This window comes from Rhodococcus sp. PD04, from assembly GCF_035918275.1.
GTDB classification, from domain to species: domain Bacteria; phylum Actinomycetota; class Actinomycetes; order Mycobacteriales; family Mycobacteriaceae; genus Rhodococcus; species Rhodococcus rhodochrous.
Window position 1 is genome coordinate 4,995,555 of the sequence record NZ_CP142143.1, and the last position, 57,094, is coordinate 5,052,648.

56 protein-coding genes (2 of these 56 only partly in view) are annotated in these 57,094 nt (G+C 64.7%); 16 read left to right on the forward strand and 40 right to left on the reverse strand.

The window, feature by feature from the left end; translation table 11 throughout:
• Both U9J23_RS22900 and U9J23_RS22905 read right to left on the reverse strand, forming a co-directional pair.
• Positions 1 to 511, reverse strand: the 5' end (the start) of a protein-coding gene (locus U9J23_RS22900) for an NAD(P)/FAD-dependent oxidoreductase (RefSeq protein ID WP_272265973.1). The gene continues 680 nt to the left of window position 1, outside the view; only the first 511 of its 1,191 coding nucleotides appear in the window; the start codon lies at positions 509 to 511; the stop codon falls past the left edge of the window.
• Positions 512 to 580: 69 nt separating this feature from the next.
• Positions 581 to 1,825: a cytochrome P450 gene (locus tag U9J23_RS22905; protein WP_026060933.1), complete on the reverse strand. Its 1,245-nt coding sequence runs from the start codon at positions 1,823 to 1,825 to the stop codon at positions 581 to 583.
• A gap of 154 nt (positions 1,826 to 1,979) precedes the next feature.
• Here U9J23_RS22905 and U9J23_RS22910 point away from each other — a divergent pair, with 154 nt between their 5' ends.
• Positions 1,980 to 2,177: a ferredoxin gene (locus tag U9J23_RS22910; RefSeq protein ID WP_016691150.1), complete on the forward strand. Its 198-nt coding sequence runs from the start codon at positions 1,980 to 1,982 to the stop codon at positions 2,175 to 2,177.
• Positions 2,178 to 2,276: 99 nt separating this feature from the next.
• Here the strand turns inward: U9J23_RS22910 and U9J23_RS22915 are convergent, their stop codons facing one another.
• Complete coding sequence (locus U9J23_RS22915) at positions 2,277 to 3,014, reverse strand: FadR/GntR family transcriptional regulator (protein ID WP_016691149.1); 738 nt, start codon at positions 3,012 to 3,014, stop codon at positions 2,277 to 2,279.
• Positions 3,015 to 3,208: 194 nt separating this feature from the next.
• On the opposite strand from U9J23_RS22915, the gene U9J23_RS22920 reads away from it, so the two are divergent.
• From U9J23_RS22920 to U9J23_RS22950, 7 genes are all read left to right on the forward strand, one after another.
• Positions 3,209 to 3,988, forward strand: coding sequence for an enoyl-CoA hydratase/isomerase family protein (locus tag U9J23_RS22920; protein ID WP_085469920.1), 780 nt, complete (start codon positions 3,209 to 3,211; stop codon positions 3,986 to 3,988).
• Positions 3,989 to 4,171: 183 nt separating this feature from the next.
• Positions 4,172 to 4,912 carry a FadR/GntR family transcriptional regulator gene (locus U9J23_RS22925; RefSeq protein WP_016691147.1) on the forward strand — a complete coding sequence of 247 codons (741 nt, stop codon included), beginning with the start codon at positions 4,172 to 4,174 and terminating at the stop codon, positions 4,910 to 4,912.
• Positions 4,913 to 5,146: 234 nt separating this feature from the next.
• On the forward strand, positions 5,147 to 6,268 hold the full coding sequence (locus U9J23_RS22930) for an NDMA-dependent alcohol dehydrogenase (protein WP_085469921.1): 1,122 nt from the start codon (positions 5,147 to 5,149) through the stop codon (positions 6,266 to 6,268).
• A 112-nt stretch (positions 6,269 to 6,380) separates the two neighbouring features.
• Positions 6,381 to 6,950, forward strand: coding sequence for a nuclear transport factor 2 family protein (locus tag U9J23_RS22935; protein ID WP_085469922.1), 570 nt, complete (start codon positions 6,381 to 6,383; stop codon positions 6,948 to 6,950).
• 10 nt (positions 6,951 to 6,960) lie between these two features.
• Positions 6,961 to 7,800, forward strand: coding sequence for a mycofactocin-coupled SDR family oxidoreductase (locus U9J23_RS22940; protein WP_016694436.1), 840 nt, complete (start codon positions 6,961 to 6,963; stop codon positions 7,798 to 7,800).
• A 38-nt stretch (positions 7,801 to 7,838) separates the two neighbouring features.
• Positions 7,839 to 9,590, forward strand: coding sequence for a flavin-containing monooxygenase (locus U9J23_RS22945; protein WP_229579761.1), 1,752 nt, complete (start codon positions 7,839 to 7,841; stop codon positions 9,588 to 9,590).
• A 21-nt stretch (positions 9,591 to 9,611) separates the two neighbouring features.
• Positions 9,612 to 10,061, forward strand: a complete 450-nt coding sequence (locus U9J23_RS22950) for a nuclear transport factor 2 family protein (protein WP_085469924.1) — start codon at positions 9,612 to 9,614, stop codon at positions 10,059 to 10,061.
• 70 nt (positions 10,062 to 10,131) lie between these two features.
• On the opposite strand, the gene U9J23_RS22955 is transcribed toward U9J23_RS22950, so the two are convergent.
• Positions 10,132 to 10,440, reverse strand: coding sequence for an EthD family reductase (locus U9J23_RS22955; RefSeq protein ID WP_085469925.1), 309 nt, complete (start codon positions 10,438 to 10,440; stop codon positions 10,132 to 10,134).
• Positions 10,441 to 10,700: 260 nt separating this feature from the next.
• Between U9J23_RS22955 and U9J23_RS22960 the strand changes: the two genes are divergently transcribed.
• Positions 10,701 to 12,338 carry a flavin-containing monooxygenase gene (locus U9J23_RS22960; protein WP_085469926.1) on the forward strand — a complete coding sequence of 546 codons (1,638 nt, stop codon included), beginning with the start codon at positions 10,701 to 10,703 and terminating at the stop codon, positions 12,336 to 12,338.
• A 156-nt stretch (positions 12,339 to 12,494) separates the two neighbouring features.
• Here U9J23_RS22960 and U9J23_RS22965 read toward each other — a convergent pair whose 3' ends face one another.
• The 10 genes from U9J23_RS22965 to U9J23_RS23010 form a co-directional block, all read right to left on the reverse strand.
• Positions 12,495 to 14,477, reverse strand: coding sequence for an oxidoreductase (locus U9J23_RS22965; protein WP_272265977.1), 1,983 nt, complete (start codon positions 14,475 to 14,477; stop codon positions 12,495 to 12,497).
• A gap of 5 nt (positions 14,478 to 14,482) precedes the next feature.
• Complete coding sequence (locus U9J23_RS22970) at positions 14,483 to 14,998, reverse strand: pyridoxamine 5'-phosphate oxidase family protein (RefSeq protein WP_085469928.1); 516 nt, start codon at positions 14,996 to 14,998, stop codon at positions 14,483 to 14,485.
• Positions 14,999 to 15,004: 6 nt separating this feature from the next.
• Positions 15,005 to 15,844, reverse strand: a complete 840-nt coding sequence (locus U9J23_RS22975; protein WP_085469929.1) for a mycofactocin-coupled SDR family oxidoreductase — start codon at positions 15,842 to 15,844, stop codon at positions 15,005 to 15,007.
• A gap of 32 nt (positions 15,845 to 15,876) precedes the next feature.
• Entirely contained in the window at positions 15,877 to 16,293 is a 417-nt protein-coding gene (locus tag U9J23_RS22980) for a MaoC family dehydratase (RefSeq protein ID WP_085469930.1), read from the reverse strand.
• 2 nt (positions 16,294 to 16,295) lie between these two features.
• Entirely contained in the window at positions 16,296 to 16,757 is a 462-nt protein-coding gene (locus tag U9J23_RS22985) for a hypothetical protein (protein WP_085469931.1), read from the reverse strand.
• Positions 16,754 to 18,310 (reverse strand): AMP-binding protein, encoded by a 1,557-nt coding sequence (locus tag U9J23_RS22990; protein ID WP_085470007.1) that lies wholly within the window; start codon positions 18,308 to 18,310, stop codon positions 16,754 to 16,756. Before U9J23_RS22990 ends, U9J23_RS22985 begins: the two co-directional genes overlap by 4 nt.
• A gap of 23 nt (positions 18,311 to 18,333) precedes the next feature.
• Positions 18,334 to 18,741, reverse strand: coding sequence for a nuclear transport factor 2 family protein (locus tag U9J23_RS22995; protein ID WP_016692945.1), 408 nt, complete (start codon positions 18,739 to 18,741; stop codon positions 18,334 to 18,336).
• 125 nt (positions 18,742 to 18,866) lie between these two features.
• The gene (locus tag U9J23_RS23000) at positions 18,867 to 19,946 is read right to left on the reverse strand and encodes a 2-oxoacid:ferredoxin oxidoreductase subunit beta (protein WP_085469932.1); all 1,080 of its coding nucleotides are present in this window, start codon (positions 19,944 to 19,946) and stop codon (positions 18,867 to 18,869) included.
• Positions 19,943 to 21,877: a 2-oxoacid:acceptor oxidoreductase subunit alpha gene (locus U9J23_RS23005; RefSeq protein ID WP_085469933.1), complete on the reverse strand. Its 1,935-nt coding sequence runs from the start codon at positions 21,875 to 21,877 to the stop codon at positions 19,943 to 19,945. The genes U9J23_RS23000 and U9J23_RS23005 overlap by 4 nt, the downstream gene beginning before the upstream one ends.
• Positions 21,878 to 21,907: 30 nt before the next feature.
• Complete coding sequence (locus U9J23_RS23010) at positions 21,908 to 23,053, reverse strand: acyl-CoA dehydrogenase family protein (protein WP_179161822.1); 1,146 nt, start codon at positions 23,051 to 23,053, stop codon at positions 21,908 to 21,910.
• Positions 23,054 to 23,221: 168 nt separating this feature from the next.
• Here U9J23_RS23010 and U9J23_RS23015 point away from each other — a divergent pair, with 168 nt between their 5' ends.
• The 3 genes from U9J23_RS23015 to U9J23_RS23025 all read left to right on the forward strand — a co-directional run bounded on the left by U9J23_RS23015 (position 23,222) and on the right by U9J23_RS23025 (position 25,963).
• A complete protein-coding gene (locus tag U9J23_RS23015) occupies positions 23,222 to 24,016 on the forward strand; it encodes an SDR family NAD(P)-dependent oxidoreductase (protein WP_016692941.1) in 795 nt (264 codons plus the stop codon).
• Positions 24,016 to 24,462 (forward strand): acyl-CoA thioesterase, encoded by a 447-nt coding sequence (locus U9J23_RS23020; RefSeq protein ID WP_085469934.1) that lies wholly within the window; start codon positions 24,016 to 24,018, stop codon positions 24,460 to 24,462. Before U9J23_RS23015 ends, U9J23_RS23020 begins: the two co-directional genes overlap by 1 nt.
• A gap of 229 nt (positions 24,463 to 24,691) precedes the next feature.
• Entirely contained in the window at positions 24,692 to 25,963 is a 1,272-nt protein-coding gene (locus U9J23_RS23025; protein WP_085469935.1) for a cytochrome P450, read from the forward strand.
• Positions 25,964 to 26,038: 75 nt separating this feature from the next.
• On the opposite strand, the gene U9J23_RS23030 is transcribed toward U9J23_RS23025, so the two are convergent.
• The 20 genes from U9J23_RS23030 to U9J23_RS23125 all read right to left on the reverse strand — a co-directional run bounded on the left by U9J23_RS23030 (position 26,039) and on the right by U9J23_RS23125 (position 48,491).
• The gene (locus U9J23_RS23030; protein ID WP_229579763.1) at positions 26,039 to 27,283 is read right to left on the reverse strand and encodes a cytochrome P450; all 1,245 of its coding nucleotides are present in this window, start codon (positions 27,281 to 27,283) and stop codon (positions 26,039 to 26,041) included.
• Between the two features lie 39 nt (positions 27,284 to 27,322).
• A complete protein-coding gene (locus tag U9J23_RS23035; protein ID WP_085469937.1) occupies positions 27,323 to 28,156 on the reverse strand; it encodes a mycofactocin-coupled SDR family oxidoreductase in 834 nt (277 codons plus the stop codon).
• Between the two features lie 71 nt (positions 28,157 to 28,227).
• Entirely contained in the window at positions 28,228 to 29,910 is a 1,683-nt protein-coding gene (locus U9J23_RS23040) for an FAD-dependent oxidoreductase (RefSeq protein WP_179161823.1), read from the reverse strand.
• A complete protein-coding gene (locus tag U9J23_RS23045; protein WP_145707654.1) occupies positions 29,907 to 30,374 on the reverse strand; it encodes a nuclear transport factor 2 family protein in 468 nt (155 codons plus the stop codon). Before U9J23_RS23045 ends, U9J23_RS23040 begins: the two co-directional genes overlap by 4 nt.
• Entirely contained in the window at positions 30,374 to 31,201 is an 828-nt protein-coding gene (locus U9J23_RS23050) for a mycofactocin-coupled SDR family oxidoreductase (protein ID WP_326600702.1), read from the reverse strand. The genes U9J23_RS23045 and U9J23_RS23050 overlap by 1 nt, the downstream gene beginning before the upstream one ends.
• A 118-nt stretch (positions 31,202 to 31,319) precedes the next feature.
• Entirely contained in the window at positions 31,320 to 32,582 is a 1,263-nt protein-coding gene (locus U9J23_RS23055; protein ID WP_326600704.1) for a cytochrome P450, read from the reverse strand.
• Complete coding sequence (locus tag U9J23_RS23060) at positions 32,582 to 33,655, reverse strand: LLM class flavin-dependent oxidoreductase (RefSeq protein WP_085469940.1); 1,074 nt, start codon at positions 33,653 to 33,655, stop codon at positions 32,582 to 32,584. The genes U9J23_RS23055 and U9J23_RS23060 overlap by 1 nt, the downstream gene beginning before the upstream one ends.
• Positions 33,656 to 33,664: 9 nt before the next feature.
• A complete protein-coding gene (locus U9J23_RS23065) occupies positions 33,665 to 35,278 on the reverse strand; it encodes an AMP-binding protein (RefSeq protein WP_085469941.1) in 1,614 nt (537 codons plus the stop codon).
• On the reverse strand, positions 35,275 to 36,729 hold the full coding sequence (locus U9J23_RS23070) for an aldehyde dehydrogenase family protein (protein WP_272265989.1): 1,455 nt from the start codon (positions 36,727 to 36,729) through the stop codon (positions 35,275 to 35,277). Before U9J23_RS23070 ends, U9J23_RS23065 begins: the two co-directional genes overlap by 4 nt.
• Positions 36,726 to 37,046: an AtuA-related protein gene (locus tag U9J23_RS23075; protein WP_085469943.1), complete on the reverse strand. Its 321-nt coding sequence runs from the start codon at positions 37,044 to 37,046 to the stop codon at positions 36,726 to 36,728. The genes U9J23_RS23070 and U9J23_RS23075 overlap by 4 nt, the downstream gene beginning before the upstream one ends.
• Entirely contained in the window at positions 37,043 to 38,365 is a 1,323-nt protein-coding gene (locus U9J23_RS23080; RefSeq protein WP_085469944.1) for an acyclic terpene utilization AtuA family protein, read from the reverse strand. The genes U9J23_RS23075 and U9J23_RS23080 overlap by 4 nt, the downstream gene beginning before the upstream one ends.
• 99 nt (positions 38,366 to 38,464) lie before the next feature.
• Positions 38,465 to 39,676: a CaiB/BaiF CoA transferase family protein gene (locus U9J23_RS23085; RefSeq protein WP_085469945.1), complete on the reverse strand. Its 1,212-nt coding sequence runs from the start codon at positions 39,674 to 39,676 to the stop codon at positions 38,465 to 38,467.
• Positions 39,677 to 39,734: 58 nt separating this feature from the next.
• Positions 39,735 to 41,216: an aldehyde dehydrogenase family protein gene (locus U9J23_RS23090; RefSeq protein WP_085469946.1), complete on the reverse strand. Its 1,482-nt coding sequence runs from the start codon at positions 41,214 to 41,216 to the stop codon at positions 39,735 to 39,737.
• Position 41,217: 1 nt separating this feature from the next.
• The gene (locus U9J23_RS23095) at positions 41,218 to 41,685 is read right to left on the reverse strand and encodes a MaoC family dehydratase (protein ID WP_016691775.1); all 468 of its coding nucleotides are present in this window, start codon (positions 41,683 to 41,685) and stop codon (positions 41,218 to 41,220) included.
• The gene (locus tag U9J23_RS23100; RefSeq protein ID WP_085469947.1) at positions 41,685 to 42,575 is read right to left on the reverse strand and encodes an HpcH/HpaI aldolase/citrate lyase family protein; all 891 of its coding nucleotides are present in this window, start codon (positions 42,573 to 42,575) and stop codon (positions 41,685 to 41,687) included. The genes U9J23_RS23095 and U9J23_RS23100 overlap by 1 nt, the downstream gene beginning before the upstream one ends.
• Positions 42,576 to 42,584: 9 nt before the next feature.
• Positions 42,585 to 43,751, reverse strand: coding sequence for an acyl-CoA dehydrogenase family protein (locus tag U9J23_RS23105; RefSeq protein ID WP_085469948.1), 1,167 nt, complete (start codon positions 43,749 to 43,751; stop codon positions 42,585 to 42,587).
• Between the two features lie 21 nt (positions 43,752 to 43,772).
• Positions 43,773 to 45,449: an ATP-dependent acyl-CoA ligase gene (locus tag U9J23_RS23110; RefSeq protein WP_085470011.1), complete on the reverse strand. Its 1,677-nt coding sequence runs from the start codon at positions 45,447 to 45,449 to the stop codon at positions 43,773 to 43,775.
• Positions 45,449 to 46,474, reverse strand: a complete 1,026-nt coding sequence (locus U9J23_RS23115) for an LLM class flavin-dependent oxidoreductase (RefSeq protein WP_085469949.1) — start codon at positions 46,472 to 46,474, stop codon at positions 45,449 to 45,451. Before U9J23_RS23115 ends, U9J23_RS23110 begins: the two co-directional genes overlap by 1 nt.
• A gap of 27 nt (positions 46,475 to 46,501) precedes the next feature.
• Positions 46,502 to 47,275 carry an SDR family NAD(P)-dependent oxidoreductase gene (locus U9J23_RS23120; RefSeq protein WP_218775631.1) on the reverse strand — a complete coding sequence of 258 codons (774 nt, stop codon included), beginning with the start codon at positions 47,273 to 47,275 and terminating at the stop codon, positions 46,502 to 46,504.
• A gap of 52 nt (positions 47,276 to 47,327) precedes the next feature.
• On the reverse strand, positions 47,328 to 48,491 hold the full coding sequence (locus U9J23_RS23125; protein ID WP_026061051.1) for an acyl-CoA dehydrogenase family protein: 1,164 nt from the start codon (positions 48,489 to 48,491) through the stop codon (positions 47,328 to 47,330).
• A 170-nt stretch (positions 48,492 to 48,661) separates the two neighbouring features.
• Here U9J23_RS23125 and U9J23_RS23130 point away from each other — a divergent pair, with 170 nt between their 5' ends.
• From U9J23_RS23130 to U9J23_RS23145, 4 genes are all read left to right on the forward strand, one after another.
• A complete protein-coding gene (locus tag U9J23_RS23130) occupies positions 48,662 to 49,183 on the forward strand; it encodes a nuclear transport factor 2 family protein (protein WP_326600716.1) in 522 nt (173 codons plus the stop codon).
• A gap of 99 nt (positions 49,184 to 49,282) precedes the next feature.
• Positions 49,283 to 50,461, forward strand: a complete 1,179-nt coding sequence (locus tag U9J23_RS23135; protein ID WP_326600718.1) for a thiolase family protein — start codon at positions 49,283 to 49,285, stop codon at positions 50,459 to 50,461.
• A 21-nt stretch (positions 50,462 to 50,482) separates the two neighbouring features.
• On the forward strand, positions 50,483 to 51,247 hold the full coding sequence (locus U9J23_RS23140; protein WP_230792327.1) for an SDR family NAD(P)-dependent oxidoreductase: 765 nt from the start codon (positions 50,483 to 50,485) through the stop codon (positions 51,245 to 51,247).
• A gap of 8 nt (positions 51,248 to 51,255) precedes the next feature.
• Entirely contained in the window at positions 51,256 to 52,020 is a 765-nt protein-coding gene (locus U9J23_RS23145) for a crotonase/enoyl-CoA hydratase family protein (protein ID WP_326600723.1), read from the forward strand.
• A 70-nt stretch (positions 52,021 to 52,090) separates the two neighbouring features.
• Here U9J23_RS23145 and U9J23_RS23150 read toward each other — a convergent pair whose 3' ends face one another.
• From U9J23_RS23150 to U9J23_RS23175, 6 genes are all read right to left on the reverse strand, one after another.
• Complete coding sequence (locus U9J23_RS23150; protein ID WP_326600726.1) at positions 52,091 to 53,248, reverse strand: ABC transporter substrate-binding protein; 1,158 nt, start codon at positions 53,246 to 53,248, stop codon at positions 52,091 to 52,093.
• Between the two features lie 5 nt (positions 53,249 to 53,253).
• Positions 53,254 to 53,991, reverse strand: a complete 738-nt coding sequence (locus U9J23_RS23155) for an ABC transporter ATP-binding protein (RefSeq protein ID WP_085469955.1) — start codon at positions 53,989 to 53,991, stop codon at positions 53,254 to 53,256.
• Positions 53,975 to 54,793, reverse strand: coding sequence for an ABC transporter ATP-binding protein (locus U9J23_RS23160; RefSeq protein ID WP_085469956.1), 819 nt, complete (start codon positions 54,791 to 54,793; stop codon positions 53,975 to 53,977). Before U9J23_RS23160 ends, U9J23_RS23155 begins: the two co-directional genes overlap by 17 nt.
• On the reverse strand, positions 54,790 to 55,767 hold the full coding sequence (locus tag U9J23_RS23165; protein ID WP_326600730.1) for a branched-chain amino acid ABC transporter permease: 978 nt from the start codon (positions 55,765 to 55,767) through the stop codon (positions 54,790 to 54,792). The genes U9J23_RS23160 and U9J23_RS23165 overlap by 4 nt, the downstream gene beginning before the upstream one ends.
• Positions 55,764 to 56,654 (reverse strand): branched-chain amino acid ABC transporter permease, encoded by an 891-nt coding sequence (locus U9J23_RS23170; protein ID WP_085469958.1) that lies wholly within the window; start codon positions 56,652 to 56,654, stop codon positions 55,764 to 55,766. Before U9J23_RS23170 ends, U9J23_RS23165 begins: the two co-directional genes overlap by 4 nt.
• 93 nt (positions 56,655 to 56,747) lie before the next feature.
• Positions 56,748 to 57,094, reverse strand: partial view of an ABC transporter substrate-binding protein gene (locus tag U9J23_RS23175; protein WP_085469959.1) — the end only. Its footprint extends 835 nt past the window's final position; the window shows 347 of its 1,182 coding nt (coding positions 836-1,182); the start codon falls outside the window, past its right edge; it ends in the stop codon at positions 56,748 to 56,750.

The following is a 57,094-nucleotide window of genomic DNA, read 5'->3' on the forward strand; positions in this document are numbered from 1 at the left end:
GCGCCGGAGCCGATTCGAGGACTGTCACCGAACATCCGAGATCATGTGCAGTGGTTGCTATTTCGGCGTTGATCCAACCGGCTCCGACGAGCGTCAACCGGATCCCGGGCCGGAGGGCGGCACGCAGTACGTCGGCATCGGCTGCCGTGCGCAGTACGTGCTGCCGTCCGGATCCGGGAAGGATAACCGGCGCGGCTCCGGTGGCGACGACCAGAGCGTCGTAGGGATGTTCCCCCGAGTCGGTGAACACGACGCGCCGGTCGCGGTCCATGCCCGTCGCCCGCACTCCGAGACGGAGGTCGACGCCCAGGGCGTCGTAGTCGACATCGAAAGTCGTGTCGCGACGTTCCGTGAGGGCGACCTTACTCAAAGGCGGACGATCGTAGGGCGGTGTCCCTTCGCTGCAGAGCATTTCGATCTCGCCGTCGAACCCTTCGGCGCGCAATGCTTCACACGTTCGCGACCCGGCCAGGCCACCCCCGACGATCAGAATACGTCTGCCGACGAACACGTCCGTCCCCTGTCTTTCGGCCGGCCGATCAGGCCGGTGTGATAGCGACCGTTCCGGTGGAATCGGGGGTCAGTAGAGCGTGTAGTCGGTCAGAACGCGGGGTCCCGGGGTGTACGTGGCGGGGATCCGCTGCCAGCCCATGTTGGTGCCCTGGTGCGGATACCGTTCGAGTGCGGAGAAGTCGACCTCGTAGTCGGGCATCCTCTCCAGGATCTGGCTGATCAGGGTCTTGGACATGTACCGCCCGAGATGCGAACCTGCACAACGGTGTACACCGATACCGAATGCCGTGTGCCGGTTGGGCCAGCGATCGATGTCGATCTCGTCGGGGTTGTCGAACAACTTCTCGTCGCGGTTGGCCGAGGACCACGACAACAGGACACGGTCGCCCTTGTGCATCGGGCAGCCCTGGAATTCGACGTCCTTCGTGACGGTGCGAGCGAGGGCCTGCGTCGGGGAGAAGTAGCGCAGGAACTCTTCGACGGCATGATCCATCAGGCCCGGATCGTCGATGAGCCGCTGCCGTACGGACGGATGCTCGGCAAGCCAGACCAGCGCCTGGCTCACCAGCGACGCCGTGGTACCCACCCCGCCGGCGAGAAGCAGGTCGACGATCGAGTACATCTCGAAGTCGTCGAGACGCCGGCCGTCGACTTCCTGCTGGACGAGATAGCTGATGATGTCGTCCGTGGGGTTCTCGCGGCGCGCGCGAATGGTTTCGCGCATGCGTTCTCCCAGATAAGGGAATTCGACTTCCATCGCGTGCTTGTAGTCGTCGCTACCCGGGATACCGGCGAGAGCCTGGTGGTGTGCGTGGGAATAGCGTTTCCAGTCGGCGAGGTCGAGGCCCAGCCAATCCACGGTGACGATGGACGGGACGGCGATCACCGACGTGAGATCACATCGGCCGTCCTCGATGACACTGTCGATGAAGCCGGCCGTGTGCCGGTCGACGAGCGCCTTCATACGTTCGACCGCTGCCGGGGCAGTGATCGGGTTGACGATCTTGCGGTACTTGCGGAACTCCGGGGGATCGAGCTCGATCGGGATGTGGAAGTGCATCGGCGTCTTCGGAATGACGACCGAAAGTCCCTCTCCTCCATACTCGGTACGAGCGGAGGAGAACGTCTCGTCGTCACGCGCAGCTTCGAAGACCGACTCGTAGTCGGTCAGCACCCAGTAGCCTCCGTGGGCTTCGGTCCATGCGACACGTTCGTTCTGACGCACCTTCCGGTACGACGCCACGGGATCCGCGGAATGTTCTTGCGAGTTGTGGTCGAAGTCGACGACAGGGCAACGGTTGCGATTTTCCATCGCGTGGACCCTCCTGCTCAGAATCAGGCATCTCCTGCTAATGGTTATAACGGATGTTATAGTAGTCTGGATCACATTGCCAGCCCCAACCCATCCAATCAAGGGGTCGACGAGTTGGCATCTCCAAGTGTCCGAATGATGAGAGGAGCAACTCATGAAGGTTGTCGTCGACGAGAACCACTGCCAGGGTCACGGCCTGTGCTTCATGACATCCCCCCAGGTCTTCGCTCTGCGTGACGAGGACGGCCATGCCTACGTCCTGCCCGGTGGCGATGATCCCGCCAACGAGCACGCCGCTCGCGAGGCAGCGGCCTCGTGCCCCGAACGGGCCATCTCGGTCGTCACCGAGTGATCCGGTCCCCCTCCGACGAGAACCGGGAAGGAACCCCAACAGGTTCCTTCCCGGTCGCATGTGCATCCTTGTCGACGCATTCTCGACGTCGGAACATGCTCAACCCAACGCCCGATCCCACTGGATGACCTGCTCGAACAACTCCGGATACTTCCTCTCGGCATACCGCCTGTAGGCGTCGATGTGCTCACGCATGTATCGCTCCGAACCCTCGGCGTCCCTACTCGCAAGGCACTCGTAGATCTGCGTATGAGCGACGATGATCGCCTCCCGACGATGCGGCGGATAGTCCATCCCGATGGCCGTGCCGTCCATGATCCCCAGCAGGGAATCCACCAGGTAACCGAACAGCGGGTTGCCCGACGACCATGCGATCAGGTCGTGGAAGGTCTTGTTCGCTTCGAGAAACTCACCCTGATCGCTCAGTGAACCGTGCATCCGGTCGACGGTCTCCTTCAGACGGATCAGTGTCTCGTCCGAGACGCGTGCGGCCGCAAGCCGGCTGATCATGGGTTCGAGTGCCGTTCTGGCCTCGACGACCACCTTGAACGGCGCGTCGTTGAGCTGCATGAGCAGAATGAGCGAACTCGCGAGGTGCGAAGCATCAGGATCGAGCAGCACCGGACCTCCCCGAGGGCCCGGTTTCAACGCGATCACTCCCTGGAACTCCAGCAGCCTCAGGGCTTCGCGGAGAGTGCCTCGTCCGATTCCGTATTTCTCGAGCATGACGCGCTCGGGAGGGAGCAGATCGTCGGCCACCAGATTCTCCCGGCCGGCATCCTTGATGATCTGCTGCGCCACCACCATCGCGGCCTTCGGCGCCCGACTCGTGATCATTGCGACTCCTGTCAGAACCGCGCAGGTCCGGAACGACCGACGCAGGACCCCCACTTCCGTCACTTGTCGACGAAATGATGCTAACCATTATAACGTGTAAGGAAAGGCGGTCGGGGAGGTTCGTCCGGGCCCCCACCTCGTCCGTCCTCAGCGACTGCCACATCCGGCTCGGACACCCGAACCAAGGAGTTTCGATGTCCACATCCACCACCACGAGCGTCGTGCTCGAATCGCTCGATTCGAGCTTGTGGATACGTCTCAATCGCCCCGAACGTCGCAACGCATTCGATCCGGAGATGTGCGCGACGATCGTCGATGCCCTGCACGACGCCAACAGCTACCGATCGGTCGTCATCACCGGCTCCGGCGGGAGCTTCTGCGCCGGCGGTTCCCTGGGCCAACTGAGCGAACCCACCGTTCCCGAGATGCGTAAGCTCTACCGCTCGTCACTGGCATTGTTCGATGCGATCCGGTCCTGCCCTCGACCGGTCGTCGCCGCCGTCAACGGCGCAGCGGCTGGGGGCGGCAACGAACTGGTGGTCGCCTGCGACCTCGCAGTCGCCGCCCGATCGGCGACCTTCGGGCAGACCGGCCCCCGGGTCGGGAGCTCGCCCGTCTCGGGCGCGACGAACGTCATGGGGGTCCAGATCGGCGAGAAACGCGCCAAGGAACTGTCGATGCTGTGCCGTCGGTATCCGGCCGAGCGCGCCTACGAGATGGGATTGGTCAACGAAGTCGTCGACGACGACGCCCTCGAACAGCATGTGCGTGCACTGTGTCGGGAATTCGAGGCGCTGAGCCCCCGCTACCTGGAGATCACCAAGATCAGTTCGAACATCTGGTGGAACTCCGCGCGGGATTCGTTCAGCACCGGGCTGGGCATGTTGGTCCAGGCGATCGGCAGCGAGGATATGACCGAAGGGGCACGAGCGTTTCTCGACAAGAGAAAGCCACAGTTTCCTTTGCCAGAATAGTGGGCATCCCACAAATCCTGAGTATGAATGTGCACAATTGGGTGCACAATGAGTACAGTGCACACTCCGTAACGGACAGTCCCCTGTTCGTGACGGAGCACGGCGGAGAGCATCTTCGTCAGGAGAGATCTCCGCGTCGACCGAGACCGGAGAGGGTACGAAGCTAGAGGAGGCTCCGTGGCAATGCCGAGAGGCCCGAAGACGTCACTCGTCGTCGCGCAGCAGATCGTTCGGGACACCGCCCGGAAAGGCCTCCGCCCCGGCGATCTTCTCCCTCCCGAGAAGGCGATGCTCGAGGAGTACCAGATCGGTCGCGGCACGCTCCGCGAAGGATTGCGTCTGCTCGAGTTCCAGGGAATGCTCACGTTCAAACCCGGCCCGAAGGGCGGGCCGGTGCTGCTGGATCCCGACGCCTCGCATCTCGCCAGCACGATCATCCTGCTCATGCAGCTGCAGAACGCTTCGCTCAACACCATCGTCGAGGCTCGCACCGCCCTCGAACCCGTGGTGTGCCGCCTGGCGGCGGAACGCATCGGCGAGGACAAGCTCGTCGAACTCAAGGATTCCGTCGACCGGATGCAACAGTCGGTGGAAGCAGCCGACATCGACACCTTCCTCGAGACCAACAAGCAGTTCCACGACATCATCGCCTGGTCGACCGGCAACGCTCTGTTCGGATATCTGACCGATGCCCTGATGCGCATCACCGGGGGCACGGTGATGGGTATCGACCATCCCGCGTCGCTCCGCAAGACCACCCTCAAAGCGCATACTCAGATCTACGAAGCGCTGAACAACCACGACGCCGACCTCTCCGAGGATCGAATGCGCGATCACATCAAGGAATATGTGAAGTACGCCGAGCGGAAATTCCCCGAAGTGCTGAGCCAGGTACTGCCCTGGAATCAGGCACTCGGCGGCTGAGACCTCCACCCCTACGGGACCGACGGGCCCGCACCGGTACATCCGGTGCGGGCCCGCTCTTTTCGGCTCACCTGCTCCCGGCCTCGGTGACCGGATCACGACACACTCCGCATCACCGAGAATCTATTGCTTCTATTGATGCATATGGTTATGGTGATCACGATCACAGAATCCGGCGGATCGGTACCCCACCGACGCCACGCGAATCTTCCCCGTTCACCGTGAGGAGACGTCATGAAGACCATCGGAGCACTGCTGTGGGAACCCGGTACCAGATCCGGATGGAGCGTCGAGGAAATCGAGATCGATCCACCCAAGAGTCGTGAGGTACGCGTCAAACTCGCCGCCTCCGGTATCTGCCACAGTGACGATCACGTCGACACCGGCGACATTCCCCTGGACTGGGCGCCCATCATCGGCGGCCACGAAGGTGCCGGTGTCATCGAGGAACTCGGCCCGGACGTCACCGGTTTCGAGGTGGGCGATCACGTCGTCCTGTCCTTCCTGCCCTCGTGCGGCAACTGCCGTATGTGCACGATCGGCAAGTCCAACATGTGCGAACGCGGCGCCGGCGTTCTCGGCGGCTTCGCTCCCGACGGCACCCACCGCGTCCATGCCCGGGGTCAGGGTGTCGGACCGTTCTCCTATCTCGGCACCTTCTCCCCCTACGTGGTGGTGAACATCGACTCGTGCGTCAAGATCGACAAGGACATCCCACTCGACAAGGCCGCCCTCATCGGCTGCGGCGTGCCCACCGGCTGGGGATCGTCCGTCTACGCCGCAGACATCCAGCTCGGCGACACCGTCGTCGTCATCGGAACCGGCGGCGTCGGCATGAATGCCGTTCAGGGAGCACGCCACAAGGGCGCGAAGAACATCGTCACGATCGATCCGGTCGAATTCAAGCGCGACATGGCCAAGCACTTCGGCGCGACGCAGACCGTCGAGAACCTCGACCAGTGCCGTGATGTCGTCGACCAGCTCACCAACGGCCAGGGAGCGGATGTCGTCATCATCACCGTCGACATCGCCTACGGCCACCTTCTCAACCCGGCGCAGGAGATGACCCGTCGCGGAGGCACTCTGGTGCTCACCTCCGCAGCGCCCGTCACCCAGCGCGACGTTCCCTTCGACCTGTTCACCTTCGCCATGTCCGGCAAGCGACTACAGGGCACCCTGTACGGCACCACCACGGCGCGGCGCGACATCCCGCTGATCACGGACATGTACCGGCGAGGTGAGTTCAAGCTCGACGAATTGATCACCAAGACCTACAAGCTCGAAGACATCAACACCGCGTTCGCGGACATGCGCGAGGGCAAGAACATCCGAGGTGTCATCGTCTACGACGACTGATCCTCGTCCTCCGTTCGATCCGCTGCGCTGCGCTGCAAAGGATCCGACTCGAGCCGGAGCGGAGTGATACTCCGCTCCGGCTCTCCGCATGCCCTTCCCAGGAGTTCAGCAGATGACCACATCCGCCCGTACCGAACCGGATGCCACCGCACTGGCACGACTGATCGCGAAGGACGAGATCCGTGACCTCGCCGGCCGATACGCACTCGCCGTCGACGATCACGACATCGAATCGGTCCTGTCGATGTTCGTCGAGGACGGAGTGTTCGAAGTCGCCGGACGCCAACTCCGGGGGCACAACGAGATTCGTCCCTTCTATGTCGACAGCATGGATCGCTATCACACCATGCTGCACACTCCCGAGATCCATCTCGTCACGCTCGTGGACGACACGAACGCAACAGGGATCATGACCGGACACGCCGAACTCGCGGTACACGACACCCTGATGATGACGGCCTTCCGATATCACGACCGCTACGCCAGAACAGAGAACGGCTGGTTGTTCCAAAGACGCTCCGTATCGTTCATGTATGCGCTACCTTTCGAATCGATGAGCTCGAGTTTCCGTTCCACCAAACGGATTCGGTGGCCGCAAACCCGATACTCCGAAGCCGACTATCCCGAGTCGGCCTCCACCTGGAACACCTACCGTGGAACGGAATCTCCGGGTCCGCGTTGAAGGAGAACTCATGTCAGGACGGGTAGCAGGCAAGGTTGCATTCATCACCGGAGCGGCGCGTGGGCAGGGACGCAGCCACGCAATCCGGCTCGCAGAGGAGGGCGCCGACATCATCGCCCTCGACATAGCCGGCACCATCGACAGTGTCGAACGCTTCTATCCCAGCGCCACCGAGGAGGACTTCGCCGAGACGGTACGCGAGGTCGAGTCCCGCGGACGCAAGATCGTTGCCCGGACCGCAGACGTCCGAGACTTCGACGCCGTAGCGGCCGTGGTGCAGGAAGGCATCGCGCAGTTCGGCCGGATCGACACGGTCGTCGCCAACGCGGGCATCTTCCTGTTCGGCGAGCCCACCCATCTGGTCGCCGAAAGCGACTGGGACGACGTCCTCGACATCAATCTCAAGGGCGTCTGGCACACCTGCAAGGCAGTCACCCCGCAACTCGTCGAGCAGGGCAACGGCTCGATCATCATCACCAGCTCCTCGGCAGGCATCAAGGGCACTCCCAACGTCGCGCCCTACACCGCGAGCAAGCATGCCGTTGTGGGCCTGATGCGCACGCTGGCACTGGAACTCGGACCCCATGGCATCCGCGTCAACACCGTCCATCCCACCGGTGTGGCCACCGACATGATCCTCAACGAATCCTGCTTCCGCCTCTTCCTTCCCGACGAGGAGCACCCCACGAAGGAACAGGCGGCCCCCGTCTTCGCGACCACCAACGCCATCCCGGTCCCGTGGGTGGAGCCGATCGACATCTCCAACGCCGTCCTGTTCCTCGCCTCCGACGAAGCCCGTTACGTCACAGGCACCGAACTCAAGGTCGACGCCGGGTACACGACGCGATGACTGCGGCGGAGAAGAGGGACACCGCAGGCTCGCACGACATGCTCACCGATGTCGCACGTAACTGGCTCGAACAACTCGGGCAGATCCTGCGCCGGGGCGACACCGGCTCGTACGGGAAGGTGTTCGTTCCCGACGCATGGTGGCGCGACCTGCTGGCGTTCAGCGGAGACCTGCGCAGCCTCCACACAGCCGACACCATCGGGCGGATGATCGCGACCGCAGGAACCCTCGGGGTCTCCGACCTCGAACTCGATCTCCGAGTGCCGCCGGCACTGTCGCCCGGAGATACAACACCTCCCGTGCTCCAGATCCTGTTCGGACTCACCACCCGAGTGGGCCGCGTCCGCGCGGTCGCAAGGCTCACCCCGGGCGACGACGATATCTGGCGAGCAACCGCCCTGCTCACCGAGCTCGATACCCTGCACGGCCACGAACCGACAACCGGGCGTCGACGCCCGCACGGGACCTCCGAGTCCGGCGGGCGGACCGACGACCGGCACGCCGGAAGGGTACGTGAGACCTCCGCGACGGTCGACGAGCCGGAGGTCGTCGTCATCGGTGCCGGGCACTCGGGCCTCGGCCTCGCCGCGCACCTGAAGACACTCGGAGTGCGGGCGCTCGTCGTCGATCGGAACGCACGCATCGGCGACAACTGGCGCAACCGTTACGACTCACTCGTGCTGCACGACCCGGTGTGGGCGAACCACCTTCCGTTCCTTCCATTTCCGCCGACCTGGCCGGTCTTCACCCCGAAGGACAGGATGGGCGACTGGCTCGAGTTGTACGCCCGAGCCCTCGAGTTGAACGTGCGGACCGGTACCACGGTCGCATCGAGCACCTACGACGTCTCGACGGGAACGTGGGAACTCGACCTGGACAGCTGCGGACAGGTGCACACCGTGCGCCCCCGCCATGTCGTGCTCGCCACCGGCCTCAGCGGCACCGAACCTCTGGTCCCCGAATTCGAGGGCACCGACCTCTTCCGTGGGGAGATCCTGCACTCGGGACGGTACCGAACCGAACCGGCACGAGCCGGCACCTCGGTGGTCGTGATCGGCACCGGCAACAGCGGCCACGACATCGCGCAGGACCTGTACTTGTCGGGGGCGAATGTGACCCTGGTGCAACGCGGACCCACATACGTGGTGGGCGGCACCACGGTGGTCGACGTGATGCTCGAGCCCGCATACGGTGAGGACTCGCCTCCGACCGAGATCTCCGACCTCGTCGGAGCATCGTTCCCCCGATTCGACAGGTCGGCCTGTGAGGGACTGCGCGCGGCAGTGGCGCTCATGGCCGAGCGCGACCGTCCTCTGCTCGACGGCCTGACCACACGAGGATTCCGCCACAATCTCGGCGACGACGACATGGGCGCCATGAACCTGTTCCTCACTCGCAACGGCGGTTACTACATCGATGTGGGAGCGTCCCGGCTCATCGCCGACGGTGAGATCGAGCTGGTGGCCGGGACGATCGAACGGTTCACACCGGATGCTCTCCGGATGAGCGACGGCCGTCGGATTCCCGCCGATACGGTGGTCCTCGCCACCGGATTCCGCGGAATCCACGACACCGCACGGCGCGTCCTGGGTGATGCCGTAGCCGACAAGTGCGGGCCGGTATGGGGTCTCGACGACGAGGGAGAGATCCGTTCGGTGTGGCGTCGGTCGGGGCACGACGGTTTCTGGTTCAGCGGCGGCAATCTGACGATGGCTCGCGTCTACAACAAGTATCTGGCGCTCCAGATCAAGGCGGATCTCGAAGGAATCGAGTTTCCTTCCGTTCCCTGACTTTCCGAGAAGGAGTACATCATGTCTATCGACAACATCATCGGCGAGGACAGAGCCGGCGACATCGCCGAGATCACCCGAATCACCCACGTGTACGCCCGAGGACTCGATCGGTTCGATCCGAAGGAGACACTGTCCGCTTTCACCGTGGACGGCGTGTGGGATGCCGGTGCGGTCGGGCTGACCCGATACGAGGGTCACGAGCAACTACTCGACTTCTTCGAGCGTGATGCCGAATCCGTGGACAAGCAGTTCCACATCATCACCAACCACGTCATCGATTTCCAGGACGCGGACAACGCCACCGGTACCAATTATGTGTTCTCCGAGGCGGAGATGAAGAACGGTGCGGCGATCAAGGCGATCGCTCTCAACACCGATCGATACGTCCGGACCCCGGAGGGATGGAAGATCGCGGAGCGGGTCATCACTCCGTTGACCACTCCGCAGATGGACGGGTTCGACGCCTGAGAGCCGGGACCGAGCGGAGAGCGGCCGCGGGGCAACGATATCCGTATCGTTGCCCCGCCGCTGTACCGCGCTAGATTCCCTTGGTGATCTCGTAGAAATCGAACGAGACGCCTGCCTGTGCGAAGTTCTCGAGATCGGCAGCGCCCTTCTGTCCCTCGGGCGATGCCATGTCTTCGAGCATGGCTTCCTTGTTGTCCCAGTCGCAGACTGCGACGAGGAAATGCGGGGGTGTGGACCCGTCGGCGGTACTGCACACACCCCACTCGAAGTTCCGCAGGCCCTTCTGATCGAGGGCGAGCTTCGCATGGACGTTCCGGTAGTGGTCCAGGAACACGGCAGGATCCTCGGGGTGGTTGTAGGTTGCGACGAGTCGGTACACGATTCCTCCTGGAGCGGGCTTCGGCGAACGCCGAGCGAGTTGAGATCCGTTCGAGCCCGAGGTGATACGGACCCGAGTCGATATTCACGACCTGATTGATTATATCGATACGCATTGTTATTGTGGTGTCAATCACATGCCGGACAGTGCGGGTGTCACGACCCCTTCCGGTTCACGGTCCTCGCGCATCCGGGCTACCCGGAACAGGTCTCGATCTCCGCTGCACGCCTTCATGACCGACATCCAGGAAAGGCATCCAGATGACCTCTGCACCTGCAGCCACCGACCACTCCACCCCGATCGAGGTCGACGCGGTCGTGGTCGGAGCCGGCTTCTCCGGCCTCCACCTGCTGTGGAAGCTCCGCAAACACGGTTACACCACAATCGCATTCGACAAGGGCAAGGAAGTCGGCGGCACCTGGCACTGGAACCGCTATCCCGGCGCACGCTGCGACGTCGACAGCCACGACTACTCCTTCGGATTCGACGAGGAGCTCGAACAGGACTGGGAATGGACCGAGCGATATCCCTCCCAGCCCGAACTGCAGGCCTACCTCTCACACGTCGCCGACCGCTTCGACCTCCGTCGCGACATCCGACTCGAAACAGCGGTCACCGAAGCCCACTTCGATGAGAATGTGCAGAAGTGGATCGTGCGCACCGATTCCGGCGACACATGCATCGCAACGTTCTGCCTGATGGCGGTCGGGTGCCTGTCCGTCCCCAAGGACGTGGACGTACCGGGTCTCGAGGACTACACCGGCCCCATCCACCGCACCAGCTCCTGGCCCGAAGACGGAGTCGACTTCTCCGGGCTGAAAGTCGCTGCCGTCGGCACCGGCTCCTCGGGCGTGCAGGCCATCCCCGAGATCGCGAAGCAGGCCGGCCGGCTGACCGTGCTGCAACGCACCGCCAACTTCGTCATCCCCGCACGCAACCACGAACTCGATCCCGCATACGTCGCCGACATCAAGGCGAACTACCGCGAGCGACGCCGTCTCTCACGATCGCTGCCCGCCGGGTGCATACGGGACGACAATCCGAAGACCGCATTCGAGGTCAGCGACGAGGAACGTCGCGCCGAGTTCGAGAAGCGCTGGGAAGGCGGAGGAATCGCCTTTCTCGGCGCCTACTCCGACCTCATGGTCGATCAGAAGGCCAACGATGCTGTCTCGGACTTCATCCGTGCCAAGATCGACGAGATCGTCACCGACCCCGACACGGCCGACAGTCTCAAACCGTACGGTTACCCGATGGGCGCCAAACGCCCGGTCGTCGGCACCGACTGGTACGAGACGTTCAACCGCGACAACGTCGAACTCGTCGACCTTCGCAAGAGGCCTCTGGACCGCTTCACCGACAAGGGAATGCGACTGGCGGACGGGACCGAGTACGAGTTCGACGCCGTCGTCCTGGCCACCGGCTTCGATGCCTTCACCGGCGCCTTCACCTCCATGGACATTCGCGGCCGCGGCGGCCGCACACTGACGGAAGCATGGTCCGAGGGTCCGAAGACCCATCTGGGGCTGGGCACGGCCGGTTTCCCCAACATGTTCATCATCGCCAACGTCGGCAGCCCGTCCGTGCTCGCCAACATGGTCACCGCCATCGAACAGCACGTCGAGTGGACGATCGAGACGATGGACCACATGCGGGACAACGGCTTCACCACGATCGAAGCCACCGAGGACGCACAGGAGGCCTGGGTGCATACCGTCGAGGAGATCGCCGACACCACTCTGTGGCCGCAGGGACAGTCGGGCTCCTGGTACCGAGGTGCCAACATCGACGGCAAGCCGCAGATCTTCATGCCGTACGCCGGCGGCATCGTGCTCTACGAGGAGACCTGGAACGAAGTCCGGGACGCCGGATACAAGGGATTCGTCCTCCGACCCTGACACCGGTCCGATGCCGGGTGAGTGCCTGAGCACTCACCCGGCATCGTCGGTTGTGACGACATCCTCACTGCACCACGGACGGGCAGCGACCCCCTTCCTCCGTCGGTCACGGAAAGAAGGGGGCCGAATCCTGTAGCGCCGATCGCGCTCGTGCGCTCAGACGAGCTTCGCCAGCGCGTAGGCCTGTCGAGTGGCGAACACCAATCGGCGTGGTGCGTACGCATCACCGAGGATGTGGACCTCCCCATCACCCGTCGCCGCGGGACCGTTCTTCAGGCTTTCGTACAGGACGTCGTCACCGATACCCCCACACGCCAGCACGACGTTGTCGAATCCGTCGACCTCGTAGGTGCGCCCCGAGTACACATTGCGGGTGATCACCCCGGTGGGGGTGATCTCGACGACGTCCTCCATGAAGCGGTACTGCACGCCCTTGTCGTCGAGGCGCCCGAGGATGGCACCCACGATGTACCGTCCCAGCAACTGGCCGGCGGTCTGCGTCGCATAGACGAGTGTGACCTCGCTGCCCCGCTCGGTGAGGTGGTCGGCCAGTGACAACGGTGGCATGTGATCGTCCTGCACGATGATCAGAACCCGCTTGCCGACCGTCGCCTCACCGCTCAGGACGTCGCGGATATCGGCGACGTTGTCGCCGTACACCCCGGGAATGTCCGGGATCCGGCGGGTCGAGCCGGTCGCCACGGCGACCACGTCGAAGTCCGCATTCTCGATCTCGGACCGCGTTGCGGTGTGCTCGAGGTCGACCTTGACACCGACACGTTCGAGTCTGCGCTGCTGCCACTCGAGGTACTCGGCGAACTTGTCGTAGGTCGGCGCATTGATCGCGGTGCGCAGCTGACCTCCGAGCACCGTCGACGATTCCCACAGCTCGACGTCGTGTCCCTTCTCCCGTGCCAGCGCCGCGAACTCCATTCCTGCGGGTCCACCACCGACGACCAGTACCCGCTTCGGGTCGGTCACCGTGGGCCACGGGCCGTCGATCTCGTTGCTCGTGGTCGGATTGACGGCGCATCCGAACGGCAGGTTCTCCACGTAGCGCCGACTGATGCACTCGTTGCCACCCACACAGGGCCGGATCTCGTCGACACGACCGGTCCGGGTCTTCTCGATGATCTCCGGCTCGGCGATGTGTGCGCGTGCCATACCCACGACGTCGGCGTGCCCCGCTGCGAGGATCCTCTCGGCCACGTCCGGATGGTTGATCCGACCGGTGTGTACGACGGGCAACGAGATCGCCCGCTTGAACCGCCCGGCGAGGTCGGCCCACTGTCCCGCCTCGAAGAAGTGTGGCTGGATGTAGGACGGGTTGCCCCAGGGACTTCCGACCACTCCGTGGAAGTAATCGACCAACCCGGTGCTCTCGAGGTACTGCGCGATCTCGACGGCCCCGTCGAGGTCGTAACCGCCGGGCACCTCCTCGCGCAGGTTCAGGCGGACGCCGATCACCATCGACGACCCGATCACGTCACGGATCGCGCGCAGTACTTCGACGGGGAATCGGCAGCGGTTCTCGATGGAGCCGCCGTACTCGTCGTCGCGCTTGTTGGTCAGCGGCGAGAGGAAGTACTCGAGAAGGTCGTCGTGGTTCATGTGGAGCTCGACACCGTCGAGACGGGCCGCCTGGGCCTGTTTCGCGCAGAACTCGTACTGCCCGACGAAGTACGCGATCTCCTCGCGATCGAGCCGGTGCGGCACGGTGTTGATCACCGGAGCGCTGAGCACCGGCGACGCACCGTGCGGCATACCGCCCTGATGCACCATCTGTCCTGTGGCGACCGCACCCTCGGCGTGCAGGGCGTCCGAATACCCCTGCACCCGTTCGACGAAGAACGGCAGGCTGTAGTGCCCCTGTACCGTCGCCCCGACACCGGTCGGTTCGAAGCCGGGGATCATGCCCGTATTCGGCACCCACGCGCTGAGACTGTCGAACCACGCCGCGCCACCGCGGGCACGGGAGACGTAGTACGCGATGTTGCGTTCCGCCTCCTCGTCCGTGCCGAAGATGTTGCCAATCGCCGACGCGTGCGGCGGCAGCATCACCCGGTTCTTCAACTTCATCGGCCCCACCTGGAAGGGGGACAGCAGGTGCGAATAGTCGGACGTCGGATCCGCAGACATGGCGCTCACTTTCTGGTCGAACGAGTCCCCGCCCCGCCACCGCGGCCGTCACCGGGCATCTTGGTGGAGTCGTGGCTGACGGCGATACGCACCGGGCGCACCTCGAGGACTACACGATTGGGACTGTCCAGCAATTGTTCGAAGGCATCGGGATCGTTCGGTGCGTGGTGATGCGCGAAGGCCGGATAGAACCAGCGCTTCGTCTCCTCGTCGGTTCGGACCGTGACGCGGCCGCGGACGGCGAGCATCCGGCGCCCCGCAAGGTCCGTCCCAGCGTTGGAGACGACGAGGGTCACCCGCGGATCGCGACGAGCAGCCCGGACATGGGCGCGGCCACTTGCTGCGGTGAGCCAGAAGGTCCCGTCGCGGTACAGGTAGCTCATCACCACCCCGGCCGGCCACCCTTCCTCCGTGGTGAAGGCGAAGGTGCACTCCCGCTGCGCATCGAGAAGACGTTCCTGGGTTCGAGCGTCGACGCGCAGCGACGTCAGGTCTTCGTTGTCGTCGATACCTACGGCCACCGCGACCTACTTGACGTAGGCGCCGGCGTCGACAGGGAAGGTGACACCCGTGACGTAGCGGGCTTCGTCGCTGCCGAGGAAGAGCACCGCGTTGCTGATGTCGATCGGGTCGATCCACGGGGTCGGCAGGGTGTTGAGGGACATGAATCCCGGCATCGCCTTCTCCTGCGTCGGCTCAGGATCGCCGGGAGAGAACATGCCGTAGGTGCCGGGGTTCTGGATCATCGTCGTATCGACGTTGGTGGGGTGGATCGTGTTGACCCGGATGTTGTGGGGACCGAGTTCATTCGCCATCGTGCGCATCAGACCGACGATTCCGTGCTTTGCGGCGACGTAGTGCCCCACATGTTGCACGCCCTTGAGGCCACCGATCGAGCTGATGAACATGATCGATCCGCCGCGACCGGCCTCGATCATGTGCGGGATCGCCACCGCAGCGGTGTTGTAGACGCCGGTGAGATTGACGTCGATCATGTCGCGCCACTGATCTTCGGTCAGTTCCCAGGACAGACCGTAGGTGGCGATGCCGGCGTTCGCGACGACGATGTCGACTCCGCCGAGGTGGGAGATACCGTCCTCGAGCGCCTTCTGCAGGCCGGCCCGCTCGCGGACATCGGTCCTGTGGGCGATGATGCGGCGGCCGAGTCCCTCGACCAGGCGCACCGTCTCGTCGAGGTCGGCCTCGGTGGCGAGATCGTAGTACGGGCTGACGGAGTCGATGTTCTCGCAGATGTCGACGGCGATGATATCCGCGCCTTCCTCGGCGAGCCGGACCGCGTGGGAGCGGCCCTGACCGCGAGCGGCTCCGGTGATGAATGCGATCTTGCCTGCTGCACGTCCGGTCATGGTGTCCTCCTGGACAGGGTGTCGATGATCGATCAGTTGTCTACGGGCAGACGGACCGTGCCCGTTCCTTCCAGGACGCGAGCGCCGTCCACGACGTCGAGGGCGAGGTCGCAGTGCACGAGCAGGCCCTCGGGGGTCTCGTCGACTGCGGTGACCGTCCCGGAGGCCTGCACACGGTCGCCTTCGAGGACGTTGCCGAGGAAACGGAACCGGTATCGGGTGATGCGGTCGACTCCGCCTGCCCAGTTCCCGAGCATCGACATCACGTAGGCGATGTTGCTCGGTCCCTGATTGACGGTGCGTTCACCGAGTCCGAGCGCGCTCGCGGCGGATCGGTCGAAGTGGATGGGGTTCGGGTCGCGCATGAGCGCGGAGAGGGTCTTCATGCGGGCGGGATCCACTGCTTCGATGATTCGAACCGGGATCTGCTGTCCGACAGTAGGTCTCATGATTAATTACCTCGCCGGGGGAAAACGATCGAATTGGTCGTCGAAGCGTGATGCACACCGTTGCCGTCGTGCAGATCGAGCCGATAGCCGACGATGTCGAACGTGCCGGTTCGACGGCCGACCTTACGGACAGCGGAGACGATCTCTCCCGACACCCGGTAGGTCTCACCTACCTGCAGCGGATGGTGCACGACGGTGTCCGTCTCGCCGGCCATCGGACCGTCGGCCTCGGTGGCTCCACACAATGCGAACAGTTCGTCCCAGGTCCACCCCATGGCTCCGGTGGCGGCGAGGAACACCAGTACCGGGTGCGCTCCCCCGTCGTCGGAGTCGGCGAGCATGCTGTCGAGCACGAGGTGGACCCACCAGGGTTCCAGGGTCGCCTCCCCACCGGGGAAGGGTGTACCGACCAGTGCGTCCAGTTCGGATTCGCCGGGCGTCGTCCGGTCCGTGCCGACGGTCATCGGGTCGCCGCCGGCTGGAGGTACGGGTCGCGCAGCTCTCGCTTCATGATCTTGCCTGTCGGAGCCTTGGGCAGGGCGTCGACGAAGTCCACCGAGCGTGGTTTCTGGTACGAGGCCAGATTGCGCTTCGCGGTGTCGATGATCTCCTGCTCGGTTGCGGTCTGCCCGGGCTTGAGCACCACCACTGCCTTGACGACCTCACCCCATTCGTCGTCGGGAACGCCGATCACGGCGCATTCGAGCACGGCGGGATGTGCACCGATCGCTTCCTCCACCTGGATGCTGTAGATGTTCTCGCCACCGGAGATGATCATGTCCTTCGCACGGTCGACGATGTAGATGTAGCGTTCCTCGTCCCAGACGGCGACGTCGCCCGTCCACATCCAGCCGTCCCGCAGCGTCTGGGCCGTCAGCTCGGGCTTGTTCCAGTAGCCGAGCATGTTGGCTTCGGAGCGGACGACGATCTCGCCGGGGGTCTTCCCGTCACGCGGCACCTCGTTGCCGTCGAAGTCGACGACGCGGATGGTGGTGCCGAATCCTTCCCGGCCGCAGGACTTGAGACGCTGCTCGTTGATCCCGTTGACCGCGTCGCGGTGATCCTCCTGTGACAGGAAGGACATCGTGGTGCCCTCGGTCTGCCCGTAACCCTGGATGAGAGTGCAGGGGAACGCGTCGAGCGCCTGCCGGACGATGGCGGAGGGCATGGGGCCGCCGCCGTACTGGATGTTGCGCAGGCTGGACAGGTCGTAACGGTCGAAGTTCTCGACGGCCATCATCCAGTTGAGCATTGTCGTGATACCGAGGAACGCCGAGACCTTCTCCTGCTCGATGATCGCGAGCGCCTGCCGGGCTTCGAAGTTGACCAGGACGACGGGGCAGCCGTGCTTCATATAGTTCATCGAGAGCACGACGGGGATGTGGTACATCTGCCCGGTGAGCATGTAGACATCGGACGGCACGACTCGTTCGGCCACGGTCTGGTTGAGCATGCCGGCGGCGGCACTGGTGTGGGAATGCAACGCGCCCTTGGATTGTCCTGTGGTCCCTCCGGTGTAGAGGATGAAGAACGGATCATCGTTGCCGATGGTCGATGCCCATACCGGTTCTTCGGCACTCGCGGAGGCGAGAAGGTCCTCGTAGGTGCCGGCACCCCCGGACCCGAACTCGAGCCAATGATCGACGTTCGCGACACGCGTGAGTTCTTCTGCAGTGGATCGGAACTCGCTCGACGTGATGAGGACTCGGGGAGTGGCGTCGGCGATCAGTTCGAGCAGGGCCGTACCCGCCAGGCGCCAGTTGAGCGGCTGGAGGATGAGTCCCGCCCTACCGACGGCGAAGAAGAGTTCCTGGAACTCGATACTGTTCTTGGTCAGGACCGCAACGCGGTCCCCTTTCTCGAGTCCGAGGCCCCGCAGACCGTTGGCGAGGCGGCGCACCCTTTCGTCGAGTTCGGCGAAACTGATCCGCCTGTTGTTCGGTACGTCGTAGACCGCCATCCGGTTCGGCGTGAGCGCAGCCCATTTGGCCGGAATGAGTCCCTGGTTCATCGTCATCGACAACGTCTCCACAGTAGAGGTCAGTAAGGAAGGTCGAGAGCGATGTGACGCTTGGCCAGTACCCACTCGCCGCCCGTCCTGGTCCATTCGTCCTCGTACTTGCCCGTGGTGAGCACGGTCAGTGCGCCGTCCGCCGCGGAGGTGATGAGCAGGTACGACACGCTGCGTACGTTCTTCTCGTCGACCTCTTCGACCAGCACGTTCGTGGTGATGTGGCGGCGCTGGTCGGACTGGGACTCGTGGGCACCACGGAAGAGGCCCATGATCTCGTCGCGACCATGGAGGGGACCGACGAGATCCCCGTCGCCGATACGCATGGTGAAGACGGCCTGCTCGCCGAAAGATGTTTCGACGCCGTCCATGTCACCGTCGTCGTACGCGAGAGCGTAACGGGCGAGGGCGTTTTCGATATCGTTCCTGAGCGACATTACTACTGCTCCTACCGACGAAGGTTCGAGGAGTGATTCGATGTGATAGCCATCACTTTATACTAATCATGCGCATTGTCTAGACCGAAAATCTGCGGCCCGCAACGCTCCGCCCACGGTCGGGCTCAATCGGACACGGACCAGGTATCCGCGCCGGTCAACAACTCCTGCAACGCCTTTGCATCGCCGGCGCGACCGGTACGAGCCGAGTCGTTCTGCTCACGCACCAGATCGTCGTAGCACGGACGCTGAACGGAGCGGAACACGCCGAAGAGCGTGTGTTCGAGGTCCTGATCCGACAGACGTGACAACGCGAATGCATACGCCGGATCGTCCGAGTGCGCATCGTGGACCACGATCTCCTCGGGCGGAACGCTGTCGGTGTCGGCGACCCGGAGTCCGAAACCGTCCCGGACGACACATCTGCCGCCCTCGGCACCGAACACGATCGGCTCACCGTGACGCAGGGGAACGACCCGCTGTTCCGCGTCGTCCTTGCGCAGGACATCGAACGAGCCGTCGTTGAAGATCGGGCAGTCCTGGTAGATCTCCACGAACGACGTACCGCGATGGTCGGCAGCCTGCCGCAACACCTCGGTGAGCCCCTTACGATCGGAGTCGAGGGCTCGGGCGACGAAGGTCGCTTCTGCGCCGAGCGCGAGCGACAGGGTGTTGAACGGGTGGTCGATCGATCCCATCGGGGTCGACTTCGTGACCTTCCCGACCTCGGACGTCGGCGAGTACTGCCCCTTGGTGAGACCGTAGATCCTGTTGTTGAACAGCAGGATGTTCATGTTCACGTTCCGCCGCAAGGCGTGGACGAGGTGATTGCCCCCGATCGACAGGGCGTCGCCGTCGCCGGTGACGACCCACACCGACAGGTCCGGGCGCATGACCGCCAGTCCGGTCGCGATGGACGGAGCCCGGCCGTGAATCGAGTGCAGTCCGTAGGTCTCCAGGTAGTACGGGAAGCGGCTCGAGCACCCGATCCCCGAGACGAACATCATGTTCTCCCGGCGCAGTCCCAGCTCGGGAAGAAAACTACGGATGGCGGCGAGGATCACGTAGTCGCCGCATCCGGGGCACCAACGGACCTCCTGGTCGCTCGTGAAGTCCTTGGCCTTCTGGGGTGTGTCGGTCTTGGGAACGAAGGCGGTGGCACTGAGACCGAGATCCACCCCCACGCGACTTATCAACTCGGTCATGGCTTCTGCTCCTCACAGCCGGCCGAAGGACGGTATTCCGCCGCAGCCAGCGCCGTGGTGGTCTTCGATTCTTCCCGGCTGCGCAGGGTGCCTGTCAGGGCCGCATCGATCGCCTCGAGGATCTCGTCCGCCGAGAATGCCAGGCCCTGCACCTTGGTCACGGATTGGACGTCGATGAGGAAACGCGCACGGAGCACGGACGACAGTTGCCCGAGGTTCATCTCCGGTGCGATGACCGTTCCGTACCGGCCGAGGATCTCGCCGAGGTTCTTCGGCAGCGGATTCAGGTTCCGCAACTGCAGATGCGCGACCTTCGTCCCCCGTCGCCGCGCTCTCCGGCACGCCTCCCCGATCGGACCGTACGAACTGCCCCAGCCGACCACGAGAAGGTCCGCTTCCCCCGACGGGTCGTCGACCACTGCGTCCGGGACATCGATGCCGTCGATCTTGGCCTGCCGCAGCCGCACCATGAGGTCGTGGTTGGCCGGGTCGTACGAGATGTTCCCACTGCCGTCGGCCTTCTCGATGCCGCCGAGTCGGTGTTCGAGTCCCGGCGTCCCAGGGATCGCCACCGACCGCGCAAGGGTCCCACGGTCGCGAGCGTACGGCCGGAACGGTGTCTCGGAGTCCGCCGATTCGATCTCGAAGCCCGGATCGATGGGCGCGATCCGCTCGACGGACGGGATCCGCCACGGTTCGGAACCGTTCGCGATCGCCCCGTCCGAGAGCAGCAACACCGGGGTCCGGTAGGTCACCGCGATACGTGCGGCCTCCACCGCGGCGTCGAAGCAGTCGGCCGGTGAGGAGGGCGCGATCACCGCCACGGGCGATTCGCCGTTGCGACCGTGCAGGGCCTGCAACAGATCTGCCTGCTCGGTCTTGGTGGGCAGACCCGTGGACGGTCCACCGCGTTGCACATCGACCACGATCAATGGAAGTTCCGTCATGACGGCGAGACCGATGGCCTCGCTCTTGAGGGCGAGCCCGGGCCCCGACGTACTCGTCACCCCCAGAGCTCCACTGAGGGACGCACCGATGGCAGCGCCGATGGCGGCGATCTCGTCCTCCGCTTGGAAGGTGGTCACGCCGAAACGCCGATGCTTGGTGAGTTCGTGCAGGATGTCGGAGGCGGGGGTGATGGGGTAGCTGCCGAGGAACAGCTCCAGACCCGACAGCTGTTGTGCCGCAAGTAATCCGTAGGACAGTGCCGTGTTACCGGAGATCTGCCGGTAGGTTCCGGCCGGTAGGTCGGCCTTCGCGATCTCGTAGGTCGTCGCGAACGTCTCGGTGGTCTCGCCGTAGTTCCACCCGGCTCGGAAGGCCAGCAGATTGCCTTCGGCCACCTGGGGCTTCTTCGCGAACTTCGTCCGGAGGAACTCTTCGATCCCGGAGACCGACCGGTTGTACATCCACGACAACAGACCGAGCGCGAACATGTTCTTCGAGCGTTCGCCGTCCTTGCGGCTGAGCCCTACCGGCTCGACCGCGCCGATCGACAGCGATGACATCGGCACCGCGTGTACGACCAGGTCCGCGAGACTTCCGTCCTCGAGGGGGTTCGAGGTGTACCCGACCTTGCCGAGGTTCCGTTTGGTGAATTCGTCCGTGTTCACGATGACGGTGCCGCCGCGCGGCAGGTCCGCGACGTTTGCCTTCAGAGCAGCGGGGTTCATCGCGACGAGGACGTCCGGGCGGTCTCCTGCGGTGAGGATGTCGTGATCGGCGATCTGGATCTGGAACGACGACACTCCCGGCAGGGTGCCCTGGGGTGCGCGGATCTCGGCGGGGAAGTTCGGTTGGGTGGCGAGGTCGTTGCCGAACACCGCGGCTTCGGCGGTGAACCGGTCGCCGGTCAGCTGCATGCCGTCACCCGAATCGCCGGCGAAGCGGATGACCACCCGTTCGAGTTGGGTCGCGTCGACTTTCGTCATACTCGTTGCCTCCGGGTCCGATCGGGGTACCTAGCCGGCATCCCGTACGAGTTGCTTGGCGAGCGAATCGAGGATCACCTCGGTCGATCCCTCGTAGATGCGCATGGGGCGCGCTTCGCGGTAGAGGCGTTCGAGCTTCCCACCGCGTACGAGCCCGAATCGACCTGCGACCTGGACCGATCGATCGACGACAGATGCGGCGATCTCGGTGGCTGCGACCTTCGCCATCGACGACAGATGCAGGTTCGCCCGGGCGTCCCGGGCCGATGCAGCGGCTGCCCTGTAGGTGAGGGACCGCGCCATTTCGATATCCATCCAGCACTTGGCGAGGTGTTCGGGCACCGATCCGAGCCGAGCGAGTGTCACGCCGAAGCCCTCCCGGGTCCTGGCGTGGGCGACCGCTTCGTCGAGGGCGGCCTGCGCGAGCCCGACCGCGGCACCGGCGACGGAGACCCGGAAGGTGGCCAGTGTGGCCAGCACCAGAGCGAACCCCTTACCGGGTTCGCCGATCCGGTTGTCGACAGGGACCTCGACATTGTCGAGGACCACATCGGACAGCACGTGCGGAGCGATGATCTGGTGTGGTCGCTCGGTGCGTAGTCCCGGCGTATCCGCGGGCACGAGCACGAGCGAGTAACCGTCGCCCTCGCGACCGAGGATGCTGTAGAAGTCCGCGTCCCCACCGTTGGTGATGAAGGACTTGTGACCGTTGACGATCAGTTTGCCGTCGCGCTCGACGACCGTCGTCGTCAGCGCCTTGAGGTCGGAGCCCACCCCCGGCTCGGTCAGACCGAGCGCGGCGATGGCATCGAGGCGTGCGACCTTGGGCAGCCATTCCTCCTTGAGCTTCTCGGATCCACCGACACCGATTCCGTAGCTGCCGATGCCCTGCATGGCGAACATCGAATCCAGGTGTGCACACTCCGCACCGAGGGCTTCGCGCACCACGGTCACGGCCAGCGAGTCGACCCTGTCGAAGCGGCCGCCGTAGGCGGCAGGGACCACGATCTCGGCGAGGCGCGAGGCCGCGAGGCGCTTGCGCACGTCCGGGTCGATACTGTCCGATTCGTCGGCCCGTGCTGCGATGTCACTGCAGTCGGCCGCGAGGTCGCGCGCCGCGGCCTGCACATCGAGGTATCGCTGCGGCAAGGTGAAGAGGTCCTGCTCGGTGCTCACTGTGTACTCCTTCTGACCGGTTCTGACCGGCGGCCTGCCGGCGGGCGCAGACGAGATGTGACGTGTCGCGTTGCGCGATGGACTCGTGAACTGGATCACTATCCGGTAATCTATGATCACAATAACAAGGAATTATGGTCAGTCAACCGGAACCAGTGGAGGAAGAAGATGGCCGAATCACCAACCGGAAAGTCCGTTCCGGAGTTCGATCCGACGCGCGCATTCGATCTGACCGACCGCGTCGCGATCGTCACCGGCGGGAGCCGAGGACTCGGTCGCGCCATCGCCTTCGGACTCGCGCGCGCCGGATGCGATGTGGTGATCGCCAGCCGCGATCTCGCATCCTGCCGGACGACTGCGGACGAGATCACCGCCGAGACCGGCCGCAAGACCCTGGCGCACTCGTTCCACGTCGGACGATGGGATTCCATCGACGAACTGGTCGATACCGTGTACTCACACTTCGGCAGAGTCGACGTCCTGGTCAACAACGCCGGTATGTCTCCGCTGTACGACAGTCTCGACACCGTCACCGAAACACTCTTCGACAAGGTCGTCGGCGTGAACCTCAAAGGTCCGTTCCGGCTCGCCGCACTGGTGGGAACACGCATGGCCGAGGGCGACGGCGGCTCGATCATCAACATCTCCAGCGCCGGATCGGTGCATCCGAGACCCGACATCCTCCCGTACGCCGCAGCCAAGGCCGGATTGAACGCCGTCACGATCGGCATGGCCCACGCCTTCGGCCCGACCGTGCGAAGCAACGCCATCATGGCCGGCACGTTCCTGACGGACGTGAGCAACTCCTGGGACATGGACGCCTTCAACAGGCGCGCCCAGGGCTTTGCCGCCAAACGAGGTGGACAACCCGACGAGATCGTCGGGGCCGCGCTCTATCTCGCGAGCAGCGCATCCAGCTTCACGACCGGCTCGATCCTCACCGTCGACGGAGGACACCCCTGATGACCGAGAACCTCACTCTGACGACCACTCCCGTGACGCAGCAGCGCTTCCGACTCGCTTACGGTGATTGCGATGCGGTAGGCATCTCGTACTTCGCGATCAACTACCCATGGATGGAGCGCACCTACAGCGTGTGGCTCCATTCGTTCGGCCTCGAAAGCCACAGGCTGCTCGACACCGTCGGGGTCTACACGGTCGGCCTGAAGTCCGAGTGCCAGTACATCACCAGCTGCAAGGTCTTCGACGAACTCACCTGCACGGTCGCGCTCGACCGCATCGGCACGACTTCCTACACCCTCGCCTTCGACTTCGAACGAGGTGACGAACTCGTGGCACAGGGCCGGATGACGTTCGCCGTCCGCAACCCCGACGGCACGAAAGCCGCGATCCCTGATCGTTTCCTGGCAGCCCTGCGCACACTGGACCCACCGAAGTCTGTTGGCTGAGAAAGCTTCCCGAGACACAGGCGCCACTCCCTCCGGAGTGGCGCCTGTGTCGTCCGCACACCGGATGCAGCATCGTCACGGCTATCGGCAGCATTGACATGAGTGAATTCGTAGTTATAGTTACCACTCATCCAGTGACACAGGCCACATCCCGCAGGCGAAGCGCGATGGCTCGAGCCGTCCTTCTTCCTCTGCCTCCGCACCGTCCGCTCCACATCGAGGAGATCGCGTGACTGCAGTAGAACCCCGTCCGGCCGCTCCCGACATTCTCTCCCCCGAGTTTCTCGACGACCCGTATCCCTGCTACCGGATATTGCGTGATCACTACCCTGCGCTCCATCACCCCGGCACCGACAGTTACCTGATCAGCAGGTACCAGGACTGCGCGGAGGCGTTCCGCAGCCCGAAGTTCTCGAGTCGCAATTACGAATGGCAGCTCGAACCGATCCACGGACGCACCATCCTGCAGATGCAAGGAACCGAGCACTCGACTCATCGTTCACTGCTCAATCCGTTCTTCCGCGGGAGCGGGCTCGAGAAGTTCATGCCCGTCATCACCCACAACGCTGCCGAACTCATCGACGGCATCGTGACCGGGGCTGCCGACAACCTCCTCGGAGAAGTGGCCGGATGCGGTGAGGCCGAACTGGTTTCCGACTTCACGAGTCGTTTCCCCATCAATGTCATGGTCGACATGTTGGGCCTCCCCAAGAGCGACCACGAGCGGTTCCGGGGCTGGTACTTCTCGATCATGGCGCACCTGAACAACCTCGCCGGCGACCCCGAGATCACCGCCGCAGCAGCGCGCACCCACGACGAACTCCAGGACTACATGCTCCCTCTCATCCGGGAGCGGCGTTCCGGTGACGGCGACGACCTGCTCTCACGCCTGTGCCGGGCAGAAGTCGACGGCGAGAAGATGTCCGACGACGAGATCAAGGCCTTCGTCAGCCTTCTGCTCGTCGCCGGCGGTGAAACCACCGACAAGGCCATCACCAGCATGATCCGCAACCTGATCGACCATCCCGACCAGATGCAGGCCGTCCGAGCCGACCGCAGCCTGGCGGATCGGGTCATCGCCGAGACACTGCGCCATTCGGGACCGGTACACATGATCATGCGCCAGACCGAAGAAGATGTACAGATCGACGACACCGTAATCCCTTCGGGAGCAACGTGTATCATGATGCTCGCTGCGGCGAATCGGGACGACAGACATTTCTCCGATCCGGAGCGGTTCGACATATTCCGTGAGGATCTACAGGTCGATCGAGCCTTCAGCGGTGCGGCCAACCATGTCCAGTTCATCCTCGGTCGCCACTTCTGTGTGGGCTCATTGCTGGCGAAGACCGAGATGACGATCGCCTTGAATCTCATCCTCGACACCATGGAGTCGATCCGGTACCGGGACGGATTCGTTCCGCGAGAAGTGGGCCTCTACACCAGGAGCATCCCCGAGCTGCCGATCGTGTTCGAGCCCGCGGGCGGTGCACGGAGATAATCGGTGCACCAGGTAGGTGACCACCTGCTCGTCGAGGTCGGTCCGCGCGTCGAAGTCACGCGGACCGACCTCGCCTCACATGAGGGTGTAATCGGTGAGGATGCGCTTGCCCGGCGTGAAGATGGTCGGGATCCGCTGATAGCCGGTGTTCACTCCTTGGCGCGGATAGGTCTCCAGCGCATCGAAATCGATCTCGTAGTCGGGCATTCGTTGCAGAACCTGTTCGATCAGGGCACGGGACATGTACCGGCCGAGATGCGACCCCGCGCAACGATGGACACCGATCCCGAACGCGGTGTGCCGGTTGGGCCAGCGATCGATGTCGACCTCGTCGGGATTGTCGAACAGTTCCCGGTCCCGGTTCGCCGATGCCCAGGACAGCAGGACACGATCCCCCTTCTTCATCGGGCAGCCGTGGAACTCGATGTCCTGCAGAACGGTACGGGCCAGGGCCTGCGTCGGGGAGAAGTAACGGAGGAACTCCTCGACCGCATGATCCATCAGGCTCGGATCATCGATCAGCCTCCGACGCACGTCGGGATGACGAGCGAGCCAGACCAGTGAATTGCTCACCAACGACGCCGTGGTGCCCACGCCACCGGAGATGAGCAGATCGACGATCGCGAAGGTGTCGTGATCGTCGAGAGGCTCACCGTCGATCTCCTGTCGAACGAGATAGCTGATGATGTCGTCACGTGGTTCCGCACGACGATCGGCGATCCGTTGGCGGATCCGGTTCGCCAGATACGGGAAGTCGACCTCGACGGCCCGTGTGTGTTCGTCGGTTCCGGGAATGCCGGCCAGTACCTGGAAATGAGCTTCCGAGTATCGGCGCCATTCGGAGACGTCGAGACCGAGCCATTCGATGGTGACGATGGACGGCACGCCGATCACCGAGGTGAGATCGCACTTGCCGCCCTCGATGACACTGTCGATGAATCCGGCGACGTGGCGGTCCACCATCGACTTCATCTTCTCGACGGCGGCCGGCGCCGAGACGGGATTGACGATCTTGCGGTATTTCCGGAACTCGGGCGGATCGAGCTCGATGGGGATGTGATCGTGATGGGGCGTCTTGGGAATGACGACCGACAGACCTTCTCCCCCGTATTTCGTGCGACGCGAGGAGAATACGTCGTCGTTGCGTGCAGCATCGAAGACGGAGGCGTAGTCGGACAACACCCAGTAGCCCCCGTGCGCCTCGGTCCATCCCACTTTTACCGATTCGCGGATTCCCCGGTACGAGCCTGCCGGGTCTGCCGAGTGCTCCGGCGAATTGTGATCGAAATCGATCATCGGGCACCTGGAGGTGCTTTCCATCGTGGGTTCCTTCCGAAGAGAACTGCGGGAGTGGGTCGTCTAGGTCCGGGCGAGGAGCCCTGCGTCGATGGGCAGCACGACACCGGTGACGTAGCGGGCCTCGTCGGAGGCGAGCCACACCAACGCATTGCTGACGTCGACGGCCTCGACCCAGGGCACGTCGAGCTCGTTGCGCCGACGGCAGTGGTCGACGATGTCGTCCTGCGTCGGCGACTCGAGATCGGGCCGGTAGATGCGATACATCGCGTCGTTCTCGATCATGTCGGTTCGCACCGTTCCGGGATTGAGTGTGTTCACCCGGATCCCGTGCTCGCCGAGTTCGTTGGACAGCGTGCGCATGAGGCTCACCACCCCACCCTTGCTGGCGGCATAGTGGCCGAGATTGCGACTCGCCCTGATCGCAGCGACCGAGCTGGTGAGAACGATGGCGCCACCGGTGCCCTGCTCGATCATCGGGGGTGCCACCGCCCGCACGGTGTGGAATACACCTGTGAGGTTGACGTCGATGACGTTCTGCCACTCCTCGTCGCTGAGATGCCAGGTCGGGGTGAAGCTGACGATGCCGGCGTTCGCGCTCACGATGTCGAGGTGACCGAATTCCGCCACGGCGTCGGAGACGAGCAGGTCCAGCGCTGCCTGGTCGCGGACGTCGACGACGCGGGACAGACAACGGCGTCCCGTGGCCTCGACGAGGCGGTGCGTCTCGGCCAGATCGTCGGAGGTGGCGAGCGGGTAGGCGACGGTGTCGATGTCCTTGCACGCATCGAGCACGATGACATCGGCACCTTCCTCGGCGAGCCGGACCGCGTTCGAGCGGCCCTGACCGCGCGCCGCTCCCGTCACCAGTGCGACCTTGCCGTCCACACGCCCCATGCCGTTCTCCTGTTCCTCGACGAATGCTGCTGTTCTCACTCGGACCGCTCACGCGGGTGTCACGACTGCCCTCACGCGGGTGCCGTGGCGTGCGCGGAAGACGAGTCGAGAAATGCCGTGTTCCCGGCTCGCGCGGCCGCGCGACCGGCCCGGTATCCGAATACGAGGGCCGGCCCGAGAGTTCCGCCCGCACCGCCGTAGACCATGCCCGTCGGGGCGGCCATCACGTTCCCGGCCGCGAACAGACCCGCGATGATGTCACCGTCGACGTCGAGCACCGCGCCGTCGGTATCGGTACGCGGACCGCCCTTCGTGCCGAGCGTGCTGCTGTGGATCTGTACTGCGTGGAACGGTGCTCGTGCGACGGAGCCGAGCGTGGATCCGACGCCCGGATACTTGCTCTTGTCGCCGACGAAGCCGTCGTAGATGCTCTCGCCGCGACGGAACTCGCTGTCCCGGCCACGCGCGACGTCCTCGTTCCAGCGCGCAAGAGTCGCCTCGAGTGCCTCCGCCGGTACATCGATCCTGCGCGCGAGTTCTGCCGGGGTGTCGGCCCGGATGATCCACTCCGGCGCCTCGGCGCCGGGTGCCGCGCCGAAGGCACCGTACTCCGCGAGGTGATCGGCGTCGAAGATCAGCCAGCACGGCTGGTTGAGATAGTCGAACTCGTGCGCGTCGAGTTGGTGGAAGGCACCGCCGAGCGCGTTGTAGTTGGTCGCCTCGTTGGTGAACCGGCGTCCGAGACGATTGACCATGATCGAATGCGGGGCAGTGCGCTCCCGGTGCACGAGTTGCACGGCCTGCGCGCCGTCGATCTGCCGGTCGGGCAGCACTGCCACCGGAGCCCACCATGCTTCGCGCATATTGCCGAGTTGCGCGCCGACACGCATCGCCATGCGGAGCCCGTCACCGGTGGACGTGGGCACCGAGGCGGGATGGCGGAGAGGACCGCGCAGGAAGTCCCGGCACAGATCCTCGTCCCATTCGAACCCACCGGTGGCGAGGACGACACCGCGTCGTGCGTGAACGTCGTGGGTACCGTTCGGTCCTTCGAATCGCACCCCGGAGATCCGGCCGTCACGTCCGTGGAGCAGACGCACACCGCGCTCACGGGTGTGGACGGCGACGCCGTCGTCCAGGCAGCCCTGCAGCAGTGCGGCGACCATACTGCGGCCGAGTCCTTCGACGTCGGCCTGCTCCCGTTCGGCCTGCACCTCGGGCGGCAGGTGGCCGGTGCCCCCACCGATCGGTGTCTCGCCCACCGTCATCCGTCGGGGTACCCCGACGAGCTTGTCCCTCCACCGGCCTAGGTCGACGAAGCCGAACAGTCGCGGTTCGAGCGACCGCCCGCCGTGTGGCATCCCGCCGGGACGTTCGGGGTGGTAGTCGGGGTATCCGGGCACCAGTTGCATCTTCAGCGGGGTGGTGTCGAGCCAATCGAGAAGTTCGGGGACGGTGTCGACGAACGTCCGGGAGAGTTCGGGAAGGATCATGCCGTGCGACAGCGAGTCGAGGTAGGCCAGGGCCTGCTCGCGCGAATCGTCGATCCCTGCTTCGGTGGCGTACCGATTGTTCGGCAACCAGGCCACGCCGCTGGACAGGCAGGTCGTCCCGCCGAGCAGGTCGCCCTTCTCGAACACCGCGACACTCGCTCCGCTGCGCGAGGCGGACAGCGCCGCACAGAGTCCGGCTGCACCGCTGCCGAGTACGACGACGTCGTAGCTGTCGGGAAGGTCTTCGCCCCGCATGGTCATACCTCGTTCGGGATGGGGTTCGTGAGAACCGTGCCGTAATGGTGGACCGGTACCGCATACCGGACCTCGAGTCGTCGCTCGGCGAAGAGCCAGACGTCGTCGCTGCGCTCGTAGCGATCGTGGTACCGCAACGCCAGCACGTACTGCACACCGTCCTGCGCGTATTCGACATGACTCGGAATCACACCGAGTGCGGTGTCCGGCCCCGTGAAATCCACGACGCCGGGATGCGGAGTATGAATACTGGCTCCGTCGTAGGTGTCGAGTGTCCTGCGTACATAGGCGACGATGGCATCACGGCCGCGGATGGTGCCGGACAGGCCGACGAGCACGGCATCGGGTGTGTAGAGATCCGCGAGGCACTCCATGTCGTGATCGTCGACGACGAGTGCGTAACGTGCGGTGAGTGCATTGATCGCGGCGATGTCCTCGGCGCGCGCGACCGGATCCGTAGCGGCGTCCATCATTTCACCAGCGCGCCGGCATCGATCGGCATGGTGATGCCGGTGACGTAACGGGACCGATCGCCGGCAAGGAAGAGCACGGCGTTGCTCACATCGTCGGGATGCACGAACGGAACGTCGAGAGCGTGCATGCCGTGGAGCAGAGGTTCGACGTCCGCACGGGTCGGCGCATCCGCGTCGGGCAGGAAGAGTCTGTAGATCGCGTCGTTGAGCAGCATCCGCGTATCGACGTTGGTGGGGAGCACCGCGTTGACCCGGATACCTTCGGGACCCAGTTCGTTCGCCAGACTGCGCATGATACCGAGTACGCCGTGTTTGGCGGCCGCGTAGTGAGCATTGTTGGGTAGGCCCTTGAGACCGGCGATGGAACTGATCAGAACGATACTGCCGCCGCGACCACCGGCACGCAGGTGCGGAACCGACGCTATGACGGTGTTCCAGACACCCGTGAGATTGATGTCGATCATGTCGCGCCATATCTCATCGGTGAGTTCCTCGACAGGGAAGCTGCCGGCGATCCCGGCGTTCGCGACGACGACGTCGAGGCGTCCGAAACTCTCGATCCCGCGTGCAAGAGCCTTCGTCACCGCGTCGGCGTCACGAACGTCTGCGACGGTCGCTTCGATCCGCCGGCCTTCGGCTTCGACGAGATGCACGGTCTCGTCGAGATCCGCCGAAGTGGCCATGTCGTAGGGTGCACCTGCTACGGGGGCACACAGGTCGAGCGCGATGATGTCTGCGCCCTCTCGTGCGAGGCGGACCGCGTGGTTGCGCCCCTGTCCGCGCGCCGCGCCGGTGACGAATGCGACCTTGCCGTCGAAATCCATGGGAGAACCACCCTTTCGATCAATGCATATGATTATGATCACATCGGTCGGCATTCGTCAACGACCCTCGCCTCGTATCGTCGCCGAAAGTCGTTGGCATGCAGCCTGTTATCTGCACCTACCGGGCCGGTGTACCGGCAGATCCGCAACGCGGCCCCGGGGTGAATCGAGCCGGTATCTTCTTCCACCCCGGATTGACCGCCTGATGAGGGAACGGCACGACCTCCTCGTGCAGAATCTCGTAATCCGGCATTCTCCCGAGGATCCGACCGAGCATCTCGACAGCCAGAGCTCTCGCGAGATGCGATCCTGCACAACGATGCACACCCATCCCGAACGAGGTGTGCCGGTTCGGCCACCGGTCGATGTCGACGGAGTCCGGATCGTCGAACGCATCGGCGTCCCGGTTCGCCGACGCCCAGCTCAGCAGCACCCGATCGCCCGTGTGGAATCGGTGGCCGCGGAATTCCACATCGCGGGTGACGGTACGAGCCAATGCCTGTGTGGGTGAGAAGACCCGGAGGAACTCCTCGACCGCGCGAGGAAGTTTCTCCGGATAACGGATCAGGTTGCGGCGCAGATCCCGATCGGTGTCGAGATACATCAACGTCTGGGCGACGAGCGAGGCCGTGGTTCCCACCCCGCCCGAGATCAACAACTCCGCCATCGCGAACACTTCGTCGTCCGTCAGCGGACGGCCGTCGATCTGCGATGCGAGCAGATGACTCAACACGTCCTCGCGCGGCTCGATCCGGCGCCGGCCGATCGTCGCACGCAACTGCTCTTCCATCCAGGGGAAGTCGACGTCGATCGCATGCGTGAACTCCGCACTGCCCGGCAGTTCGGACAAGGCGGCATGATGCGCGTGCGCATAACGCTCCCAGTCGTCGGCCGGCAGTCCGAGCCAGTCGATCGTCACCACAGCGGGGACACCGATGATCGTTGCGAAGTCGCACTGCCCGTCCTCGATCACCCGATCGAGGAACCGGGTCGTGTACTTCTCGATCGATGGACGCAGACGCTCCACGGCGGCAGGTGTCGTCAGCGGGTTGATCAATTTGCGGTACTTGCGATGCTCCGGCGGATCGAGTTCCACCGGAATATGGTGGTTGACGGGAGTCTTGGGAATCACCGTGGCGAGCCCCTCACCCCCGAACGGGCACCGTGCGGACGAGAACACCTGATCGTCCCGGGCGGCGTCGAAGACGCCCTCGTAGTCCGTGAAGACCCAGAAACCCCCGTGCCGAGGCGACCGTACCACCGGGCCGAGAGCACGGAGACGTCGATACGAGGCCACCGTGTCGGCAGCGTGCTCGGCGGAGTTGTGGTCGAAATCGACTACCGGGCAGTTCGGTTCGACGAGTCGATCATCGAGGGACATCACACCGCTCCTGTCGGGGTCGGGCACGGGCCCTGCGAACGATTCTCCGATGCCCGGGCATCGATCGACACGATCTCGTTCAGACCCGGAACGATGTCCCGCCCCAGATCGTCGAGATAGGCGACCACCTCGTCCGAACTCATGTCCGGCCACTGAGCGCGCACGATCACCGGATCGACCGGGACCATGCCGGCGAGATCACGCAACTGGGAGAGACATTCGTCAGGTGTGCCGATGATCGCTTCTCTGCGCGCGACCTCACGGAATTCCTCCCGCAGGGCGCGAGCGTCGCGAGTCGCCAATTCCCGCTGGGCGTATGCCAGCAGACGATCCCGGGCCATCGCCTCGAAACGATCGAAGGCGGCTTCCGACGTGCGGCCGGGCACGATCTCCCGCCGCAACGGATGTCTCGGCACCGGCGGCCGGCCGTGCTTGCGTCGCGCGGCGGCATACACGTCGAACATCCGCTTCATATCCGAGGTCCGGGTCTCCGGTGTCACCGGCCAGGCATCCCCGAGCCGCGCCGAACGTCGCACACCGGAATCGCGCAGCGCGCCGATCCAGATCGGCGGGTGGGGCTGCTGCCACGGCCGAATGTGGGTCCGGACGTCGTCGAGGGTCCAGAACCGGCCGTGGAAGGTCACCTCGTCCCGGGTCCACAGCAGGCGCACGATCTGCAACGCCTCGTCCATCATCGCGAACCTCTGATCGAAGTCCACTCCGAACGCGGCGAACTCCTCGCGACGGTATCCCGCACCTACTCCGACGACCAGTCGACCGCGGGTGAGGATGTCGAGGGTGGCCAGTTCCTCGGCGAGCGCCACCGGATGGAACAGCGGAGCCTGCACGACCATGGTGCCGATCCGCACCCCCGGATCCAGTTCGGCGGCAATCCGGGCCAACGTCGGGATCGGCTGCAGCCAACGCAGATTCCCGTACAGGTAGTGGTGCCCCATCACGATGTACCGCACCCCGTTGCGTTGCGCTGCATCGACCTGTCTCAACAGGCCGTCGAGATGCTCGCGTGGCGACAGCGTGGTGTGCACGTCCCCGAGGATCACGCCGAGTTCCATATCGCTCCTCTATCTCGCAGGTGCCTCCACCTCGTCGGCCAACCGGGCACGCAGCCGCGCCTTGGCGATCTTGTTCAGCGTCGAACGCGGCAGCTCGTCGACGAACAGGACCCTTCGTGGCCGTTTGAAGTCCGCCAGCATGCGGACGCACATCGCGTCGATGTCGGATGCGAGGCGGCTCTCGTCTTCCGATCCGGCGACGATGACGAAGGCGACCGGCACTTCACCGAGCATGCGATCCGGTGCCGCGACCACCGCGACCTCCCGCACCCCGGGCACCGTCGCCACAACACGCTCGACCTCCGCCGCAGCGACGTTCTCGCCACCGACCTTCAGCATGTCCTTGGCCCGCTCGACGTACCGGAACCGGCCGGTGCGGTCCTGACACACCCGGTCACCGGTGCGGAACCAGCCGGACTCGGTGAACGCATCGCGGGTGGCCTCGTCGTTCCGGTAGTACCCGGCGAACAGCGACACCCCTGCCACACCGCGGACCCACAGCTCCCCGACTGCGCCGGGAGGAACAGGTCGTCCATCCTCGTCGACCACCGCCACCGCATATTCGGGTGCCTGAACCCCCATCGTGCCGTCCGGGTCCGGGTGGGCGAGTTCGCTCACCACGGGATGCGACACCGTCTCGGTCATCCCGAACCAGCCGGTCGTGCGGATGCCCGTCGGCCCCCACGACACGGCGGCGCTGCCCGACCAGTGACGGTAGGTGTGCTCGTCCGGAACGGGTCGATCGACGAGGGCGCGCAGCATGAACGACACGACCGACACCCATGTGCAGCCGTGACGCACCGACACGTCCCAGAAGCGCGACACCGAGAAACCCGGAGTGAGGACGATGCTCGCACCCACCCACAGCAACCCGAGGAACGAATAACCCAGTGCGTTCGTGTGGAACAACGGCAGCGTGATCAATCCGGTGTCGTCGGAACGCAATCCCGCATGGGCCGCATTGGTCCGCGCCGCCCACAGACAGTTCGTGTGTGTCCACACCACCGCCTTGGGCCGAGCCGTGGTGCCCGAGGTGTACTGGATCGTCGCCGGGGCCATCGGGTCGATGCTCACCGGGGTCGGGGTCTCCGCGACGGTGGTGAGTTCACCCAGCGCACCGTCGCGACTGTCCCCGAACGCATCGGTTCCGGTGCTCGATACCGTCCACGACAGACCGGGCATGGCCGTAGCGACCGTTTCCGCGAATCCGGCGCCGACCAGAGCGGCGCGCGGTGTGGCGTGTTCGTCGAAGTAGGTGAGCTCGTCGGCGCTGCTACGCGTGTTCAGGCAGACCGCGACCGCCCCGATCGAGACGATCGCCGACCAGCAGGCCAGGAAGTCGGGACAGTTGTCCATCAGCAACACGACGCGTTCACCGGGGGTGATTCCACGCGCCTGCAGGCCTGCAGCGAGCCTGTCCACGACGATGCCGAACTCCTCGTACGTCCACGATCGGGCCGCGACCCCCGTGTGGGGTTCCCAGGTCAGGAACACCTTGTCGGGAACGGCGGTACGGTACCGGTCCAGCAACCACGGCACGGTGCGATCCCCGAACGACGCGCGGATCCCGTCGCCGTCCGTTCCCCCGACGATCGGATACGGCGGGGCCACAGCGGGGTTCACGATGTCACCTGCCAGTTCAGGTGCTTGATCCGGAAGAACTCCGCGAACCCGTCCTCTCCCATCTCGACACCTGTTCCGCTGCTCTTGGACCCGCCCCAGGGCACATCGGGGCGCATCGGCCCACCGCCGTTGATCGCGACGGTGCCGCTGTCGAGGCGTTCGGCCACGGCCGATGCTTCGTCGTGATCACCGAACACACTTGCATTGAGCCCGTACGGCGAATCATTGGCGATGGCGACGGCCTCGTCGACGGTTCGGTACGGCAGGACCACCGCGACCGGAGCGAACAGTTCCTCGCGGCAGATCTCGGCGTCGTTGCAGACCCCGGTGACCAGCGTCGGCGGCAGGAACCATCCGGGCCCCGCAGGGCGATCCCCGGTCACCGCGACACGTCCTCCCGCCGCGACGGCCCGATCGAGGTAGCCGTGGACCCGCGCGAGATGTTCCGCCGAAATGAGCGGACCGACCTCGGTGCGCTCGTCGAAAGGGTCTCCGGTGGGGACGAATTCGTCGATGAACGCGGCTGCCCGGGCCAGGAAGTCGTCGAGCCGATCTTCCGGCACCAGGATCCGAGTGGTGGCACCGCACCCCTGACCTGCATTGCGGCAGAAGCGCAGCACCGAGGGCCCGACCACCGCATCGAGATCCGCGGACGGCAGCAGGATGTTCGGCGACTTGCCGCCGAGCTCGAGCACCACCTTCTTGTGTGTCGCCGCCGCCTGCGCCATCACTGCGGAACCGACCGCCGACGAACCGGTGAAGCTCACCATGTCGACATCGGGGTGCGAACTCAGCACGGCGCCGGCCTCGGGGCCCCCGAGGACCAGACCGAGCACGCCCGGGGGCAGACCGGCTTCGTCGGCGATCCTCATGAACTCGAGAGCGGTGAGCGCCCCTCGGGGCGACGGTAGGAGCACGACGCTGCACCCGGCCGCCAGAGCCGGCGCGACCTTCCAGGAGACCATGTTCAACGGGTAGTTGTACGGCACGATCGCCGAGACCACCCCGATCGGTTCTCGCACCAGCACACTCTCCGACGAGACCGGACCGCGGATCCCCGGCAGTCGTTCGTGGTACCCGCCCCGAGGGCCGCGCTCGGCGGCATCCGCGAACCACCGGAAGTTCACAGCAGGCTGTCCGACCTGCAGAGCCCGCGTGAGAGTGATCGGCGAACCGACCTCCCGCACCACGAGGTCGGCGAGGTCGTCGGCCCGCTCGTCGATCAGATCGGCGATCCGGCGCAGCACCTCGGCACGCCGAGCGGGCGCGGTCGCCCGCCACACTTCCGAGTCGAAGCTGCGCCGGGCCGCTGTCACGGCCGCGACGACCTGGTCGGTGTCGGCCTGATTCCACCGGGCAAGCAGCGTCTCGGTGGCAGGATCGACCGAGTCGACAGGCTCACCTCGGCCGATGTCCCATCGACCGTCGATGTACACCGATGCGACGGTCATGAGCGCGCCTGCCTCTCCGGCAGGTCGATGGCGAGGATCAGGGACTGATAGGCCTTGCCGTGAGGATCGACCCGCAGGGACATGGACACACCCCCGGCCAGAGCTTCGGTGAGAACGAAATTGAGGCAGCAGTTGACCGGGACCTCGTAGCGCGTCACGGTGCCTGCCACGAGGTCCCCGAAGGCCTTCGCGACCACCTCTGCGGTGAGCACCTCCCGCAGCCACTCGTAGTCACCGTCGTCGTGGGGAAAGACGCAGATGTTGCTGACATCGCCCTTGTCCCCGGAGCGGCTGTACGCCACCTCGCGCAGTTTCATGCCGAGATCACCTCCACCGACAGCGGCACCTCGCTGCGCGGCAACAGTGCCGGGGTGACCACGATCGCGGGCACGACCGAGGTCACCACTCCGCCACCGCCGGCCGGCCCGAAGTACAGATATTCGATCTCGTAGGCCGCAGCCTCGGCGACCTCGGGGTCGAGGGCACGAGCGGCGAGCCGCAGCCGTACTTCCGCGGGTTCTCCTGCGGGCATCCGGTCACCGAACAGAGTGTTCACACCGTGTAGTTCGATGCGCAGTTCGTCGATGCGGTCCCGGATCGGCTCGAGCCTTCTTCGCACGACCTCCTCGGCTCGGCGCGCCCGATCGACACATCCCGGTCCACCGTAGGAGATCTCGGCGACGGCCTTGTAACCGAGGTCCACTCCGACGAGCACCTTCAACGTCTCGGGGCGGGGCGTGCCGCGTGCGCCGGACAGACGCACCCGATCGGGTCCGACCTCCTCGAGCCGTACACCGCTGAAGTCGGCAGTGACGTCCGGGGTGAGATATCGAGTCGGATCGTGTATTTCGTAGTAGAGCTGTGTGCGGGTGGTGCGGACGTCCACCGCACCACCGGTGCCGTCGAGTTTGGTGACGACCAGTTCTTCGTCGTCGATCTCGGCGAGCGGAAAACTCAGGTGATGTGGGTCCGGCACCGTCCGGTACGGAGGATCCTCGAAATTGCCACCGGTGCTGTGTACTCCGCATTCCAGTAGGTGCCCGGCGAGAGTGGCGGTGGCGACCCGGTCCCAGTCGTCGAGCGACCATCCGAGTTCGTGGCAGATCGGTCCTACGAACAGCGACGGATCCGCCAGACGCCCGCCGAGGACGATCTGCGCGTCCTGCTGCAGACATTCCACGACCGGGTCGGCTCCGATGTAGGCGTTGGCGGAGACGATCCGCTCCCCGAGCGCACGACTGGTGGTACCCAACTCGGGCAGGTCGAGATCGTGCGCGAGCACGGTATCGCGGACGTCGTCCCCGCGGATGATGCCGATCCGGGTACCGGTGATACCGAGGTGTGTGAGACCGGCAGCGAAATCCGTCGCGGCCGCATCGGGATTGGCCGCACCGAAGTTGCCGACCACCCTGCCACCGGAGGCGAGAAAGTTCTTCAGGACCGGGACCAGAGCGCCGATCCGCTCGTCCTGCCCGGAGTCCGGGTCGCTCATCCGACGGATCTGGGCGAGGGCCATGGTGCGTTCGGCGAGACAGTCGAATCCCATGTAGGTGACGCGTCCGCTGTCCGCCATCGCTGCTGCGGTGTCTAGGCGGTCGTTCGCGTAGGCCGATCCCGATCCGATGTTCAGGCGCATCTTCCTGCCTTCCTGGTGCGGCGGCTACTGCATCGGGGCACGTTCGAGTACCGGGTCGAGTTCGCGGTGAACTCGACCCGGCGTTCGATGTGCGGTGCGCTACGGTGCGCTGATCACCTCGGCTGCGGCAAGTGCAGTGAGGTCGTCGGTGGTCAGACCGAGACGCTCGGCGAGTACCTGGTGGGTGTGCTCCCCGATGGTGGGCACACCGTCGTAGGTCGGCCCGTCGTAGCTTTCCAGATGCAGGACCGGACCGGGCATGAGCGCGCCCTTCATGATCTCGTTGCCCGTGATCTCGACGAGGGTGCGTTCCCGGAAGTGAGGATCGGCGATCACATCGGCGGCGTCGTTGACGGGCGCCGAGACCACCTCGAACTTCTCGAGGGTTTCCAGCACACTCGCGCGCGGCATCGAACCGACCCACTCCTCCACCAGGGCCTGAACTTCATCGTTGTGCTCGAGTCGGGCTGCGTTGGTCGCGAACCGCGGATCGTCGATGATCTCCGGCTTGCCCATCGCCGCGAACAGGCGCTTGGCGATGCCCTGGTTCGACGCGGCGATGGACAGGAACCGTCCGTCCTGTGCCTCGTAGATCCCTCGCGGCGAAGCCGCCCCCGTCGCGTTGCCGATACGCTGCTGGATCTCCCCGAGGGCGGTGTAGCGCAGGAACATGTCACCGATGATGAACATCAGCGGTTCGTACAGGGCGACATCGACGACCTCGCCCTGTCCGGTGCGTTCCCGCTTGTACAGGGCCATCGCCACCCCCATCGCTGCCGACAGGCCGGCGATGGAGTCGGCGAACCCGAACGGCGGCGACGTCGGCGGCGAATCGGGCCAGCCGTTGACGTGCGCGAACCCGCTGGCCGTCTCCGCGACGGTCCCGAATCCGGGGAGGGTCCGGTTCGGTCCCGTCTGGCCGAAGCCCGACACCCGGGCGAGGACGAGACCGGGGTTCTCGGCGCTGAGCACCTCGTAACCCAGGTCCCATTCCTCGAGCCGGCCGGGTCGGAACGATTCGACGACGACGTCGACCTCCGCCGCGAGCTTGCGCACCAGCTCCCGACCCTGCTGCGAGCGCAGGTCGATACCGAGTGACTTCTTGCCGGCGTTGAGTCGCGAGAAGCCCAGCGACAGGCCTTCCTTCTGCGGGACCCACTGGCGGGCGAAGTCACCGGTCGTCGGGTCTTCGACCTTGACGACCTCCGCACCGAAGTCGCGCAGCATGCGCCCAGCGGTGGGTGCCGCGTACATCGTTCCCAGTTCGAGCACCTTGATGCCCGCGAGCGGGCCCACACCGGATGCGTTCATGGTCGTCTCCCAGCCTTCTCGTCGACTGTGTCTCGGTATCGAATGATGTTCGGACGGATCAGATCCGCCACTGGATGTGTTTGACCTCGAGGTACTCGCGCATACCCCACTCCCCGAGCTCACGGCCCACGCCGGACTTGCCGTAGCCACCGAAGGGAGCATCCGGGCGCATTGCGCCACCCCCGTTGATCCACACCGTACCGGCGCGGATGCGCTCGGCGACCCGACGCGCCTCGACCGGGTCGTCGCACCACACGTTCGCGGCGAGACCGTACGCGGTGTCGTTGGCGAGACGGATGGCTTCCTCGGTGTCCTTGAACGGCAGGATCACCGCGACCGGACCGAAGATCTCCTCCTGGACGGCACGCGCATCGTGCGGGAGATTCCCCAGCAGAACGGGATTGACGAACCAACCTCGCTCGGGCAGCGGCTTCGCGACCTCGAGCAACTTCTTGCCACCCTCTGCGATCGAACCGTCGATGTAGCCCTGCACCCGCGCCTGATGATCGGGACGGATCATCGGACCGATGTTCGTGGCACGATCCCACGGGTCACCGACCACCATCTGGTCGAAGGCGGATGCGCCGGCCTCGAGGAACTCGTCGTAGACGGCCTCGTGGACGAGCAGCCGTGCCAGGGCCGCGCAGCCCTGGCCGCCGTTGCGAGACCAACGCAGGTGCATCTCGACGGCGATCTTCTGCACGTCCACACCGGGCAACACGATGTTCGGCGACTTTCCACCCAGCTCCAGGGTCACACCCGCAAGGTTCGCAGCGGCCTGTTCCATGATCTTCGCACCCACTCCGTCGGAGCCGGTGAACGAGACCCGGTCGACACCGGGATGCGACGACAACCGCTTACCCACGTCTGCGCCACCGATGACGACGTTCATCACGCCCGGCGGCAGGCCCGCTTCACGGATGAGATCCCCGAGGAACAGGGTGGTCAGCGGGGTGCGCGGGGACGGCAACAGCACCACCGTGCATCCGGCGGCAAGGGCAGCGCCGAACTTGAAGATCGCCAGGTTGAGCGGGTAGTTGTAGCCGGTGATCGCCGCGACGACCCCGACAGGTTCGTACACCACGTCGCTCATCGTGGGGACCGGCTTGTCGTATTCACCGAGGTGGATGGTGCGGTCGGTCTTCGCCGCTTCCGCCGCCCACCGCAGATGCTCGTCGACAGCCATCTTGACCTGGAGATATTCGGCCAGGGAGACGGGGGTGCCGACCTCGTTGACAATCGAGGGCAGCAGCCGGTCGGCGGCCTTCTCGAGTACGTCCGCGAAACGGTGGATGTACCGGGATCGTTCCTCGCCGCTCAGCGCCGACCAGGCCGGGAAGGCTTCCCGCGCAGCGGTGACCGCCTCGTCCACCTGATCGAGGGAAGCGCCGCCGACGGTGGCGATGACCTGCTCGGTGGCCGGGTTGTACACGTCCCAGGTCTCACCGGCGGGTTCGACCTCGCGATCGCCGACGAGCAGGGTACGGGTCTCGGGAACCCAGTCCTTCAAAGGGAATTCGGTCTCGGCTGCTGCAGTCATCTCAGGCACCTTCCTCGGTGGTGGGGCGCTTCATCATCAGCCCGACACGTTCGAGCAGGCAGACGAGTTCGTCGCGCTGGTTGAATCCCTTGTGTTCGAACCACACGATTCCGCTGTCGGTGCGGCTCTCGGATTCGCGCTTCTTCAAGATCGTGGTCTCGGCACGGAGCGTGTCGCCGTGGAAGACCGGATTGGGGAACTTCACCTTGTCGTAGCCGAGATTGCCCAGGGTGGTTCCCATGGTCAGCTCGGGCACGTGGAACGCACCGATCAGAGCGACGGTGAACAGGCTGTTGACCACGCGCTGCTTGTGGATGGTCGTCTTGCAGAACTCCTCGTCGAGGTGCAAGGGCTGGATGTTCATCGTCAACGACGTGAACATCACATTGTCCATCTCGGTGACGGTGCGGGTCATCGCATGCTTGTAATGCTTCCCCACTTCGAACTCCTCGAAGTACAACCCGCGCATCAGCGTTCACCCTTTCTCAGGATTGCCTCGGCCCGCTCGAGCCATTGGATTGCCTTGTCGTAATGGGCCTTGTCGATGTGGAGTCCGCGATAGCGGAGCGCGCCGACGCCCTCGGCTTCGGCCTTCTCGTAGGCCTCGACCATCCCCCGGTAGAACTCGAGATCCTCACGTGACGGGCTGAACACGTCGTTGACGGTCGCCACATGTGTCGGATGAATTGCGATCATCCCACGGAATCCGAGTTGTCTTCCACGAACCGCGAATTCACGCAGACCGTCGAGATTCTCGAGGTCCTCCCACAGTCCGGTCAACGCGTGGATGCCCGCTTCGCGGCAGGCCAGCAGCACTCGGCTGCGCAGGTACAGGGTTTCGAGCCCCTCGGGGGTCCACTCGTAGCCGACCTCACGGGCGATGTCGGCGTGTTCGGCGGACGGACCGATCATGGCGCCGACCCGCGGGGACGCCGACGCGATCTCCCGGCTGTTCTGGATCGCCCTGACCGTTTCGACCGGCACGATGTACTCGAGCCCCTCGACGCCGTTGCGCATCTCGAAGTGGTCGAGCAGCGCATCGTATTGCAGAACGTCGGTGGCCCGTTCGATCTTGGGAGCGAAGATCCCCGTCAACCCCGGAACGACGACGGATTCGAGGTCCGCACCGGTCAGGCGGGTCGCGAGCGGATTGACCCGCACGAACAAGCCGACCTCGCCGTTCGTCTCACGCACGCGGGTGATGGATTCCGCCACGGTGGTCCTGGCCGCTTCCTTCTCCGCGGCCGGCACCGAATCCTCGAGGTCGAGGACCACGCAGTCGGCTCCTGCCGCGATGGCCTTGTCCACCCAACGTGGCCGGTGTCCCGGCACGAACAGGATCGAACGATAGGGCTGCACGAGGTCCTCCTAGTAGCTGCGGGGCAGGCCGAGCACGTGTTCGGCGGTGTAGTTGAGAACCATTTCCTGGCTGATCGGGGCGATCCGCATCAACCTCGCCTCCCGGAAGTACCGTTCGACGTGGAACTCCTTGCCGTAACCGAAACCGCCGTGCGTCTGCAGGGCGACATCGGCGGCGTAGAAGCCGGCCTCCGCGCAGAGGAACTTTGCGGCGTTCGCCTCGCGACCGCACGGCAGTCCCTGATCGACCATCCACGTCGCCTTGTCCAGCACTGCCTGGGCTGCGTCCAGACGGATCCGTGCCTCCGCCAGCTGGAAGGCGATCCCCTGGTTCTGTCCGATCGGTCGCCCGAAGACCTCGCGTTGCTTGGCATAGTCGACGCCCCGACGCAACGCTGCTTCGCCGATGCCGAGGGCGGCGTTCGCGGAGATGACCCGTTCGGCGTTGAGACCACCGAGGATGGTGCGGAAACCGTGGCCGACCTCGCCGACGACGTCCTCGTCGGCGACGAACAACTCGTCGATGAACAACTCGTTGGTGTCGACCGCGTTGCGTCCCATCTTCGGGATCGGCCGGATCTGCACCTTGCTGCGGTCCATCTCGGCGAACATGAGGGTCATGCCGGCGGTGCGCTTGGCGTTCTCGCCGCGCGGGCTGGTGCGGCACAACAGGAGCATGCGCTCGGCCTCCTGCGCCTTCGTGATCCACACCTTCTTGCCGGAGACGAGCCATCCACCGTCGACCTTCTTCGCGAAGGTGCGGATGTTGGTGGTGTCGGTACCGGCATCCGGTTCGGTGACGGCGAAGGAGGTGTGCAGCTCGCCGGTGACGACGCGCGGCAGGTACTTGCGCTTCATCTCTTCGGAGCCGTGGTGGATGATCGGCTCGAAGCCGAAGATGCCGATGTGGACTGCGCTGCAGCCGCCCATGCCTGCGCCCGAGGCCGCAATCTCCCGTTCGACGATGGCGGCTTCGGTGACACCGAGTCCGCCACCGCCGTATTCCTCCGGCACGGTCAGGCCCATCCAGCCGCCGTCGGCCATCGCGTTGTAGAACTCCCAAGGGAATTCATGGGATTCGTCGTGTTCGGCCCAGTACTCGTCGGGGAATCGCTTGCACAGATCGCGGATTCCCTGTCGGATCTCGTCGTGGGTCTCGTCGGTGGTGAAATCCATCGATAATGCCTTCCTCGGCTCTCAGACCGCCGGCACCGTGGCGCGGTGGGTGTCGTGAATCGCGGAGCGGTCATAGGTGTCGGGGGTGACCCCCTCCTCGCGGAGGGCGGCCTTGCGCACCTTCTCCGACGGGGTCTTGGGCAGTTCGTCCACGAAACGCAGATAGCGGGGAATGGCGAAGGCCGGCACCCTGCCGTCGCACCATGCGAGGATCTCCTCCGGATCCGGGGTCCCGCCACCGTTGCACACGACGGCGGCGAGCACCTCGTCCTCACCACCTTCGACGTCGGCGGGCACACCGATCACCGCACACTCGACCACGGCGGGGTGCCCCAGGACCGCCTGTTCGATCTCGTAGGAGCTGATGTTCTCTCCCCTGCGTCGCAACGCGTCCTTGTAGCGGTCCACGAAGTAGAACCAGCCGTGCTCGTCCTTCTTCAGCGCATCGCCCGTATGGAACCAGAGGTTGCGCCACGCCTCGAGCGTCTTCTCCGGCATGTTGTAGTAGCCCATGCTGCAGGTCCAGGGCTGAACCGGACGGACCACCAGTTCACCGACCTCCCCGACCTCGACCTCCCGGTCGTTCTCGGGATCGACCAGGCGGATGTCGAACCATTGTGACGCAGCCAGGCCGGCGGCGCCCGGCGGGCGCGGGACGCCGTAGGGGGCGATGATGGGGGCGCACGTCTCCGTCAGTCCGAAAGCATCGACGAATGCTTCGATTCCGTAGCGCTTCTTGAAATCCTCGACGATGGAGCTCGCTGTCGGCGCGGCGTAGACACACCGCAACCGGTTGTCGAGGTCGTTGTCACGCGGCGGCTGCTTCCAGGCGAAGTCCATCATCACACCGACGAAATTGGTGACGGTGACATCGTCGTCACGCACGTGGTCGATCCACCGGCTCGCACTGAACTTGGGACGCACCACGGCGCGGGCACCGGCGATCAGTGCCGGGTAGACCGCCATGAACTGGGCGTTGCCATGGAACAGCGGGGTCGTGGTCAGGTAGGTGTCGTCCTTCGTCAGCCGCGTGAAACAGACGACCTCCTGCGCGAAGAAGTAGAGCTGGGAGTGCGGCATGGCCACGCCCTTGGACGGACCGGTGGTGCCCGAGGTGAAGAAGATGGCACCGAGCTCTTCGGGTGTCGCCTTCGGCAGCTCGAGAATCTCCCCGACTTCGAGGCCTTCCCACTCGTCGGCCGCCCAACCGTGCGATCGCAGAAGTTCGATTGCCTCCGTGCGGGTTCCGCTCTCGTCGTCGATCACCCAGAACTTCTCGATGCCGCGCGCATGCTCGGCGATCGTCACGAATCGTCGGGCGTACGCGGCGTCGATGACGGCCCACCGCGGCTCGACGGTGACGACCTGATGACGCAGGAACTCCCCTTCGTAGTTCGTGTTGATGGGCACCTCGACCAGGTTGCCGACCGCAGCGGCGAACCAGGTCCGCACCAGCTCCGAGGAGTTCTGCGCCATGATCACGACTCGGTCGCCCGCCTCGGCGCCACATCGGTACCAACTACTGGCGATCGTCTCGGCGGAGATGAGGATCTGCGAGTAGGTGAACCGCCGGTCTTCTTCCGGGGTGATCAGGAATTCCGAATCCGGTTGGGCTGCAGCATGCGTCCTCAGAACATGATCGAGAGTCCAGGTCTGCGGATCCGGGAAGGTGGGGTGGAGATCGGCGTAGGTCTGCATCATGTCAACTCTCGGTTCGGGGCGATCGCAGTGATCGAGGGGACCACGTCCTTGCCGAGACGCGCGATGGCGGCGATCGTCTCGTCCGCATCCATCGTCGGCCACTGCGGTCGCATCAGCAACGGATCGACAGGAAGGGTGGTCACGAGGTCGGTGAGCTGCGCGACGACCTGCTCGGGATCGCCGACGACGGCATGCCCCGACACAGCCTTCGCGAACTCGTTCTCGAGGTCCGTCCCCTTCATGACGTCGAGGCCCTTGTTCATGTAGGTCAGATAGCGGCCCTGAGCCACCCGCGCGTACTCCTGCATCGCCTGCTCCCGGGTGTCCGCGACGAGTACGTTGCGGCGCAGCGGCTGCGGCCCGAATTCCTTGCCGCGCTCAGCGAACAGGTCACGTACCACACGGAAGCGTTCGAGGACTTCCTCTTTCGGTGTCTCGGGCGGAGTCGCGTAGGCGTCGCCGTACTTCCCTGCGCGACGCACACCGGCCATCGCGTGTGCTCCGATCCAGATGGGCGGATGCGGATCCTGCACCGGACGCAGATGTGGTTTGACGCCCTCGAGTCGGAAGTACTTGCCTTCGAATGTGACGTCGTCCTCGGTCCACAACTTCTTCATGACCTGGAGGGATTCGTCGAACCGGCCGGCCCGTTCCTTGAACGGGATTCCGAGATAGTCGAATTCCTCGGGGCGGTATCCCAGACCGGCACCGAAGATGAGACGCCCTTCCGTGACCACGTCGAGGGTGGCGATCTCCTCGGCGAGCATCACCGGGTGGTACAGCGGTGCGATCATGATCTGGGTGACGAGCTTGACGTCCGGTTCGACATGCGCGGCCAGCCGTGCCAGCAGGGGGACGGGTTGCAGCCATCGCAGGTCTCCGTAGAGGAAGTGCTGTCCGATGGCGATGTAGGTGAACCCGTTCTCCTGTGCCGCGTCGACGATGCGCAACACATCCTTGAACTGCTGGGCAGGACTGACCGATTTCGGTACGTCACTGAGCAGTAATCCGACCTGAACCATTGTGCAGCTCCTCCCGTTGGACCAGCGTTACTGTGCGGTGAGTCCGCCGTCGACCGGGATGGTCGTACCGGTGATGTAACTGGCGTCGTCACTGTTGAGGAAGGCGATCACCGAAGCGATCTCCTCCGGTTGGGCACCACGTCCGAGCGGGATGGTCGCAACGAAATCCTTCGTGAGGGCCGAGACGTCCGCGCCGGGTTCACGACCGAAGAACTGCGACAGCATCGGGGTGACCACCTGCCCCGGGCAGATGACGTTCACACGGATTCCGTCCTTGGCTCCGACCAGCGCCAGCGAGCGGGCGAACGGAACGAGGGAACCCTTCGTCATCGAGTAGATGGGGCTGAACGGGGAGCCGATGAGTGCCGAGGTCGACGACGTCAACGTGATCGAGCCCTTGCCGTCGGCCTTCTTCAGCAGATCGAAACCGAGAGTCGTGGAGTAGTAGGCGCTCTTGACGTTGACCGCGATGTTCTTCTCCCATTCCGCGTCGTCCACGTCGATTCCGCCGGGCCCGGGCATACCGACCTGGGCGTGCAGCGCATGCAGTACGCCGTGTTCGGCCTCGATCTTGCCGAACAGAGCGCGCAGGTCGTCCTTGTTCGTGGCGTCGACCCGGATGGGTGTGGCCGCTCCGCCGTCGGAACGGATCTCCTCGGCGACGGTGTTCGCGCCCTCTTCGGACAGGTCGGCGACGTAGACGTGACCGCCTTCCTGTGCGATCCGGTGGCTGATCGCCCGGCCCATTCCCGAACCGCCACCGATGATTGCGGCGATTCGCCCTTCGTATCGACCCAACATGTCGTTCACCTCGTTCTTCGAGAAGCTTCGAATTGTGTGTGCGTGTGCTTTGTCAGGCGCGCTGATCGAATGTGCGGCCGAGCAGTTCGGAGACGATCCGGGTGCGCTGCATGGTCGGAGTTCCGCCGGCGAGCGCCCATCCGTGCGAATCCCGGTGCAGCCGTTCGATTCCGAATTCCTCGGTGTACCCGTTACCGCCGTGCAGCTGGATGGCCGCGTCCGTCACGCGCTTGGCCATCTCGTTGGCCGTGCACTTCGCGAGTGAGACCTCGAGCGGATTCGGCAGTCCGTCGACGATGTTGGCCACCGCCCGGTCGCGGAGCAGGCGTGCAGCTTCGACCTGCAGGACCATGTCCGCCAACATCATCTGAACGGATTGGAATTCGACCAGCGGTTTACCGAACTGGTAACGCTCCTGCACGTAGGCGACGGTACGGTCGAGTGCTTCCTGTCCGATCGCCAGGCTCATGGTCGTGTTGCCGAGGCGTTCGATGGTGAAGGCGCCGAACAACTTCTTGAACGCGCCCGCCTCGGCGACCACGTTCTCCTCGGGCACGACGACATGGTCGTAGAAGATGTCGGCGGACGGGATACCCCGGAAACCCATGAGCTTCTCTCGCGCACCGAAGGACATTCCGGGGCGGTCGGCTTCGACCAGGACCGCACCGATCGCCTTCGAACCGGGGGCGTCGCTCATTCTGCAGTAGGTGAGGTAGACGTCGGCTTCACTGCCGTTGGAGATCCAGCGCTTCATGCCGTCGACCACGACGCCGTCGTCGGTGCGGGTCGCCTTGGTGGTCATGTCGGTTGCAGCGGAACCTGCGTCGGGTTCGGAGATGGCCACTGCCATCGTGATCTCACCGGCAGCGATCCGGGGGAGGAAGGTCTTCTTCTGGTGCTCGGTGCCCATGAGCGCGACGACCTGAGCGGGACCTGTATTGGATTCGAAGATCTGGAAGGCGGCGGGCCGGCAGACCTTGGCGAATTCCTCGATCACCGCGAGGGCATGGGACAGCGGCGCCCCCGCACCTCCGTACTCCTCGGGCAATGCGATACCGAGGTAGCCGAGCTCTCCGAGGAAACGGCGTTCTTCGTGCGGAAACGCAGTGCGATCGAGATCCCACTGTGCAGCCTTCGGCGCGTAACGCTCACGTGCCACTCGGGCGGCGGCCTCACGAATTTCGCGGAGTTCGTCCTCCACTCCCGGATTCCCCATGACGCCACCTTTCCTGTTCATCATTAACCTAGAGATGCGGGTCGGTGTGGTCAAGGTCACTCACTCCGACGGGTGAATAGTAACCATGATAATGATTAGTCCGCAATTGCTAGGCTGTCGGCGCGTCATCCGCGACAGCTCGTCGCACCAGCACCCAGCTCGGAGGCCTCATGCCGATCGACACCGACCCCGACCGTCTCGACACCCTCACCCATCGCCTGGCGCGGCTCGAGGATCGTGCCCGGATCCAGGATCTGATCGCCGCCTACGCGATCGCCGTCGACGACCGAGATCTCGACGCCGTGGTCTCGATGTTCACCGAGGACGGCGAATTCGTCCGCTCCGGTGTCACATCACGAGGACGAGACGCCATCCGCGCCTTCTACCGAGATGCCATGGATCGATACATCCTCACGCTGCACCAGCCACTGAGCGACCTGATCAGCCTCGACGGTGATCACGCCCGAGGGTTGCTCACCGGACGCGCCGAACTCGCACTCGACGGCACACTGGTGCTGGCGTCCTACAGGTACGCCGACGAGTACGTCCGGCGCGGCGAGGATTGGCTCTTCGCCCGCCGCGACCTGCGTTTCCACTATGCAGTCCCCGTCGACGAGCTGAACGACGGCATCTGCGCGGACGAGCGCATCCGCTGGCCCGGCACTTCCCCACGCCTCGGCGACCTCCCGTAGGAGTCACCGGCGCGATCCCCTGTTGTGACCGGCGCCATACGAGCACGCGATCTGATTTATAGTAACCATCATCATTGATTTCCCACTCGGGAGGCTCCCATGACTCGTGCCGTGATCGTCGACGCCGTCCGCTCCCCCGTCGGCAAGGGCAAACCCACCGGCGCCCTTGCCGGCGTCCATCCGAACGACCTGCTCGCCGCCGTCCTCTCCGGTCTCGTCTCCCGCAACGACCTCGACCCCGGATCGATCGACGACGTGATCGTCGGCTGCGTCAACCAATCCGGCGAACAGTCGGCGACCCCGGGCCGACAGGCGCTGCTGGCCGCCGGCTTCCCCGAACACGTGCCCTCGGTGACCGTCGAACGCAAGTGCGGCTCCGGCCAGCAAGCCGTGGACTTCGCCGTGCAGGGCATCGAATCCGGTGCATACGACATCGCGATCGCCGCCGGCATCGAATCGATGAGTCGCGTCCCCATGGGGTCCGCCGCGCTGGGGAAGGATGCCCACGGCATCGGCATGCGCGAGCGTTTCCCCACCCTGGTACCGCAAGGGATCGCCGCGGAACTCGTCGCACACAAATGGGCACTGAGCCGCGCAGAACTGGACGACTACTCGGCCCGCTCCCACGAACGGGCGGCCTACGCACGACGCGAGGGGTGGTTCGATTCCGAAATCGTTCCCGTCGCCACTCCCGACGGCACCGTAACGGCGGACGAGACCATACGCGAAGGCACCACGGCGGACGCCCTCGCGGGCCTGCGCCCTGCATTCGCCACGGAGGAATGGCGGGCCCGGTTCCCCGATCTCGACTGGAAGATCACCGCCGGAAACTCCTCACAGATCTCCGACGGAGCAGCGGCCCTGCTGATCATGTCCGAAGACCGCGCCCGTGCATTGGACCTACGTCCACGCGCAACGATCCGCGCCGGCGCCGTCGTCGGAGACGACCCGACCCTGATGCTCACCGGCCCCATCCCCGCCACCGAGAAGGTGCTGCACCGAGCCGGACTGTCGTTGGGGGACATCGACGCCTTCGAGGTCAACGAGGCCTTCGCGTCGGTTCCCCTCGCCTGGCAGCGGGAGATGGGTGTCCCGGACGAAGTACTCAATCCCGTGGGCGGCGCCATCGCGCTCGGCCACCCCCTCGGCGCGTCCGGGGCGCGCCTGATGACTTCGCTGCTCGCGCATCTCGAACGAATCGACGGACGCTACGGCCTCCAGACCATGTGCGAGGCAGGCGGAATGGCCAACGCCACGATTCTCGAACGAATCCGGTAATCGGAACAGACAGGAGCCGAAATGGACATGACACAGGGATCCGCCGTCGTCACCGGAGGAGCCTCCGGCCTCGGCCGCGCCACGGTCGAACGTTTCGTCGCGCAGGGCACACCCACAGTGATCGTCGATCTGCCGACCTCGGACGGAGAGGTGGTCGCCAAGACACTCGGCGACCTCGCGGTGTTCGCCCCCGCCGACGTCACCGACCCGGAGGCGGTCGATCGCGCGCTCGACGCCGCCGAAGCGCTCGCCCCGATCCGGGCCGTGGTGCACTGCGCCGGCCGCGGCGGCACCGTCCGGGTCGTCGAGAAGGACGGCGCCCCGGGCTCTCTCGACCTCTACGAGAACCTCGTCCGGATCAATCTCGTCGGTTCGTTCAACGTCCTGCGCCTGGCTGCCGCCCGCATGGTGCGCAACGAACCCGTGGACGGCGAACGCGGTGTCGTGATCCTCACCGCTTCCGTCGCGGCCTGGGAAGGCCAGATCGGACAGATTCCCTATGCCTCCGCCAAGGCCGGCGTGGTCGGCATGACCCTCGTCGCTGCCCGCGATCTGTCGCGGAAGCTCGTGCGCGTCAACAGCATCGCACCGGGAACGTTCGACACGCCGATCCTGTCCAGGTTCTCCCAGGAGATCCGCGACGGCCTCGCCGCCCAGACACCGCATCCGGCTCGGCTGGGACAACCCGACGAGTACGCCAAGCTCGCACTGTCGATCGTCGACAACGCCATGATCAACGGCGAGACGATCCGCATCGACGGTGCCATCCGCATGCAACCACGATAGGAACGACCATGAATTCACCGGTCCATGTCGAACAGTCCGATGGCATCCAGATCATCACGATCGATCGCCCCGAAGTCCGCAACGCGATCGACACCGACACTGCCGTGGCCATCGCAGCCGCGCTCGACGAACTCGACCACCGTGACGGTCTCGTCGCCGGAGTCATCACCGGAGCCGGCAGGACCTTCTGCACGGGAATGGATCTGAAGGCTTTCCTCGCGGGAGAACGTCCCTCGGTCGAGGGCAGAGGATTCGCCGGCATCACCGAGAAGTCTCCCGCCAAGCCGTTGATCGCGGCGGTGGAAGGACATGCTGTCGCCGGCGGCTTCGAGATCGTGCTGGCGTGCGATCTCATCGTGGCCTCCGAAACCGCGATCTTCGGGCTACCGGAGGTGAAGCGTGGCCTGCTCGCCGGCGGTGGTGGTCTGTTGCGTCTGCCACGTCGTGTCCCCCACCAACTCGCCGTGGAATGGTGCCTCACGGGCGAGTTCGTCTCCGCCGCCACCGCCTATGAAGCGAAGTTGCTCAACCGCCTCGTACCCGAGGGCACGGCATTGGAGGAAGCTCTGCGGCTGGCGCGGACCATCGCGAAGAACGGCCCGCTCGCACTACGTGCGACCAAGGAGATCCTCGCTCAGGCGCGGGACTGGTCGAACGCCGAGGAGTTCGACAGGATGCGCGAGATCTACGAACCGGTACGTTCCTCACAGGATGCCCAGGAAGGTGCACGTGCCTTCAAGGAGAAGCGCGAACCGGTCTGGCAAGGACGCTGATCCGACGTTCCACCGACACGACGAAAGGTCCCCCGAGAATCTCCTCGGGGGACCTTTCCGGTGCAGCGGCTCAGGTCTTGGCGGGCTCCATCAGCACCACCTCACGGGTTCCGTCCCACTCGACCAGCACACCCGCGGTGCGCATGTCGTGGCCTTCGAAACCGATCGATCCCTGAGCGCCCTCGAAGCCGTTCTCGAGGACGACTTCGAGACCACGCTGGATGTCCTCCCGTGATGCACCGCCCGCCGCCTTGATCGCGTGCGCGATCATCCATGCCGCGTCGTAACCTTCGGCTGCATAGTTCACGGGATCCTCGCCGTACTTCGCGCGATAGGCGGCGACGAACGTCTGAGAGGACGGGAACGGCTGGTCCACTGTGAAGTTCGTGGTCCAGAACATGCCGGCCCCGTCTGCGCCGGCCGGAACGAGATTGCCGGTGCCCGCCCCGGTCTGTCCGAGAACGGGGCCGTCGTATCCCGCCTGCCGCAACTGACGCATCGCAGTGGCGTTCTGGGCACCCACGATCAGCATCGCGACCGCATCCGGTTTCTCCGCAGCGATCTTCGACGCGGAGGTGGCGAAATCCTGGGTGGAGTTCTGCACCGCGGTGGCCGAGACGATCTCGAAGCCGTACTCGGTCTGTCCCTCGACGAGGTTCTTCTCGGCCATCTCCGTCAAGGCCGGATTACCGGCGTTGTACAGCACACTCAGCCGTCGGACACCGAGCTGCTGCAGGTGCGCCATCGAGGTCGCTACATGCGTCGTCTGCGGCGGCGTGGCGCGGAAGGTGTAGTCACCGATCAGCACCCCGTCGCTCGCCGACTGTGTGTAGATCGTCGGAAGTCCCGAGCGCTCCGCGAGGGGCGAGATCGCCGTGGCCTGTGCGCTGGAGATACCCCCGATCATGGCGCTGACGGAACGGTCGGCGGTGGCCTCCACGGCCTGGCTCACCGCGGTCTGGGTGTCACTCGCGGCATCACGGCTGCGCAACGAGATCCGTGAGCCGTCGAGATAGTCCTGCTCGTTGATCTGCTCGACGGCCAACTCGATTCCGCGGAACTGTGGTTGTCCCCCGAACGCCGTCAACCCCGTCTTGTCCGTGACGGACACGATCTCGATCTCGACGGGCATCTCACCGTCGGCGACCGGACCGCCACCGGAACCACACGCCGTGGTGAGGACGAGGCCGGCGAGCGCGGCAACCGCGACCGGCAGATGTTTCTTCATGATCCTCAGCTCTCGACTCCGCTGTCCGAACCGGTCAGCGCCGCCTCCCCGAGGAAGGCCGACACGACCGAGGAATGTTTCCGTGCTTCCTCCACGGGCCCCGAATAGACCGACTCGCCCCGGTTGACCACGACGACATCGTCCGCGATCTTCATGCCCGCCTCGGCGTTCTGCTCGACCATGAGCACACCGATACCTCGGTCCGCGATCGCGCGGACGCTGTCCATGACGCGGTCGACCACCGCAGGCGCCAATCCCATGGACGGCTCGTCCATCAGGATGTAGGAGGGTTGGGACATGAGGCTGCGCCCGAACGCGAGCATCTGCTGTTCGCCGCCGCTGAGCAGACCGGCGGGACCATCCTGTCGTTCCTCGAGGATGGGAAACATCTCGAACGCCCGGCGCATCGACTCCTCGCGGTCCTTCTTCGAAGCGATCAGACCACCGACCTTGAGGTTCTCCCCCACGGTCAGCGACGAGAAGACTCGGCGTCCCTCCGGCACCAACGACACACCGCGGGCGAGGATCCGGTGCGCCGGCCACCCTACGACGGACTTCCCATCGACCAGGATTTCTCCGGAGGTGGGGGCATTCAGTCCGGCGACCGTGCGCAGAGTGGTGGTCTTGCCGGCCCCGTTCGCTCCGAGCACCAGGGTGACCCGGCCGGGATGTGCGGTCACCGACACACCGCGGACCGCACTGACCTTGCCGTAGTCGACATGGAGATCACGAATCTCGATCATCGTTGTCCTGCCTTCCGAGATAGGCCTCGCGCACCGCCGGATCGCGCACGACATCCGAGGGTGTGCCCGACGCGATCAGACGTCCGGAGTTCATGGCGAAGAGGTGGTCGCAGACGTCGACCATCATCTGCACGTCGTGTTCGACGATGAGCTGGGTGAGTCCCTCCGCCCGTAGATCGGCCATCAACTCCCCGATCTCCTCCCGTTCGAAACGGTTCATGCCCGCTGTGGGTTCGTCGAGCAGCAGCAGCTTCGGTGACATCACGATGGCTCGGGCGATCTCGACACGTCGTTGCAGACCGTAGGACAGCTGTCCCGGCCGTAGGGCCTCCTTGCCGGCCAGTCCGGTCCGTTCGAGTGCCGTCGCCACCGCGGCGTCGGCGGTCTCGCGGTCCGCTTTTCCGGGACGACGCCACCACGGCCGAGCCCCGGCGATCAGATCGTGTCCGAGCTGGACGTTCTCCCGAACCGTGAGGTCCTCGAGCAGCCGGACGGTCTGGAAGGTTCGACCGATACCGAGTCGTGCGACAGCTTCCGGTCGGACCCGCGAGTAGTCCCGCCCTTCGAATCGAAGCGTTCCTCGGGTGAGTGGGGTCAGACGGGTGATCGCGCCGAGCAGAGTGCTCTTACCGGATCCGTTCGGGCCGAGAATGCCCGAGATCCGGCCGCGCGCCAATCCCAGAGTGATTCCGTCGACGGCCTTGATCCCTCCGAAGTGGACGGCAAGATCGTCCAGCGTCAGTACATCGCCCGCATCGGGACCCGAGTGGTCCGGTTGTGGTCGAACGAGTTCGGTGGTCATCGGGACCCTCCTGACGGGGTGGTGGACGACGCCAGCTCTGCCTGGAGTTCCGCGGCCTCTGCGGCGTCCTCCTCGGCCGCGCGGGCTTCGAGTCGTTGCTCCGATTCGAGGGCGTCGGCGTTCGACCGAGCGGACCGGCGACGGTACAGATCCGTGACGATCCCGGTGATGCCGCCGGGCATGAAGATCGCGGCGATGGCGACGATCACGCCGTAGACAATGCTCTGGTAGGTACCGACCTGCTCGAGTACGACAGGCAGCCAGGTGAAGATCAGGGCACCGATGAGAACGCCGATCCACGAACGGGATCCACCGACGATGATGATCGTCAGGGCCAGCACGATCAGCGGGAATCCGATGTTTTCCGGAGCGATCGCGGTCATCATGAGGATGTTCAGTCCCCCACCCAGCGCCCCGAGGACACCGCTGAGGACGAACGACATCTTGCGGTAGAGGGCGACGTTGATACCCATGGCGGAGGCCAGTTCTGGGTCTTCGCGGACCGCTTCGATCCGACGTCCCATCGCGCCGCGCTCGCTGACGATCATCGCCGCGACCACGACCGCACACACCGCGAGGAGGTGCGGGACGGAGATCTCCACCGGAGTGAGTACACCGAACAATCCGACTGAGCCACCGGTGAGGGTGCCGCCGTTGTGGGCAACCACCGTCACGATCATCACGAACGCGACGGTCGCCATCGCCAGATAGAGGCCGTTGAGCCGCTGTACGACCAGGGAGAGCAGATACCCGACCATGGCGCAGATCACGACGATCGTCGCGAGTGCAGAGAATGCCCCGAAGTCATAGTGCAGGACGAGGATTGCGACTCCGTACGAGCCCATCCCGTAGAACGCCGCGCCGGCGAACGAGAACACTCCCATCCGGAACTGGATCTGGATGCTCAGAGCGAGAAGCAGCACCGTGAACGTGCTCTGGATGAGCACGATGTTGGAGAAGTAGAAGTCGCTCATACCCGTCGCACCTCCTTCTTTCCGAAGATTCCCTGCGGGCGCAGGAGCAGCACGACCAGGATCAGACCGAAGCCGACGGCGTCGACCCATCCGCCGCCGGTGTACCGCAGGACGAGGACCTCGGAGAAGGCCAGGATCATGGCGCCGAGGGCAGCTCCGCCGGTGCTGCCGACTCCGCCGAGGATGATGATGGCGAATGCCTTGATCAGCAGCGTTTCGCCGCTCTCAGCGGTGATGGCTCCGAGGTTGAAGGTGAGCAGCGCGCCGGCGAGTCCGGCAAGACCACCCGAGATCCCCATGGTCAGCAACGACAACTGCCGACGTTTGACGCCCATGAGCTCGGCGGTTTCAGAATCGACACCGATTGCCCGCAGTGCGAGTCCGTGACTGGTGTTCTTGAGCCAGTACGCGATCGAGACTGTCAATACGAGTGCGCAGCCGAGCACGACCAGCCCGGTGCTGGACAGTCGCATCCCGCCGAAGCTGTGCACCGTGGTCTCGTAGGTGCTGCGCAGAAAGCCGAAGGGTTCGCTGAGAGTGTAGAACTGAACGATTGCCACCGGAATGGTACCGATGCCGATACCGCCGATGAGAATCTGGAGTTCGGCGGTGCGTTGGTTCTTCGCTCTTCGGAGGATGGGCTGGAAGGCCAGCACATCGATCGCCGCCGACACCACCGCACCGACCACCGCCGAGATGACACAGATCGTGATCAGTCCCAGTTCGACGTGCGAAACGATCTGCGAGGCCACGAACGCGGAGAACATGAAGATCCCGCCGTGGGCGAAGTTCAGGATGTCGATCGTGCCCCAGGAGATGCTCATTCCCAGGCAGAACAACAGATAGATGGACCCGAGTACGAGCGCATCGATCACCAGTTGAGACATGGCGCCGCTTCCTTCGATCTCATTGACGCTGGATTCTTCTCGGAACGCGCGCGCATCGGCTGCACGCAATCGGCCTGCACGGTTGCGACATCGTCACTCGGCGACATCGGATTCCTCGACGAGAACTTCCTCGCTGCCTGTCCACTCGACCAGCACGCCTTCGACTCGCATGTCGTTACCTTCGAACGTCACCGGGCCGAGCGCACCATCGAATCCCTCGCTGACGACCTGCTCGAGTCCGCGCTGGATGTCCTCGCGGGAGGCTCCGCCGGAGTTCTTCACCGCATGAGCCAACATCCAGGTCGCGTCGTAGCCCTCGGCGGCGTAGTTGAGCGGGTTCTCGCCGTTGTACTTCGCGCGATAGGCCTCGACGAAGGCTTCCGATGACGGCGCGGTCTGATGGAAGCTGAAGTCGGTGGCCCAGTACATTCCGGCACCGG

Bases quoted from the DNA above. Each gene is read 5' to 3' on its own strand.
- U9J23_RS22905 (WP_026060933.1), bottom strand. From the start codon at position 1,825: ATGGAAAATCGCAACCGTTGCCCTGTCGTCGACTTCGACCACAACTCG.
- U9J23_RS22910 (WP_016691150.1), top strand. From the start codon at position 1,980: ATGAAGGTTGTCGTCGACGAGAACCACTGCCAGGGTCACGGCCTGTGC.
- U9J23_RS22915 (WP_016691149.1), bottom strand. From the start codon at position 3,014: ATGATCACGAGTCGGGCGCCGAAGGCCGCGATGGTGGTGGCGCAGCAG.
- U9J23_RS22920 (WP_085469920.1), top strand. From the start codon at position 3,209: ATGTCCACATCCACCACCACGAGCGTCGTGCTCGAATCGCTCGATTCG.
- U9J23_RS22925 (WP_016691147.1), top strand. From the start codon at position 4,172: ATGCCGAGAGGCCCGAAGACGTCACTCGTCGTCGCGCAGCAGATCGTT.
- U9J23_RS22930 (WP_085469921.1), top strand. From the start codon at position 5,147: ATGAAGACCATCGGAGCACTGCTGTGGGAACCCGGTACCAGATCCGGA.
- U9J23_RS22935 (WP_085469922.1), top strand. From the start codon at position 6,381: ATGACCACATCCGCCCGTACCGAACCGGATGCCACCGCACTGGCACGA.
- U9J23_RS22940 (WP_016694436.1), top strand. From the start codon at position 6,961: ATGTCAGGACGGGTAGCAGGCAAGGTTGCATTCATCACCGGAGCGGCG.
- U9J23_RS22945 (WP_229579761.1), top strand. From the start codon at position 7,839: ATGCTCACCGATGTCGCACGTAACTGGCTCGAACAACTCGGGCAGATC.
- U9J23_RS22950 (WP_085469924.1), top strand. From the start codon at position 9,612: ATGTCTATCGACAACATCATCGGCGAGGACAGAGCCGGCGACATCGCC.
- U9J23_RS22960 (WP_085469926.1), top strand. From the start codon at position 10,701: ATGACCTCTGCACCTGCAGCCACCGACCACTCCACCCCGATCGAGGTC.
- U9J23_RS22965 (WP_272265977.1), bottom strand. From the start codon at position 14,477: ATGTCTGCGGATCCGACGTCCGACTATTCGCACCTGCTGTCCCCCTTC.
- U9J23_RS22975 (WP_085469929.1), bottom strand. From the start codon at position 15,844: ATGACCGGACGTGCAGCAGGCAAGATCGCATTCATCACCGGAGCCGCT.
- U9J23_RS22980 (WP_085469930.1), bottom strand. From the start codon at position 16,293: ATGAGACCTACTGTCGGACAGCAGATCCCGGTTCGAATCATCGAAGCA.
- U9J23_RS22985 (WP_085469931.1), bottom strand. From the start codon at position 16,757: ATGACCGTCGGCACGGACCGGACGACGCCCGGCGAATCCGAACTGGAC.
- U9J23_RS22990 (WP_085470007.1), bottom strand. From the start codon at position 18,310: ATGACGATGAACCAGGGACTCATTCCGGCCAAATGGGCTGCGCTCACG.
- U9J23_RS22995 (WP_016692945.1), bottom strand. From the start codon at position 18,741: ATGTCGCTCAGGAACGATATCGAAAACGCCCTCGCCCGTTACGCTCTC.
- U9J23_RS23000 (WP_085469932.1), bottom strand. From the start codon at position 19,946: ATGACCGAGTTGATAAGTCGCGTGGGGGTGGATCTCGGTCTCAGTGCC.
- U9J23_RS23005 (WP_085469933.1), bottom strand. From the start codon at position 21,877: ATGACGAAAGTCGACGCGACCCAACTCGAACGGGTGGTCATCCGCTTC.
- U9J23_RS23015 (WP_016692941.1), top strand. From the start codon at position 23,222: ATGGCCGAATCACCAACCGGAAAGTCCGTTCCGGAGTTCGATCCGACG.
- U9J23_RS23020 (WP_085469934.1), top strand. From the start codon at position 24,016: ATGACCGAGAACCTCACTCTGACGACCACTCCCGTGACGCAGCAGCGC.
- U9J23_RS23030 (WP_229579763.1), bottom strand. From the start codon at position 27,283: ATGGAAAGCACCTCCAGGTGCCCGATGATCGATTTCGATCACAATTCG.
- U9J23_RS23035 (WP_085469937.1), bottom strand. From the start codon at position 28,156: ATGGGGCGTGTGGACGGCAAGGTCGCACTGGTGACGGGAGCGGCGCGC.
- U9J23_RS23040 (WP_179161823.1), bottom strand. From the start codon at position 29,910: ATGACCATGCGGGGCGAAGACCTTCCCGACAGCTACGACGTCGTCGTA.
- U9J23_RS23045 (WP_145707654.1), bottom strand. From the start codon at position 30,374: ATGGACGCCGCTACGGATCCGGTCGCGCGCGCCGAGGACATCGCCGCG.
- U9J23_RS23050 (WP_326600702.1), bottom strand. From the start codon at position 31,201: ATGGATTTCGACGGCAAGGTCGCATTCGTCACCGGCGCGGCGCGCGGA.
- U9J23_RS23055 (WP_326600704.1), bottom strand. From the start codon at position 32,582: ATGTCCCTCGATGATCGACTCGTCGAACCGAACTGCCCGGTAGTCGAT.
- U9J23_RS23060 (WP_085469940.1), bottom strand. From the start codon at position 33,655: ATGGAACTCGGCGTGATCCTCGGGGACGTGCACACCACGCTGTCGCCA.
- U9J23_RS23070 (WP_272265989.1), bottom strand. From the start codon at position 36,729: ATGACCGTCGCATCGGTGTACATCGACGGTCGATGGGACATCGGCCGA.
- U9J23_RS23075 (WP_085469943.1), bottom strand. From the start codon at position 37,046: ATGAAACTGCGCGAGGTGGCGTACAGCCGCTCCGGGGACAAGGGCGAT.
- U9J23_RS23080 (WP_085469944.1), bottom strand. From the start codon at position 38,365: ATGCGCCTGAACATCGGATCGGGATCGGCCTACGCGAACGACCGCCTA.
- U9J23_RS23085 (WP_085469945.1), bottom strand. From the start codon at position 39,676: ATGAACGCATCCGGTGTGGGCCCGCTCGCGGGCATCAAGGTGCTCGAA.
- U9J23_RS23090 (WP_085469946.1), bottom strand. From the start codon at position 41,216: ATGACTGCAGCAGCCGAGACCGAATTCCCTTTGAAGGACTGGGTTCCC.
- U9J23_RS23095 (WP_016691775.1), bottom strand. From the start codon at position 41,685: ATGCGCGGGTTGTACTTCGAGGAGTTCGAAGTGGGGAAGCATTACAAG.
- U9J23_RS23105 (WP_085469948.1), bottom strand. From the start codon at position 43,751: ATGGATTTCACCACCGACGAGACCCACGACGAGATCCGACAGGGAATC.
- U9J23_RS23110 (WP_085470011.1), bottom strand. From the start codon at position 45,449: ATGCAGACCTACGCCGATCTCCACCCCACCTTCCCGGATCCGCAGACC.
- U9J23_RS23115 (WP_085469949.1), bottom strand. From the start codon at position 46,474: ATGGTTCAGGTCGGATTACTGCTCAGTGACGTACCGAAATCGGTCAGT.
- U9J23_RS23120 (WP_218775631.1), bottom strand. From the start codon at position 47,275: ATGTTGGGTCGATACGAAGGGCGAATCGCCGCAATCATCGGTGGCGGT.
- U9J23_RS23125 (WP_026061051.1), bottom strand. From the start codon at position 48,491: ATGGGGAATCCGGGAGTGGAGGACGAACTCCGCGAAATTCGTGAGGCC.
- U9J23_RS23130 (WP_326600716.1), top strand. From the start codon at position 48,662: ATGCCGATCGACACCGACCCCGACCGTCTCGACACCCTCACCCATCGC.
- U9J23_RS23135 (WP_326600718.1), top strand. From the start codon at position 49,283: ATGACTCGTGCCGTGATCGTCGACGCCGTCCGCTCCCCCGTCGGCAAG.
- U9J23_RS23140 (WP_230792327.1), top strand. From the start codon at position 50,483: ATGGACATGACACAGGGATCCGCCGTCGTCACCGGAGGAGCCTCCGGC.
- U9J23_RS23145 (WP_326600723.1), top strand. From the start codon at position 51,256: ATGAATTCACCGGTCCATGTCGAACAGTCCGATGGCATCCAGATCATC.
- U9J23_RS23150 (WP_326600726.1), bottom strand. From the start codon at position 53,248: ATGAAGAAACATCTGCCGGTCGCGGTTGCCGCGCTCGCCGGCCTCGTC.
- U9J23_RS23155 (WP_085469955.1), bottom strand. From the start codon at position 53,991: ATGATCGAGATTCGTGATCTCCATGTCGACTACGGCAAGGTCAGTGCG.
- U9J23_RS23160 (WP_085469956.1), bottom strand. From the start codon at position 54,793: ATGACCACCGAACTCGTTCGACCACAACCGGACCACTCGGGTCCCGAT.
- U9J23_RS23165 (WP_326600730.1), bottom strand. From the start codon at position 55,767: ATGAGCGACTTCTACTTCTCCAACATCGTGCTCATCCAGAGCACGTTC.
- U9J23_RS23170 (WP_085469958.1), bottom strand. From the start codon at position 56,654: ATGTCTCAACTGGTGATCGATGCGCTCGTACTCGGGTCCATCTATCTG.